Below are 41,193 nucleotides of genomic sequence, written 5' to 3' on the forward strand. Positions count from 1 at the left end.
CCGGAGGTGCGCGCGTGCAGGTCGCCCCCGCCGAGCTCCTCCGCGGTGACCTCCTCGCCGGTCGCGGCCTTCACCAGCGGCGGGCCACCCAGGAAGATCGTCCCCTGGTTCCGGACGATCACCGCCTCGTCGCTCATCGCCGGGACGTAGGCGCCGCCCGCCGTGCACGAGCCCAGCACCGCGGCGATCTGCGGGATACCGGCCGCGGACATCGTCGCCTGGTTGTAGAAGATCCGGCCGAAGTGCTCGCGGTCGGGGAAGACCTGGTCCTGCTGCGGGAGGAACGCCCCGCCGGAGTCGACCAGGTAGACACACGGCAGGCGGTTCTGCAGCGCCACCTCCTGCGCGCGCAGGTGTTTCTTCACCGTCATCGGGTAGTACGTCCCGCCCTTGACGGTGGCGTCGTTCGCGACGATCACGCAGGTGCGCCCGGCGATCCGCCCGACCCCGGTGATGATGCCCGCGCCGGGAGCGGCGTCGTCGTACATCCCGTTCGCCGCCAGCGGCGAGAGCTCCAGGAACGGCGACGACGGGTCGAGCAGCGCGTCCACCCGGTCCCGAGGGAGCAGCTTCCCCCGCTCGACGTGCCGCGCGCGGCTACGCTCCGGCCCGCCGAGGCGCACCGTCGCGAGCCGCGTCCGCAGGTCGTCCACCAGCTCCCGGTGCGCTGCCGCGTTGCCGTCGGCACCGTGACCGGCCGGAACCGGTCCCGCGTCCGCCAGGGTCACCACTGACCTCCCCCGTCGACGTGAACGTTGACTAACATCGGACGTTAGCGGGCGTTCACACAGGACCGCAAGAGTCGTAGGCTGCTCGCGTGGAACCGGGGACCGTGGCAACGATCGACATCTGGTCGGGGCCGGGGTCCGCGCCGACCCGGCGGCGCGAGCAGATCCTCGTGGAGGCCTCGCGCCTGTTCGCCCGCCACGGCTTCCACGGGACGTCGATCGACGAGATCGGGTCGGCCGCGGGCGTGAGCGGGCCGGCGATCTACCGGCACTTCCCGTCGAAGGAGGGCCTGCTCACCGAGATGCTCGTGGGCATCAGCGAGTACCTGCTCGAGGGTGGCCGCCGGCTCGCCGACACCCACCCGTCGCCGGCCGAGCGCCTGTCGGCCCTCGTCGAGTTCCACGTGGACTTCGCCCTGCACCGACCGGAGCTCATCTCGGTGCAGGACCGCGACCTCGCGAACCTCCCCGACGACGCCCGCCGTCGTGTCCGCGCCCTGCAGCGCGCCTACGTCGAGGTCTGGGAGGACTCGATCGCCCGCTCGGGGGCGCCCCGCTCCGCCGACGAGGTGCGCATCGCCGCGCACGCCGCGTTCGGTCTGATGAACTCCACCCCGCGCAGCGCCGCGCACGCGCCACCCGAGACGGCCGCGCCGGTACTGACCGCGATGGTCGTCGCCGCGCTCGGCCGGGCCGACTGACCTCAGCCGAGGCGCTCGAGGGCGTCGCGCGCGTGCTGCTGTCGCATCCGCATGTCCTCGAGCTGGGAGCGCACCGAGATGCGGCGCTGCAGCAGCTCGCGGACATAGTCGTCGCGACCCGCGTCCTGGGCCTCGTGGACCTGACGGTTGAGCCGTCGCTCGAAGTTCTCGAGGACCGTCACCTGACCCGAGATACGCCGCACCGCTGCCTCGGCGTCCTCCCGACGAGCGCGGGCGGCCTCGTCCGGTGAGCCGACGGCCTGTTCGGGCGCCGCGGGGTTCGGTCTCGTCATGGCGCACCGTCCTTCCGATCACACGGGCTTCTACTGTGCCCTGTGCCACACCGGAGGAAAAGCCCCTCACCGGATGATCGGCGGTCTTGATCGGCTTCACTGTGAGGGACCGTTCGGTCCTCGCATGGTTTCGTCACGCAGTTCGCGATCTTGCTGCCGCCGGAGGGAAAGGCGGACGGTTGCCGGCCGCCTTTCGCGCGACGCTGAACGGCATGAGCGCGCTGCAGCCCTTCACCGTCGACGTCCCGCAGGCCGACCTGGACGGTCTGCGCCACCGGCTCGACGCCGCCCGCCTCCCCGACCAACCCTCCGGTGCGGGCTGGGAGTTCGGCGTGACCCGCGAGCACCTCGGTGAGCTGCTCCGGCTCTGGCGCGACGAGTTCGACTGGCACGCCGCCGCGGAGCGGCTCAACGCCTGGCCGCAGGTCACCACGACGATCCGCGGCCAGCCGGTGCATGCGATCCATGCCCGCTCGTCCGACCCCGACGCCATACCCCTGCTGCTCCTGCACGGCTGGCCCTCCACGGTCGCCGACTTCCTCGGCGTCCTGCCCGCGCTGACCGAGCGCTTCCACGTCGTCGCGCCGTCCCTGCCCGGCTTCGGGTTCTCCGGTCCCACGCGCGAGGTGGGCTGGGACCTCGACCGGCACGCCGACACCCTGCTGGAGCTGATGACCCGCTGCGGCTACGAGCGCTTCGTCGTCCAGGGCGGGGACTGGGGCGGCCTGATCGGCCCGCACGTCGCGCGCCGTGCCCCGGAGCGGGTGGTGCTCGTGCACGTCAACGCCCTGGTGACGGCAGTGGACTGGACGTCGGGAGACCCGACGGCGGGCCTCTCGGGCGAGGAGGCGACGCAGCTGTACACCTCCGCGGCATCGTGGCGGGAGCGGCAGGGCTACGCGGCGATCCAGAGCACCCGGCCACAGACGCTGGCCTTCGCCCTCAACGACTCGCCCGTGGGCCTGCTCGCCTGGGACCTCGAGTGGTTCGTCGACTACGACCCGGCGGCGACGACGCAGACCCCGATCGACCCGCTGGCGATCCTGACCGACGTGACGATCACCTGGCTCACCGGCACCGCGGGCTCGTCGGCGCGGACGTACAAGGAGGCCGGCCAGGCGTTCGGTGGCGCGCTCCCCTCGTCAGGGGTCCCGACGGCCGTCGCGTGCTTCCCCGGCGACCACGCGATCCGTGGGGTCGCCGAGCGCAGCCACCACGTCGTGCGGTGGACGACGTACGAGCGGGGCGGGCACTTCGCGTCGCTACAGGCGCCGGATCTGTTGGTCGCGGACCTACTGGAGGCGTGCGAGGGGCAGGGCTTGCGTTGACCGGAGGCGACACCGGCCCAGGCGCGCCGTCCTTCAGGTCTCGTGGACGGCGCGCCTGCGGCCCGATCAGCGGCCGAAGTCGAATTCTCCGGCCTTGACGCCGAGGACGAAATCTGACCACTCCTGGGCAGTGAAAAGATGCGGGGAAGCCGTGGGGTCCTTCGAGTCACGAAGGTGAACGTCGCCATTGGGGAGCGGGGCGACCTCTACACAGCTCGAGTGACCACAAAAAGAGGACGTGCGATACGGAGCTGCACTGTCTTGCCTCACGAGTATTGATTTCCTCTCTCTAGCTCGAATCTCTTCACCTCATTCGTTCGATGAGATCGCCGATGAGGCTCACACTCCGTTCTCGACTCAGTGAGTCGTTGACGAGGACGCCGAAAGCCGCCTGGAACTCGAGAACATCCGCCGCTTCTTCGAGGTAGAGGTCGCGTCCCGCGGTCTCGACGTTCACCACGGTGAAGTCGACCGAGGTCAAGCGGGGAAAGAAGATCGTGAACGGACTGAGCGAGGCCTGCCGGGTCGGAGCAGAGAACCGACGGACCCGGAGGTCGACCACGTCAGCCAGGTCCACCAGCGCCTCCAGCTGTTCCCGCATGACCTCCGTCGTGCCGGCGACGCGCAGCAACGCCCCCTCATCGAGAACGACGTTGAAGGCGAGCGGGTTCTCCGACCTGGTCAGCGCGGCCTGCCGGCCGATCCGGACGGCCACCAGCCCGTCGAGCTCCGAGTCGGTCAGCCCCTGCGCGTCACCCGACATTTCCGCCAGAACGGCACGCGCGTAGGCCGACGTCTGGAGAAGACCCGGGACGAGGGGACAGAAGTGGGAGATCGACGCGGCTTCCGACTCCAGGGACAGGTAGTACTCGATGTCGGTCGGTGAGGCCTCCGAGTACGGGTGCCACCACGCGACGGCCTTGCTCTCGTCGACCCAGCGAAGGATCTCGCTCCGGCGGGCGTCGTCCTCGAGCCCGTAGACGCTGAGCAGGTTCCGCACGTCCCATGTCTTCGGGAGGGAGTGCCCCGTCTCCATGCGGCTGATCTTGCTCGTGGACACCTCGAGCTCAGCCGCGACCTGCTCGAGACGCAGGTTCGCGCCCTCACGCAGTCGACGGAGGGTCGCACCGAGGCGGCGACGAACGACCAGGGGACCGGAGGCCCCGGACGCACCTGTGGTCATCCGGCCCCCAAGATCGGATGCAGCTTCATCGTTCTCTGATCGCCGCTCGCGCACGTTGCAATTTGCAGCACTCGTTCGATCCAGAGTGCAACTTGCAGAGCAGCAAACTATCATCGTCTCCAGCGGTGCACTCGCAGGGCCCTCGCGACACGCGGCCCGGTCCACCGCTTAGGGAGGGTCGCCCTCGATGACCACAGCCAACGCGCCCGATCCGTCGAACTGGGACGACGTCGCCGCGTACCTCGCCCAGATGCACGGCGCCTGGCAGTGGGGGTACTGCGACCGAGCCCTGCAGCTCCGCGTCCGTCACCTGTCCGCGGAGTGCACGGCGGGCCGAGCCGGCGACGGCGACCTCGACGAGCTCCTCATGGCGTGGCAGGTGCTCCACGGCTTCCCGCTCGAGTACCGGCTCCCGATCGGGGTCTGACCGGCGGAAACGCCTCCTCTGCACGTGCAGGTCACTCCCGCAATGACCTGGCGTGTATGCCGACTGCGTATTACGCTTCGGCACCACCTTGCGCAGGCGAGGGTGGAAGAGGGAGCCCGTTCATGGCCGAGTCCCCGGCGCCGACGACCTTCCGGTTGGCGCCCGACGAGCGTGCGCTGCTCGAGGCGGTCGCGCACGCGAACGGACGCACGCTCTCGGCGTACGTCCGGGAGGCCGCGCTCGCGGCCGCCCGTGGGTACCTCGCGCAGGAGGGCGTGGAGAAGGTGCTCGAGCGGGACCGCGAGTACATGGAGGAGCGCTCGAGGACCTCGAGCAAGATCGCCGACCACAAGCGGGCCCTCCTGGACCAGCAGCCGTCGACGGAGAACTCCGACCGGCGCTGACCGCCTCACCGCACGAAGGTCTCGCCGCCCCCGGCGTTCACGTGCGCCGCGGCGACGGCGTTCGCGGCCATGGCGATCTTGTCTCGGATCTGCCAGACCCGGTTCGCTCCGTCGAAGCGCCCGCATTCGTTCGCGAGGTCCGACAGCACCGAGTGCAGGCACGCACTGGTGTTCACGATGCTGCTGATGCGGACCCGCACGTCCGGCCTCGCGAGCAGGCGGAGCGACTGGATGTAGTGCAGCGCGAGAGCGGCGGTCGCCGCGAGCCGCTCGTCGTCGGACCACTCACGGTCGACCGAGGACACGTCGAGGACGTGCTGGCCCGGGACCTCGAAGATCTCCTGGATGGCCGCGAACATCGGCGGCGCCTCGTCGTAGAGCGCCACCAGCTCGTCCGGCTTCTCCAGACACATCCGCGCCACCCCCTCGCGACCCCGCCCGCCGCTCGGCACACCCGCACGCCCCGTCACTCGGCGCAGCGGTTCAACCTAACCGACCCACGGCCGAGTGACCCGACGGCGACGGTCGGACGTCCGACGACTTGACTCGAGACCGAGTATGCGTACGCTGACTACGTAATACAAGCCGGTCCTCGGGGAGGCCGCCATGCCGTCACTGCTCGCGCTGGATCTCGTTGCCGCGGACGCGCCGCCGCCCGGCACCACCACCGACCACACCGGGCTGATCGTGTTCAGCGTCCTGGTCGCCGCCGCCTTCGTCGCGATGTGGCGCGTCCTGCTCCGGCTCCTGCTGATCGCGCTCGTGGCTCTCGTCGTCATCGGCCTCGGCGTCCTGATGACCCCGACCGTGGCACCGGCTCAGGCGCCCCCGACCTCGACGTCGCCCGCACCGGCGCCGGCTCCGGACCCCACGTCGCCGGCGCCGAGCCCGGCGCCGAGCCCGGCGGGGCCCGGCCCCTCGGGGCCACAGCGCGCCCAGACCGGCTGACGGCTCCTCGCGTGATCGATGTGTGATCTGACGACGATCGGCCAACCCCGTGACACCTGTCCACGACGGTTCTCTGGGGGGAGCACCGATGGGACGACACACCCGACCCGACGACGACACCGCCACGGCGGAGCCCGGGCCACACCCGCGCCTGATCGTGACGATGCGACCGGTGAACCCGCGGCCACCGCTGACGGCGAGCACCACCGTCGTGACGCCAGCGGCCGCGCCGCCGCCGGCCCGCGGGGTCCTGGGCCCGACACCCGGGACCCCGCCTTCCCCGGTCATCGAGCCGATCGGCCCGCCCGCGGCGGTGGGATGGCGCGGACGACGAGCCGGGCGGCGTCAGCAGGCCGAGGTCGAGGCCCTGGCGGCACGGATCGCCCGGGCCCAACGGCGGGCGCGGCAGGTGTCGCTCTCCGGCGCGCCCGCACCTGCCGCCGCCGCGGTACCGGTCCCGACGCCGCGGCCGGCCCAGGACGCCCGTCCGCCGTGGCGCTCGGAGCTCCCGGCGCCGCGGGAGTCATCCGCCTGAGCGCTCCTGGTCCCGGAGGACGTTCTTCTGGATCTTTCCGGTGGAGGTCTTCGGGAGCTCGCCGAACACCACGCGCTTCGGTGCCTTGAAGCGGGCGAGGTGGGTCCGGACGTACTCGAGGAGCGCGTCCGACTCCACCTCGTCGCGCACGCTGACGTAGGCCACCGGGACCTCGCCCCAGCGCTCGTCGGGGGCGCCCACGACCGCCGACTCGATCACCGCCGGATGGCTGTCGAGCACCCGCTCGACCTCGACCGACGCGATGTTCTCCCCACCGGAGATGATCACGTCCTTACTGCGGTCACGGATCTCGACGTAGCCGTCGGCGTGCACGACGCCGAGGTCGCCGGTACGGAACCAGCCCTGGGCGTCGACCTCCGCCGTCGCCGCGGCGTCGCGGTAGTAGCCGAGCATCACGTCGTTGCCCCGCAGCACCAGCTCACCCATCGACTCGCCGTCGGCGGGCACGTCGTGGCCCGTCGTCTCGTCGATCACCCGCAGCCGCGCCGCGACGACGTTGCCGACGCCCTGGCGGGCCTGCAGCCGCGCGCGCTCGTCCCCGTCCAGCTCGTCCCACTCCGGGTGCCAGTCGTTGACGACGGCGGGTCCGTAGGTCTCGGTGAGGCCGTAGAGATGGGTGACGTCCATGCCGAGGGCGCTCATCCGGGAGAGCAGCGTCGGCGACGGGGGCGCACCTCCGGTCGCGATGGTGACCCGCCGGTCGAGCTCGGGCCCGGTGTCCGCGTCCGTCGACCCGGCGATCATCGTGAGGACGGTCGGCGCCGCGCAGAAGTGCGTGACCCCCTCGGTCCGCAGCAGCCGCCAGATCTCCTCGGGGTCGATCGCCCGCAGGCACACGTGGGTGCCGCCCGCCGCGGTCACCGCCCACGGGAAGCACCAGCCGTCGCAGTGGAACATCGGCAGCGTCCACAGGTAGCGGGAGTCCGGGGCGAGGCGCATGTGGAAGGCCATCGCGAGGGCCTGCAGGTAGGCCCCGCGGTGGTGGTACATCACGCCCTTCGGCCGGCCCGTGGTCCCGCTCGTGTAGTTGATCGCGAGCAGGCCCCGCTCGTCGGCCACGGGTACCACGCTCGGTGCGGCCGACGCGATGCGGTCCTCGTAGTCCGCGCCCTCCACGAGCAGGGCGGCCCCGGTGCGTTCCGCGACGGTGGCGGCGAGCTCGGCCAGCTCGCTCGTCGCGAGCATCACCCGGGCTCCGGCGTGCTCCACGATGTGGACGAGCTCGTCGGCCGACAGGCGGGTGTTCAACGGCACCAGCACCGCGCCCGCCCACGGCACGCCGTGGTGGGCCTCGAGCATGACGTGGCTGTTGGTCGCGAGGACCGCGACCCGGTCGCCGGGGTTCGCCCCGAGCGCGCCCACGACCCCCGCGAGCCGGCGGGAGCGCTCCGCGAACTGCCGGTAGGTGAAGCGGCGCTCGACCGGTCCCTCGCCCGCCGCGCCGCGCGCCCCGGGGTCGACGACCGCGGTGCGCTCGGCGAACGCGTGCTCGGAGCGCTCGAGGAACGCGGTCGGCGTCAGCTCCGCGAAGGTGAACAGCGCCGGCGTCGGCGTGTTCGGCATGAACTGGCCGGTGGTCACGGTGTCCTCCCGCAGGGCGACGGTGCGCGGACCCCGAGCCTAGGACCCGATGCCCGGATCATGCCTGTTCGGCCGAGCACCACCACGTCGTGCGCCCGCCGACGATGCCCCGCTCCATCGGCGCCCCGCACCGGGGGCAGGCCCCGTCGCGCTGCCGGTGGGCGATGACCTCCCCGGTGTGCACGCCACCGTGCTTGATCGCCTCGCGGGTGGCCTTGCGGAGCACCCGGCGCAGTTCGTCGAGCTCGGCGACCGAGAACTCCCCCGACGACCGGTGCGGGTCGACCTTCGCCTGCCAGAGGGTCTCGTCGGCGAGCAGGTTGCCGACGCCGGAGAGGACCGACTGGTCGAGGAGCCGGGCCTTGATCGGCGCGGTACCCCGCCCGATCCGGGCGCGGAACTCGTCGCGGGAGATCTCGGCCGCGTCCGGGCCGAGGGCGTCGAGGTCGGGCTCGAGGCGCACCCGTCCGAGGCGGCGCTTGTCGAAGAGCCGAAGCGACCCGCCGTCGTCGAAGCTGACGGTGACCCGGTCCCACTCCGGCTTGTCCTGCTCGCTCGCCCTGCGCGGCAGCCCGCCGGCCAGCTCACCCTCGCGTGCGCCCCCCGGCCCCGTGATCCGGATCCGCCCGCCCATCCCGAGGTGGATCCCCAGGTGGGGGCCCGGCGCCCCGTCGGCGGTGACCGTGTCGCACCACATCGTCTTGCCCCGCCGGTGCGCCGCGATCAACTTCCCGCCGACGAGGGCCTTGGCGATCTCACCGGGCCGGTGGGGGCGGCAGACGTACTCGTCGGAGTCGTCCACGTCGGTGATCGTCCGGTCGAGGGCCCTCTCGAGCACCTGGCGCGCATTCTCGACCTCGGGAAGCTCGGGCACGTCCGGGTGTTCCCCGGTCGGGGCGTCCTCACGCGGCGACGGCTCCGAACACGGAGTGGGAGCAGTTGGTCACGGGTAGGCAGGTCGTGCGGGCCACATCCCCGGCGCCTGCCTTTAACGGTGTTGTTACCTCCGGAGGGACGTGAGGGGTGACAGTGACGCCCGTGATCCCGGAGCCGCACGAGATGCTCGCCGTCGCCCTCGCGCAGGCGCGCGCGGGCGCGGAGGCGGGCGGCGTGCCCGTCGGGGGTGCACTGTTCGGCGCGGACGGGACGCTCCTCGGCGCCGGGCACAACCGCCGTGTGCAGGACGGCGACCCCGCCACCCACGGCGAGACCGCCGCCTTCCGCGCCGCGGGCCGCCGGCCGCACTACGCGGGCACGACGATGGTCACGACGCTCTCGCCGTGCTTCTTCTGCGCCGGCCTGATCCGCCAGTTCCGCATCCCGCGCCTCGTCGTCGGGGAGGCCAGGAGCTTCGGCGGACAGCACGAATGGCTCGCCGCGCACGGCGTCGAGGTCACGGTGCTCGACGACCCGGAGTGCGCGGAGCTCATGAGCCGTTTCGCGAAGGAGTTCCCCGACACGTGGATCGAGGACATCGGGGGCCCGGAATGAGCGCCGTCCCCCCGGCCCACGAGCTCGCGGCGATCACCGTCGCGTCCTGATCCCCTTCCATCCCGGAAACGGAGACCCGAGTGTCCATCGTCGACGAGCCCACCGACGTCGTCCTGCGCGACGGCGTCTACGGCGACCGTGTGGTCGCCGTCGAACCCGGTGGCGCGGAGTTCATCCCGCTCGCCGAGCGGCACGGGAAGCCCCACCAGCTGTTCTGGACGTGGTGCTCCCCCAACCTCGAGTTCGCGACGATCTTCGTCGGCGTGCTCGCGGTCAGCGCGTTCAGCCTCGGCTTCTGGGGCGCGGTCCTCGGGATCGTGGTGGGGACGGCACTCGGGTCGCTCACCCACGGGCTGCTCTCCTCACGGGGGCCCGCGGCGGGCGTGCCGATGATGGTGCTCTCCCGGCTCGGGTTCGGGTTCCTCGGCAACGCGCTGCCCGCCGGGCTCAACGCGATCGTCGGCGGCATCGGCTGGTTCGCCGTCAACAGCGTGTCCGGGGCGCTCGCGCTCTCGACCCTGACCGGCATGCCCGCCTGGCTGGGGCTGCTGATCGTCGCGCTCGTGCAGATCGCCGTGGCGATGCTCGGGCACAACCTCATCCACGGCTTCGAGAAGGTCGTCCTCCCGGTGCTCGCCGTGGTCTTCGCGATCACCTCGGTGACGATCCTGACCCAGGTCGACCCGTCCTACGTGCCCACCGACGGCCAGCCGGCCGGGTCGCTCGCGGGCTTCCTGCTCACCGTGGGCGCGACCTTCGGCTACGCCGCGGGCTGGAACCCCTACGCCACCGACTACACCCGCTACCTGCCGCGCGACGCCAGCCCGAAGGCGGTCGGCTGGTCCGCCGCCCTGGGCGTGTTCGTGCCCTGCATCGTCCTCGAGATCGTGGGCGCGGCGTCCGCCACGCTCGCGACCGACCCGAACGCCACCCCGACCGCGGCGTTCACCGAGCACCTGCCGGGGTGGCTCGGCGCCCTGACGCTGCTGTGCATCGCGATCGGGGCCGTCGCCGCGAACGCGATCAACATCTACTCGGGGTCGATGTCGTTCGTCGCGCTCGGCATCCGGCTGCCGCTCACGCTGCGCCGGGCCCTCGCCGTCGGGATCTTCGGGGTGCTCGGGTTCATCGTGGCCCTCTCCGGGCTCTCCGACGCCGGTGAGGCGTACGAGGGCTTCCTGCTGATCATCGCGTACTGGATCGGGCCGTGGCTGGCCGTCGTGTTCGTCGACTGGTACCTGCGCCGCGGGGGCGAGGCCCAGGCCACCGAGGCGTTGCTGTTCGACACCTCGCACCGCAACCTGGCCGGCCCGGTGGCGATGTTCTCCGGGATCGTGGTGTCGATCGTGCTGTTCTCGAACCAGGTCTCGTTCACCGGCTTCGTGGCGCAGGCGGTGCCGCAGATCGGCGACATCGCCTTCGAGGTCGGCTTCCTCGTCTCGGCCGCGATCTACTGGTTCATGCGGAGGTCGTCTCCGACTCGGTGAGGCTCGCGGTGAGGACCCCGTCGACCGCCGCCGCCACGGCGCCGTCGGGGTCCGCCGCGTCCCGGGCCGAGGTCTCGTCGACGCCGAGCCCGCGCAGCAGGGTGAGCGCGAACTCGGCGGCGACCTCCGCGGGGGCGAGGCGTCCCGCGGGGTCGAACCACGTCCACATCCAGTGCAGCGAGCCGAACATCTGCAGGCTCCGCAGCCGCGCGTCCCCGGGCACGAAGGTGCCGTCGGCCTCGCCGTCGCGCAGGACGCCGACGACGAGGTCGCGGTAGGCGTCGCGCAGCGCCCGGGCGGACTCCATCCCGGGCTGGTCGACCAGGCGCACCACCTCGCGCTGGAACGCGACCGTCGTGGCGGGCTCGTCGGCGGAGTAGCGCACGCCGGCGTGCACGAGCGCCGCGATCCGCTGCCCGGCACCGGGCAGGCGCGTGAAGAGCGCGTGCGCCTCGGCCAGCCGTGCACGCATGTAGCGCTCCTGGACCTCGGCGAGCATCCGGTCCTTGGTCCCGAAGTGGTGGACGATCGTGCCCTTGCTCATCCCGAGCTCTCCCGCGACGTCCCCGAAGTTCGCCCGGTCGTACCCGCGCTCGGCGACGTGGCGGGTGAACGTCTCGAGGATCTCCGAACGGCGGCCGCCCCGGGTGTGGCCCATCGACGACCCCCTTGCTGACTGACCGCACGTACGGGCAAAGTGTGCCACGTCAGCGGGCGGGCGAGGAGGCGGCGCGATGGACGAGGGCATCGGGGCATGGGTCGCCCGCCGGGCCGAGCGCTCCCCGGACGCCGTGGCGCTCGTCGACGGCCCGACCCGCGCCCGCACCTCCTACGCGGAGCTCGACGAGCACGTGGGCGCGCGGGCCGACCGGCTCGCCGCGCTCGGCGTGGGCCACGGCGACCGGGTGGCCCTGCTCGGGGAGAACTCGCCCGCCTATCTGGAGTGGCTCTTCGCCGCCGCCCGGCTCGGCGCGATCACGGTGCCCGTCAACATGCGGCTCGCGGCGCCCGAGGTGGCGTACGTGCTGGCCGACTCGGGCGCGGGCGTGCTGGTCCGCTCGACGGTGTTCGCCCCGCTGGCCGACGCCGCGTGCGGCGAGCTCGACGAGGCACCGGTCCTGGTGGAGCTGGGCGAGGCGCCGGACGGCCCGGGGCGCCGCGAGCCGGAGCCCGGGGCCGGGCGTGGCGCCGAACCCTGCGTGATCATGTACACGTCGGGCACCACGGGGCGCCCGAAGGGTGCGGTGCTCACCCACGACAACATGCTGTGGAACGCGGTCAACATGCTCTCCGCGGGCCCGGGCATCGCCTCGACCGACGTCACGATCGCCGCCGCGCCGCTGTTCCACATCGGGGCCCTGGGCCTCTCGGCACTGCCACTGCTCTACGCGGGCGGCACGGTCGTCGTCGTCCCGGCCTTCGACCCGGCGGGCTTCCTCGACCTGCTGGCCGCCGAGGGGGTGACCACCCAGTTCCTCGTACCCTCGATGTGGGCGGCGCTGACCCGGGTGCCCGATCTCGGCGATCGCTCCTTCCCGGCACTGCGCTGGGCCATCTCGGGCGGCGCCCCGTGCCCGGTGACCGTCATCGAGCGGTTCCTGGGGCTCGGCTGGACGTTCACCGAGGGCTTCGGGATGACCGAGCTCTCGCCCTCGGCACTGTTCCTGGAGACCGCCGACGTCGTCACCCACGCGGGCTCGGTCGGGCGGCCGTTCCTGCACGTCGACGCGCGGCTGGTCGACGAGGCGGGCGCGGAGGTCGGCGTCGGGGAGGTCGGCGAGCTGGTGCTGCGCGGCCCGACGGTGTTCGCCGGCTACTGGAACCGGCCCCAGGAGACCGCCGAGGCGTTCCGCGATTCAGGACAGCACGCCGATAGGTGGTTCCACTCCGGCGACCTCGGGGTCCGCGACGAGCACGGCTTCATCACCCTCGTCGACCGCAAGAAGGACATGATCATCACTGGTGGGGAGAACGTGTACCCGGTCGAGGTCGAGCAGGTCCTGCACCGGCACCCGGGGGTCGCCGACGTCGCCGTCGTCGGCGTCGGGGACCCGCAGTGGGGCGAGACGGTGGTGGCGGTCGTCGTCCCGGCGGACCCCGACGCGCCGCCCGCCGAGGACGAGGTGATCGCGTTCGCCCGGGAGCGGATCGCGCACTTCAAGGCGCCGCGGCGCGTGGAGGTCGTCGAGGACCTACCGCGCAACGCCACCGGCAAGCTGCTCAAGCGGGTGCTGCGCGAGCGGTTCGCCGGGTCGGCCGCGGCGGTGTCGCGGTGACGGCTCTCGACGCGGCCGCCCCGGTCAGCGCCCACGACGCCTGGGAGACTCCGGAGCGCCGCGAGCTGCGCGCGATGGTGCGGCGGTTCACCGAACGGGAGATCGTGCCGCATCTCGAGGAGTGGGAGGACGTGGGCGAGCTGCCCCGCGCGCTGCACCGCACGGCCGGGTCGCTGGGCCTGCTCGCCCTCGGCTTCCCGGAGGCCGCCGGCGGCGACGGCGATCACCTGGACACCGCGCTCGTCACCGAGGAACTGATCCTCGCCGGCGGTTCGAGCGGGGTGTGCGCGGGCCTGTTCACCCACGGCATCGCGGCGCCGCACATCGCCGCGAACGGCTCGCCCGAGCTCGTCGACCGCTTCGTGCGCCCGACGCTGCGCGGCGAGCTGATCGGCTCGCTCGGCATCACCGAGCCCGGTACCGGCTCCGACGTCGCGGGCATCACCACCCGGGCCGTCCGCGACGGGGACGACTACGTGGTCACCGGCGCGAAGACGTTCATCACCTCCGGGACGCGGGCGGACTACGTCACGACCGCGGTACGTACCGGCGGACCGGGACACCGTGGGGTGTCGCTGCTCGTCGTCGAGACCGACCGCCCCGGCGTGGCCCGCACGCGGCTGCGCAAGATGGGCTGGCACTGCTCGGACACCGCGACCATCTCCTACGACGAGGTGCGGGTGCCCGCGGCGAACCTCGTCGGGGCCGAGGGCAGCGGGTTCCGGCAGATCATGGAGCGCTTCGCCTCCGAGCGGCTCTCCCTCGCCGTGCAGGCGTACGCGACCGCGCAGCGCTGTGTGGAGCTGACCGTCGCGTGGGCGCGACAGCGGGAGACCTTCGGGGCGCCGTTGTCCTCGCGCCAGGTCGTCCGGCACCGGATCGCGCAGATGGCGCGCCACGCGACCGTGGCGCGGACCTACGTGCGCGACGTGCTCGTCCGCTACGAGGCGGGCGCCGACGTCGTCACCGAGCTGGCGATGGCCAAGAACGCCGCGGTCGAGGCCTGCGACTGGGTGGTCGACCAGGCCGTCCAGCTGCACGGCGGCGCGGGCTACCTGCACGGCGTCGAGGTGGAGCGCCACTACCGCGACGCCCGCATCCTCGGGATCGGCGGAGGGACGAACGAGATCATGGACGAGGTCATCGCCGGTCGTCTGGGACTGGACGGATCGTGAAGGTCGACGCCACCCTGGTGACCGGCTCCGCCGACGACTTCGTCGACGCCGCCGTCGCGGCCGAGCGCAGCGGCTACGACGCCGTCTGGCTCGCCGAGACCCAGCACGACCCGACGGTCGGGCTGACCCTCGCGTCCACCCGCACCGAACGGATCACGCTAGGCACCGCGATCACCGTCGCGTTCGCCCGCACCCCGATGACCGCGGCCATCACCGCCAACGACCTGCACGCGGTCTCCGGTGGGCGCTACGTCCTCGGGCTGGGCACGCAGATCAAGCCGCACGTCACCAAGCGGTTCTCGATGCCGTGGTCGCGCCCGGCCGCCCGGATGCGCGAGTACATCCAGGCCGTCCGCGCGATCTGGGCGACGTGGAACGACGGCGTGCCACTGCGCTTCGCCGGCGAGTTCTACACGCACACCCTGATGACCCCGTTCTTCTCCCCGCCGCCCAATCCGTACGGCGCACCCCCGATCCACCTCGCCGGCGTCGGGCCGCTGATGACCGAGGTCGCGGGCGAGGTGGCCGACGGCTTCCTCGCCCACGCCTTCACCACCGAGCGCTACCTGCACGAGGTGACGCTGCCCGCGCTGCGGCGGGGCTTCGAGACCGCCGGCCGGGACGGCAGCGGGTTCGAGTTCTCGGGGACCGCGCTCATCGCCACCGGCTCGACGGAAGAGGAGTTCGCCGCCTCCGTCCGCGACGTCCGACGGCAGGTCGCGTTCTACGGCTCGACCCCCGCCTACGCGGCGGTGCTCGAACTGCACGGGTGGGGCGAGCTCGCCGCGGAGCTGAACCGGCTGTCCAAGCACGCGGCCCAGGATCCGAGCCGGTGGGACGCGATGGGCGAGCTGATCGACGACGAGGTGCTGCACGCGATCGCCGTCGTCGCCGAGCCCGACGAGGTGGGGCCGGCCCTGGCGCGGCGCTTCGGCGGCGTCGCACAGCGCATCCCCTTCTACGCGCCGACCGGCGCCGAACTCGACCGTTGGGAACCGGCCCGCCGGTACCTGCAGGACACCACGGGAGACCAGTGATGGTGGCGTTCACCGAGGAGCACCAGGCGTTCCGGAAGTCGGTCCGCGGATTCGTCGAGCGCGAGATCGACCCGCACGTCGACGCGTGGGAGCGCGACGGCGCGATGCCCAGCCACCAGCTGTTCGCGCAGATGGGCGCCCTGGGCTACCTGGGGCTCGAGTACGACCCGGCCTACGGGGGCGGGGGCGCGGACCACCTGTTCTCCGTGGTGCTCGCCGAGGAGATCGGGCGCTGCGACGCCGCGGGGGTCGGGATGGCCGTCGCCGTCCAGACCGACATGGCGACGCCGTCGTTGCACCGGTTCGGCTCGGAGGAGCTGAAGCAGCGCTACCTCGCGCCGGCGATCCGCGGCGAGATGGTCGCGGCGATCGCCGTGACCGAGCCCGACGCCGGGTCCGACGTCGCCGGGCTGCGGACCCGGGCGACCCGGGACGGCGAAGACTGGGTGATCGACGGCTCGAAGCTCTACATCACGAACGGGGTGCAGGCCGACTGGCTGTGCCTGCTCGCGCGGACCTCGGACGAGGGAGGCGCGCGCGGGATGAGCCAGATCGTGGTGCCCACCGACACCCCGGGCCTGTCGGTGTCCCGCAAGCTCGACAAGCTCGGGAACCGGTGCAGCGACACCGCCGAGCTCGCGTTCGACGGCGTCCGGGTGCCGGTGACGAACACCATCGGCACCATCGGCCGCGGCTTCCAGCAGCAGATGGCGCAGTTCCAGAACGAGCGGATGGTCGCCTGCTACGGCCGCGTCGGCGCCTGCGAGCGGGCCCTCGACCGCACCCGGGACTACCTCAAGGCGCGCACCGCGTTCGGCGGCCCGCTCATCGCCAACCAGTACCTGACCTACCAGCTCGCCGAGCTCTACGCCCGCGTCGACATGTGCCGGCACTACAACTACGCATGCGCGCAGGCCTACGAGCGCGGTGAGGACACCTCACGGTTCGCGACGATCGCCAAGCTCGCGATCGGGCGGCTGTGCGAGGACGTGGCCCGGACCTGCCTGCAGTACCACGGCGGGCTCGGCTACATGGAGGAGACGTGGACGGCACGGTTCCTGCGCGACATGCGGATCACCTCGATCGGCGGCGGCGCCGACGAGGTGATGCTGCAGGTCATCGCGAAGATGCACGGCATGTGACGTGTCACGCGCGCTCCGAGGGACGGTGGAGCGGGTATGCCCCGGCCATGACCGAGCCGAAGGACGACACCGTCCGCAGCATCATCGAACAGGCCCGCGAGGAAATCCTGTCCGATCCCGAGGAGACCGACGGGAAGGCCAGGCAGGAAGCCGCGGAGTGACCGGGCTCCCGGCGCGCACGACGAGCACGGCGCGCGTCGGGTAGAACGGCGGCGTGGACACCGGCCGCGCACAGGACCGCCCCTGGGGCTTCGCGACGCGTGCGGTGCACGCCGGGGCCGTCCCCGACGGTGACACCGGGGCGCGCGCCGTACCCATCTACCAGTCCACCAGCTTCGTCTTCACCGACACCGCGGACGCCGCGAACCTGTTCGCGCTGCAGAAGTACGGCAACATCTACAGCCGCATCGCCAACCCGACGGTCGCGGCCTTCGAGGAGCGTGTCGCGAGCCTCGAGGGCGCGCTCGGGGCGGTCGCCACGGCGTCCGGACAGGCGGCCGAGTTCCTCACGTTCGCGTGCCTGGCCGGAGCGGGCGACCACGTCGTCAGCGCGGCCAGCCTCTACGGCGGCACTGTCACCCAGCTCGACGTGACGCTGCGCCGCTTCGGCGTCGACACCACCTTCGTCGCCGGTGACGACGTCGAGGCCTTGCGCGCGGCGATCACCGACAAGACCCGGTTCGTGTTCGCCGAGATGGTCACGAACCCCTCCGGCGAGGTCACCGACGTGGCCGCGCTCGCGGACGTCGCGCACGACGCCGGCATCCCCCTGATCATCGACGCCACCACGGCCACCCCGTACCTGTGCCGGCCGATGGAGCACGGCGCCGACATAGTCATCCACTCCGCGACGAAGTTCCTCGGCGGCCACGGCACCACCCTCGGCGGGGTGGTGTGCGAGTCGGGCCGCTTCGACTGGGGCAACGGAAACTTCCCGCAGATGACCGAGCCGATCCCCTCGTACGGCAACCTCACCTGGTGGGGGAACTTCCAGGAGTACGGCTTCCTCACCAAGCTGCGCTCCGAGCAGCTGCGCGACATCGGCGCCTCGCTGTCCCCGCACTCGGCGTTCCTGCTGCTGCAGGGCGTGGAGACGCTGCCGCAGCGGATGGCCGCGCACGTCGCCAACGCGCAGCGCGTCGCCGAGTGGCTCGACGCCGACGACCGCGTCGCCTGGGTCCGCTACGCCGGGCGGCCCGACCACCCGCACCACGAGCGCGCCCGGCGCTACCTGCCCTCGGGACCGGGGTCGGTGTTCGCGTTCGGGGTGCGCGGCAGGGGCGAGCGAAGCGACGGGGAGGACACCGGCCGGGACGCCGGTCGGCGCTTCATCGAGTCGGTGCAGCTGTGCAGCCACCTCGCGAACATCGGCGACGCCCGCACCCTGGTCCTGCACCCGGCGTCCACCACCCACCAGCAGCTCTCCGAGGACCAGCTGCGCGAGGGCGGCGTGCGCCCCGACCTCATCCGGATCAGCGTGGGGATCGAGGACGTCGAGGACATCCTCTGGGACCTCGACCAGGCGCTGACCGCGGCCGTGAAGGAGGCCTCGTGACGACGACGGCGTGGACCGGACCGGGCGCGCTGGAGCGCCAGGAGATCCTGCGGCGGACGAGGACCGTCGCGATGGTGGGCGCGTCCGCGAACCCGGCGCGCGCGTCGAACTTCGTCGCCACCTACCTGCTCTCGTCGACCGACTTCGACGTCTACTTCGTCAACCCGAACGCCGAGGAGATCCTCGGCAAGCCGGTGTGGCCCTCGCTCGCCGACCTGCCCGTCGTCCCGGACCTCGTCGACGTGTTCCGCCGCCCCGAGGACCTGGGCGGCGTGCTCGACGAGACGATCGCGGTGGGCGGGCAGACGTTCTGGACGCAGTTCGGGCTCTACGACGAGGCGCTCGCGCGCCGCGGCGAAGCGGCCGGGCTGACCGTCGTGATGGACCGCTGCCTCAAGGTGGAGCACGCCCGCTTCCACGGTGGGCTGCACCTCGCCGGCTTCAACACCGGCGTGATCAGCTCGCGTCGCCGCTAGCACCTCAACGCACGACGGCGGCCGGCCGGCTGAACGACCAGGCCGCGACCCAGACGGCGCCGATGGTGAGGATCATCGCGCCGGGCACGTGGATGTAGAGCGTCGAGCGGTCCCCGAACCACGCCTGCACGAACGACAGCACGAAGACGACCGCCGCGAGGACGCCCGGCCAGAGCGGTGCGCCCCGCAGCCGCCAGTAGGCCAGCGCCGCGAGCGCGGTGAATCCCGAGAGGACGTGGAGGACGATCGCGCCGGCCGAGTGCAGATCCTCCGGCCCGCCCCGCGGGAAGAGCTGGCCCGCGGTGACGTACTGCCACAGCAGGTTCACCACGGTCAGCACCGCGAGCACCCGCACCGCGGTGAGCAGCGAATCGGAAGTCCTGGTCGCGGGCGTGGTGGCGGTGGTGGAAGCCATGCGGGTCCTCTCGCGTGGTGGGCGTCGCGACCTGCATACCCACCGATCGTCATCCCGACCTGTGAGATCGCTGGGCACGAGCTGTTCGCCGTGCCACGCAATCCGTTCGCGCGGCGGGGGACAATGGAATGCCGGAGCGCGCGCCCGCGCTGATCCGCTGGAGACCGTCGAGCGACCCCGGGACCGGAGTGACCACACCCACCATCGACCACCGCGACCTGACCGCCCGTGTCCGCGCCCTCGGCGGCGCCGACGCGCACCGGCTGGCCCGCCGGCTCGACGGCACCCGCAAGATCCCCGACGAGGCGAAGCGCGCCGGCGCGCTGGAGCGGATCGCGGGCGACGTCGAGCGGGCCGAGCAGCGCCGGGAGCGCCGTCGGGCCTCGGTGCCGACGGTCTCGTACCCGGCGGAGCTGCCGATCTCCGGGCGGGTCGACGACATCAAGGCCGCGCTGGAGAGCCACCAGGTGGTCGTGGTCGCCGGTGAGACCGGCTCGGGCAAGACGACGCAGCTGCCGAAGATCGCCCTCGAACTCGGGCGCGGCGTGCTGGGCACCATCGGGCACACCCAGCCGCGGCGGATCGCGGCGCGCACGGTCGCCGAGCGGGTGGCCGAGGAGCTGGGCACGCAGGACAGCGACGTCGTCGGCTACCAGGTGCGCTTCACCAGCCACGCCAGCGAGGACACGCTGGTCAAGCTCATGACCGACGGCATCCTGCTCGCCGAGATCCAGCAGGACCGGCTGCTGCGCCGCTACGACACGCTGATCATCGACGAGGCCCACGAGCGCAGCCTCAACATCGACTTCCTGCTCGGCTACCTCGCCCAGCTGCTCCCGCGGCGTCCCGACCTCAAGGTCGTCATCACCTCCGCGACGATCGACCCGGAGCGCTTCAGCAAGCACTTCGGCGACGCCCCGATCATCGAGGTGTCCGGAAGGACCTTCCCCGTCGAGGTCCGCTACCGCCCGCTGGCCGACCCCGATCGGGCGAGCGGAGCGACGGGGGGGAAGGACGATCCCGGCGCCGAACCGCGCGACCAGATCGACGGCATCATCGACGCCGTCGAGGAGCTGCGCCGCGAGGGACCGGGGGGCGACATCCTCGTCTTCCTGGCCGGCGAGCGGGAGATTCGCGACACCAGTGAAGCTCTGGTGGCCCTGCCCGAATCCCCGACCGACCCGCTCGACGTCCTCCCGCTCTACGCCCGCCTGTCGGCGGCCGAGCAGCACCGGGTCTTCGAGCCCGGCCGCAGCAACCGACGACGGATCGTCCTCGCCACCAACGTCGCCGAGACGTCCCTGACGGTGCCGGGCATCCGCTACGTCGTCGACCCCGGGCTGGCGCGCATCTCCCGCTACAGCCAGCGGACGAAGGTGCAGCGCCTGCCCATCGAGAAGATCTCCCAGGCGTCCGCGACCCAGCGGGCCGGGCGCTGCGGTCGGGTCGCGGACGGGATCTGTGTCCGGCTCTACGCCGAGGACGACTTCGACGCCCGTCCCGAGTTCACCGACCCCGAGATCCAGCGCACCAACCTCGCGTCCGTGATCCTGCAGATGGCGGGCGCGAAGCTGGGGCCGATCGAGGAGTTCCCGTTCGTCGACCCGCCGGAGACCCGCGCGATCCGCGACGGCGTCCGGTTGCTCACCGAGCTCGGGGCCATCGTCGACGGCGACGCCACGCGCCTCACCGACACGGGGCGCAACCTCGCGCGGCTGCCGGTCGACCCGCGGATCGCGCGCATGATCCTGGCTGCGGACCAGCTCGGCTGCCTGCACGAGGTCACCGTGATCGCCGCGGGACTCTCCGCCCAGGACCCGCGCGAGCGCCCGACGGAGAAGGCCGCCGAGGCCGACGCCGCGCACGCCCGCTTCACCGACCCGCGCTCGGACTTCCTCTCCTGGCTCGCGCTGTGGGAGCACGTCCGGACGTCGCGGCGGGAGCTCTCGGGCAACCGGTTCCGGAAGCAGTGCGCCGCCGAGTACCTGAACTTCCTGCGGATCCGCGAGTGGCAGGACCTGGCCGCGCAGTTGCGCCAGCTCGGCGACGAGCTCGGGCTCACCCGCAACGAGCCCGGACAGGAGATCACCAAGGACCTCGCCGATCGCGTCCACCAGGCGCTGCTCACCGGCCTGCTCTCGCAGCTCGGGCTGGCGCACGAGCCAGCCCCCGAGAAGTCGACACAGCCGAAGCAGGGCCAGCCCAAGCCCAAGCGGAAGCCGATCACCGAGTACGAGGGCAGCCGCGGCGCCCGGTTCGCGATCTGGCCGGGGTCGAGCCTCGCCAAGCGCCCGCCGACGTTCGTCATGGCCGCCGAGCTCGTCGAGACCTCCCGGCTCTGGGCACGCACCGTCGCCGGCATCGACCCGGCGTGGGCGGAACAGGCCGCCGGCGACCTCGTCACCCGCACCTACTCCGAGCCCCGCTGGTCGAAGCGGCGCGGCTCCGCCGTCTCCACCGAGCGCGTGACCCTGTTCGGGGTGCCGCTGGCGATGGACCGCTCCGTGGACTACGGGCACATCGACCCCGAGCTCTCGCGCGAGCTGTTCCTCCGGCACGCGCTCGTGGAGGGCGACTGGAACAGCAGGCACGCGTTCGTGCGCCGCAACGCCGCCGAGCTGGAGCGGGTCGCCGAGCTGGAGAAGCGGGCCCGTCGCGAGCTGCTCGTCGACGAGGAGACGATCTTCCGCTTCTACGACGAGCGGGTCCCGGCGTCGGTGGTCTCCGCGCGGCACTTCGACCGCTGGTGGCAGAAGGAGTCGCGCCGCGACCCGCACCTGCTCGACCTCGACCCGCGCGCGCTGCTCGCCCACGAGGCCCCCGACGCCGAGGCGTACCCCGACGAGTGGCGCGCCGGCGGCCTGACGCTGCCGCTGTCCTACGCCTTCGAGCCGGGCGCCGAGCACGACGGCGTCACCGTCTCGGTCCCGCTGGCCGTCCTCGGTCAGGTCCGCGCCGAGGACCTCGCCTGGCAGGTGCCGGGGCTGCGGGAGGAGATGCTCACCTCGCTGGTCCGCTCGCTGCCCAAGCCGCTGCGCCGCTCCCTGGTCCCCGCCCCCGACACCGCCCGCGCCCTGCTCGCCCGGCTCGCCGCCGAGGGCCGGCCCGCCGACGGCGAACCGCTGCTCGGCGCGGTGTCCGACGCGGTGCGCCGCCTCTCCGGGGTGGACGTGCCGACCGACGCGTGGAACCTGGCCGGTCTCCCCTCGCACCTGCGCCTGACGTTCCGGGTGGTCGACGACGACGGCGCCATGGTGGCCGAGGGCATCGACCTGAACTCCCTGCGGAGGAAGTACGCGCGGGAGACGAAGGCCGCCGTCGCGAAGGTCGCCGACGGGCTCGAGCGGCGCGGGCTGACCTCGTTCGCCGAGGTCGGCGAGCTGCCCCGCACCCGCGAGCAGTCCCGCGCGGGCGGCACCGTCACCGCGCACCTGGCGCTGGTGGACGAGGGGCTTTCGCGATCGGGGCAGGGCACCGACCCGGCGGGGACCGTCGGGATCGGGGTGTTCGACTCGGCCCTCGAGGCCCGCGACGCGATGCGCCGCGGCACCCGCCGGCTGCTGCTGCGCGGCACGACCTCACCGGCGAAGGCGCTGGTGCGCTCGCTCGACAACCGGGCGGTGCTGCGCCTGCGCGGCGCCCTGGCGGAGACCGGCTACCGCGACGTCGCCGACCTCGTCGACGACTGCGTGCTCGCGGCGATCGACGGGCTCGTCACCGCCCGCGGCGGCCCCGCCTGGACCCCGCAGGCCTTCGAGAAGCTCCGCGCGGACGTCGCGGCGCGGCTGGCCGGCGGGGCCGCGGAGGTGCTGACCCGCGCCGAGGCCGTGCTCGCCGAGGCCGCCACGGTCCGGGGCGCGCTCGACGAGCTCGCCACGCGGCCGGGCAGCGGGGCGATGGACACCGCGCTGGCCGACGTCCGCGAGCAGCTGCACGGCCTCGTCGGCGACCGGTTCGTCTCGCGGCACGGGGTGGGCCGCCTGCCCGACGTCGTGCGCTGGCTGCGCGCCGCGGCCAAGCGGCTGGAGAAGCTGCCGATCGCCCCGCGCCGCGACGCCGGGCTCACCGACGAGGTGCACACCGTCGAGGCGGAGTACCGCGGACGGCGCCGCGCGGCGGAGCAGGAGCCGCGCACGTTCGACCGGGACGCCTGGGACGCCGTCGCGGCCATGGTCCAGGAGCTGCGGGTCAGCCGCTTCGCCCAGGAGATCGGGACGGCGGGCTCGATCTCGCCGCAGCGGATCCAGAAGGCGCTCGCGGCGCTGTAGGGCTCAGCCGGGGTACACGCGCCCCTGGCGCAGTGCCCAGATGAACAGGGACGTGGGGATGACGACCAGCACGGCGACGGCCGCGACCGCGAGCACCCACGCCGAGGAGAGCACCAGCGGTCCCACCGCCACCGGCACGACGACGGCCAGTACCAGCAGCGCCGTGCGCCACCGGTGGGTGGGGGCCGGCGGGGCGCCGCCGGCCAGGGCCTCGGCGAACCGCGCGTCGACGAGGTGCTCGTGCGCCGCGATCGCGGCCAGGACGGCCTGCTCCTCGCTGGTCAGCGGCGCGGGATCGGGCGGGGTGGCGGGGTTCATGGCGGGCTCCGGAACGACGTCGTTGTCCTCCGCCTGCCAGGGTGCCCCCATCCCCCGCCCGCTCCCACCCCTCCCGGCGGGTGAATCGATGCGTTCTAGGGCGTCAGGCCGGTGGCGGCGAGGAACGACCCGTCCATGTGGAACGGGACGGACTCGTGCTGGTGGACGATCAGCCAGCGACCCTCGACCCGCCGCAGTCCGTAGGTGGACCGGAACCACAGCGTGAAGTCGACAGTGCCGGTCCCCTCCAGGGCTGTCGTCCCACTCATCGACGTGAGGGTGTGGACGAACGCGACGTCGCCGTCGGCGTGCACCGTCGGCTCACGGTGGGCCATCCGCGGCGGGGCGTCGAACGAGGCGATCCACCCCTCCAGCGCGGCGAGGTCCCCGGCGTGCGAGCCGGCGCCGGCCACGAGCGGCGGCGCCAGGTTGAACACGACGGCGTCGGGCGCGCAGGTCGCGAGCGCCCGCTCGGCGTCGCCCGCGCCGATCGCGGTGTGCAGCTCGTCGAGCACGGCCAGGATCGCCTGGGTGTCGGTCTGTTCGGTGGTGGTCATGGGCTCCTCCTCGGGATGGTTCACCCCGGTGTCGAGACCGCGGCGCGGGTCTCGACACCCCGGCGACGATGTCGTCGGTGACTCCGGGAGGCCCAAGCCGTGAAGTACATGATCCTGTTGCACTCGAACGCGGACTTCGCCGCGCGCTTCGAGGCCCTGAGCCCGGAGCAGCGGGCGCGGTTCGGGGTGGACCATCTCGCGCTGACCCGCGAGCTCACCGGGTCCGGGGAGCTGATCGCCTCCGAGGGGCTCGCGGACCCGTCCCTCGCGCGGTGGGTGTCCACCGCCGAGGGGAGCCCGGTCGTCGCCGACGGGCCGTTCGCCGAGACCAAGGAGCACCTGGCCGGCTTCTACCTCGTCGACGTGGAGTCCGCCGCGCGCGCCGAGGAGATCGCGGCGCGGATCCCGGACTCGGTGTGGGGGCTCGTGGAGGTGCGCCCGATCCTGGACATGAGCGGCTGGGACGTGTGAGCACGACCGTCGTCGAGGTCCTGCGCGAGGTCGCCCCGTCGGTCCTCGGCGTGCTGGTGCGCCGCCACCGCGACTTCGACGCGTGCGAGGACGCCCTCCAGGAGGCGCTGCTCGCGGCCTCGACGAGCTGGCCCGTCGAGGGGGTGCCCGCCAACCCGACCGGCTGGCTCGTGACGGCGGCGTCGCGCCGGCTGGTGGAGGCCTGGCGACGGGACTCGGCCCGGCGCCGCCGCGAGGAGGACGACGCGCGGCGCGAGCTCCCCACCGTCGCCGGCGCGGAGCCGACACCGGAAGCCGACGACACGCTGGCGCTGCTGCTGCTCTGCTGCCACCCCGCGCTGCGCCCGCCCAGCCAGGTCGCCCTCACGCTGCGGGCCGTGGGCGGCCTGACCACCGCCGAGATCGCCCACGGCCTCCTCCTGCCGGAGCCGACCGTGGCCCAGCGCATCAGCCGGGCGAAGGCACGCCTGGCCGACGGGCTCGCGCGGCCGCAGGAGGTGTTCGCGGCGCCGTCGGCGGCGCAGCGCCGCGAGCGCGTCCCCGCCGTCCTCGCGGTGCTCTCGCTCGTGTTCACCGAGGGCCACACGGCGAGCACCGGCGAGCAGCTCCACCGTCCCGACCTCACCGCCGAGGCGATCCGGCTCACGCGTGCGCTGCTCGCCGCGCTGCCGGCGGGGGCGGGTGAAGCCGGGGAGGTGGCGGGCCTGCTGGCCCTCATGCTGCTCACCGACGCCCGCCGGCCCGCCCGGCTCTCGGGCGACGGGGCGCTCGTGCCGCTCGCCGAGCAGGACCGCACCCGCTGGGACGCCGCGCGCATCGCGGAGGGGACGGCGCTGGTCACGGCGGTGCTGAGCGACGGCGTCCCGGGTCCGTACGCGGTCCAGGCCGCGATCGCCGCGCTGCACGACGAGGCCGGGGACGCCGCCGACACCGACTGGGCGCAGATCCTCGCGCTCTACGACACCCTCGTCGGGTTCTGGCCCGACGCGATGGCGCGGCTCGGGCGGCTGGTCGCGCTCGGCGAGGTCCGCGGCCCGGAGGCGGCGCTGGCCGAGCTGGCGGCCCTCGCCGGCGACCCCGGCCTGCGCGGCCACCACCGAGTGGCCGCGGTGCGCGCGCACCTCGAGCAGGCCGCGGGCCGGCGGGCGGCCGCGGTGGACGCCTACCGGGAGGCGGCGCGGCTCACCCGCTCCGCCCCGGAACGGGCCTACCTGCTCGACCGTGCGTCCCGGCTGGGCTGAGTCACCGACGCGGCATGATCACCCACAGCGCGATGTAGATGATCACCTGCGGCCCCGGCAGCAGGCAGGAGAGCGCGAAGAGCAGGCGGACGACGTTGGCGGGGACGCCGAAGCGCTCGCCGAGCCCCGCGCACACCCCCGCGATCCAGGCACCCTCGCGTGGGCGGGTCAGCACGGCCATGACAGGTCCTCCCGGAGTCGTGACGCGGCGGTCGGCCGCGTCGGTCACCACCGACACTGCCCCAACGTCGCGCCCCCGGCCTCGGTGCCCGACCCCGAACCCGTTTCGGGGACGTCCCCGGGGTCCACCAGGATTCACCCGCCACCTGTCCCACATCGAGACAGGCACGCGGACGCTCCGACTCCTACTGTCTGCTGTGTGAGCGAGGACACGTCGGGCGCGCGGTCGTTGAAGACGGCGGCGATGGTCCTGCGGGCGCTGCGGCTGCTCGGGGACCATCCGGAAGGTCTGACGCCCGCCGAGATCGGGGCCTCCCTGCAGAAGAGCCCCGCGACCGCCCGCTACATGGTCAACACGCTGGTGGAGGGCGGGTACGCGCGCCGCGACGCCTCCGGACGGTGCCGGCTGGGGGCAACCCCGCCCTGGGGGCCGTGGGTCCCGACCAGGTCGGCCGAGGTCACCGGGTCCCCCGATCTGCGGCCCGCGGACCCCGCGCCGGGCGGGGTGCTCTCGGAGGCGGTGACCGAGCTCTACCGCCGCACCCGGCAGCGCACGTACCTGGTCCGGCGCACCGGCACCGTCGTCGCCAGCATCTCCGACGTGCGCGGCCACCAGGGGCTCGCCCGCGTCCCCGGGCTCGAGACCCACATCCCGCCGGAGCGCGCCCACGCCCTCGGGCTGACGAAGGTGCTCCTCGCCGCGTCGCCGGTCTACCGCGAGGCGGTGTGCGGCGAGCCGCTCACGGCGTTCACCCCGAGCACGATCACCTGTCCGGACACGTTCGCCCGCGAGCTCGACGCCGTGGTCGAGCGTGGCTGGGCCCTCGACGACGGCGAGTTCGCGCCCGGCTTCGCGACCGTGGCCGCGCCCGTCACCGCCCCGTCGGGCACCTCGACCGTGGCGCTCGGGCTGTCCTGCTCGGTGCGCCGGCTGGCCTCGCACCGCGACGAGCTCGTCGAGGCCGTCGTCGCGGTCGCCGAGGCGGCCCGCCGGGAGTGGGACGCCGGCGCCACCGAGGAGTGCGATGACGGGTGCGGGCTCGGCGCGGCCGACGACGCCCCCGTCGAGCACGGCCAGGTCGTCGACGGGACGGACCACCGGCCGCGCCCGCTGCACCGGCGGCGCCGCTCGGGCCGGACGGTCAGCGGCCCACGTCGGTGAGCCCGAAGGCCCGCAGCCGGCGGTAGAGCGTCGCCCGGCCCATCCCCAGCGCGGCGGCCGCCTTCACGCGGTTGCCCCGGGCCTCGATGAGCGCCCCGACGATGAGGTCGCGCTCGGCCGACTCCAGCGGGGTCAGGCGACGGCGGGTGCCGTGGACGGCGACCTCCGCGGGCAGGTCCCCGGCCTCGAGGTCGCCCGCGGGGCGGGCCACCAGCGCCCGGCGCAGCACGTCCTCGACCTGCGCGACGTTGCCCGGCCAGCGCGCGCCCCCGAGCAGCGCCATGGCCTCGGGGGTGCACCGCACCCGGCGGCCGGGGGCCAGCTTCGCCAGCACCGCCTCGACCACGGGGCCGACGTCCTCGGGGCGGCGGCGCAGCGGCTCGATCGTCAGCGACCCGTGGAAGCGGCCCAGCACGTCGTGCACCGCGCGGCCCTCGCCGACCTCCTCGCCGGTCACCAGGGCGGCCACCCACACGTTCGGGGTGGCGGCGTCGAGCAGCCGGCCCAGCGCGGCCGCCCCTTCGGCGTCGAGCGCCTCGACCCGCCGCACGACGACCGTCGCCGCGGCGCCACCCAGCTCGCCCGGCAGCGTCGCGAGCTCGTCCGCGGCGTCCTCGGCCTCGGCGTCGACGACGACGTGGCGGGCGGCGGGCCGCACCTCGCGGTGCGCGGCCCGCACCGCGGCCGCCTTGCCGACCCCGGTCTCGCCGAGCACGACGGTGCTGCGCACCGCGGCGGCCGCGGAGCGCAGGGCCGCGCTGGAGGTGCGCCAGGAGCGGGAGGTCCCCGCGAGCCCGACCAGGGGGCGCGCGGGCGCCGGCGTCGTCGCGTGGGCCGGGCGGGGGGCGGTCACCGTGCCACCGCCACCGCCACCGCCACCGGCGAGGCGCAGCGTGCTCGCGCTGGGGACGACCTCGACGATCACCCCGGAGGGGCGCTGCGCGGGCGCGGGGGTGAACAGCAGGCGCACCGGCCCGTCGCCGAGCAGGACCCGCTCCTCGGCCGGGTCGCCCCGGCGATACTCGGCGGCGTGGCGGGCGACGGTGTCGCGGTCGGCCGCGTCGAGCACCTCGTGGGCCGCCCGGTTGGCGATGACGAAGTCCTCGGCGAGGGCGAGCACCGGCCCGGTCACCCGCACGCACGCGGCGCGGAACTCGGCCATGACCGCCCGCGCCCCCGCGCTGCCGCGCTCGCGCAACACCTCCTCGATGTCCTTCGCGGTCTGCAGCGCGAGGAAGCGCATGAGGTCGTTGGCCTCGGCGGCCAGGCAGGTCACGTCGAGGATGCCCGCGAGGGCGCCGCCGGGACGGTAGACCGGGGCGCCGGCGCAGGCGAAGGAACGCAGCCGGTCGGTGAAGTGCTCCGCGCCGATGACCATGGCGCTCACCGCTCCCTCGAGCGCGGTGCCGACCCCGTTCGTCCCCGCGAACTCCTCGGCGTAGCTGAATCCGGGCGCGAGCTGGATCGCGTCGAGCCGGCGGCGCAGCTCGCCCTCGCCGACCCGCCGGTCGAGGACGTTGCCGTCGGCGTCGGAGAGCACGACGGCGACCGCCATTCCCGAGAGCCGCTCGGTGAGGTCGTCGAGGACCGGGCGCGCGCAGTGCACCAGGCTGCCCTCGAAGTCGAGGTCCGGGTCGAAGGGCAGCGCGAGGTGATCGGCGTCGACCCCGGCGCGTCGCGACCGTTCCCACGACTGCACGATCTCGGGGCGGACCACGCCGCGCTCGTCGACCGTGCCGTCACCCAGGAACCGTTCGCGGGCACGGTCGAGGCCGGGATCGGTCCGTCCTTGCATGGGCCACCTCGCCTGCTGCGCCCCTCGACCTCGAAGGATGCGCAACCGGCGATGGTAGGCGTGATCGGCGCCACCGCGCGAGCCCCTGACGTCTCGATCCGAGACACCCACCGTTCGGGACCGTTCTCAGCCGGTGACGGTGTCCACCAGCAGGACCACGTTGAGGCAGACGACGACCGCGCTGATCGTCCCGAGGACGAGTGTCATCCCCCGTCCGATCGCCTCGGTCCCGAGCACCCGCTCGTCGCGGGCCACCCGCAGCAGCGCGTAGAGCGCGAACGGGATGCCGAAGGAGAGGACGACCTGGCTGCCGACCAGCGCGGTGGTCGGGCTGGTCCCGATCGCCAGCAGCGCGAGCGCGGGCAGCATCGTCACCGTCCGGCGCAGCGTCGGGGAGAGCCGGACGTCGACGAAGCCCTCCATGACGACCTGCCCGGAGTAGGTCCCGACGGCGGCCGAGGAGAGCCCGCTGGCCAGCAGGGTCGCCGCGAAAGCCAGGGCGACGGCGCCGCCGGCGAGCTGCCCCAGCCCGGCGTGGGCGGCCTCGAGACCGTCCACCCCCTCCCCGGACGGGGCGCTGCCGAACACCCGCGCGGCGATGAGCAGCATCGCGAGGTTGACCATCCCGGCGATGGTGAGGGCGCCGATCACCTCGATGCGCTGGAAGCGCAGCAGCCGGGCCCGGCCGGGTCGGCCCACCCCGCGGGAGCGCCCGGCGGTGAGCGCGGAGTGGGCGTAGATCGCGTGCGGCATCACGGTGGCCCCGACGATCCCGACGGCGAGCACGAGCTGGCCGGAGCCGTCGAAGCCGGGGACGAGGCCCGCGGCGACGCCGCCGGGGTCGATCCCCACCGAGGCGAGCTGGAACCCGACGCCGGCGATCACGAACGCCAGGAAGGCGACGATCCCCACCTCGAAGGGCCGGTGGCCCCGTCGTTGCAGCGCGAGGACGCCGAACGCCACCGCGGCCGTGACCAGGCCCGACGGGAGCAGGCCGAGACCGAAGAGCAGGTTCAGCCCGACCGCCGCCCCGAGGAACTCCGCGACGTCGGTGGCCATCGCGACCACCTCGGCCTGCAGCCACATCAGCACGCGGGTCGGCTTGCTCATCACCTGCCGGCAGGTCCGCGGGAGGCTGCGGCCGGTGACGATGCCGACCTTGGCCGCCACGTACTGCACCGGCATCGCCATGAGCCCGGCCGCGACGACCACCCAGGCGAGCGCGTAGCCGGAGGTCGCACCGGCCACGCTGTTGGTGGCGACGTTGCCCGGGTCGACGTAGGCGACGGACGCCACGAAGGCCGGCCCGGCGAGCACCACCGGGGGTCGTCGGAACACGGGTCAGCGGTCCTGTCCGGTCTCGGGGGGCTCGCTGCCGGGGCCGGGGGGCCCGAAGTCGTCGGCGGTGACCTGGTCGAGGAAGTCGCGCATCTCGTCGACCTCCTTGCTCTGCGGGTGCGGGTCCTCGCCCTGGAGTTCCTTCCAGGACTGGCCGGCGCGCTCCATCACCTCGTCGGCCACCCCGATGGGGAGAGCGTCGCGCACCGCGATCGCGAGCGCATCGCTGGGTCGGGCCGCGACCCGCGTGCCGTCGGCGAGGACCAGCACGGCGCGGAAGCGGTCCTCGACGAGGTCGGTGATCTCGGCGCCTGCCAGCTGGTGCCCCAGCGCGGTCGCGACGTCGGCGACGAGGTCCTGGGTGAGCCGGGAGTCGTCGTCGCGGGCCGGGTGGGGGCCGTGCGCCATGACCTCGGCCTGCGGCGGGCGGACGGAGACGACGAGGCAGCGGTCCTCCTCGTCGTCGCCGAGCACCGCCAGCGGCTCGCGCGTCATCGCGTGGACGACGAGCGTCACCAGGTGCACCTCCTGCACGGCTCCTCCTCCCGGCCGAATCTCAGCGACCCTGGGAATCCTCGCCCTGCTCCGCCGGGGTGAACAAGGATCGGATCTCCGCGAGCTGGTCCTGGATCTTCTCGGCGTCCTGGCCCCGCGCCCACGACGGGTCGCCGGGGGTGAGCCCGAGGGAGCGCAGCAGCTCCGCCGCCGGCTCCGACGGATCCCCCGACTCGCCGAGCACGGGGTGCAGGCCCTGCGCGGAGAGGTGGTCGAAGACCAGATGCACCACCGACCAGGGATTGAAACGTTCACCGTGGGTGGGCGGCTCGCTCACGCGTCCTCCTTCTGCTCGTCTCCGTGCTCGTCGTCGGGTCCGGGCGGCGGACGGCCGTCCCCGCTGACCTCGATCTCCTCGAGGGTCTCCAGCTCCTTCGCCGAGAGCGCCGCCGCTCCCGCGAGCACCGTGGACTGGTGCTCGGCGATCCGCGCGTCGACGAGCTGGGTGAGGGCGAAGGCGAGCGCGCCGGTCTGGCGGACGGTCTGCTCGTCGACGGGCACCTGCCGGGTGGAGGTGATCGCGACGCCGCTCGGCTTCCCGTCGGCGACCGCCACCCCGACGGTGAACTCCTCGCGCGGGTTGGCCGCCGGGTCGGCGAAGTGCTTCTTCAGCCGGCGCAGCATCCGGTGCCACGCCAGCTTCTCGCCCTGCAGCTCGAGGCCCTCGACGTCGTCCTCGGTCAGGCCCATCCCCCGCTCGCCGCCGGCGAAGCAGCGCGAGTAGGAGATGAGCGCGGTGGTCCACAGGGACTCGACGACCACCTCGTCGACCTGCTTGCCGACGCCGGGTCGGACCTCGGAGACGAGCCGCTCGCAACAGAGCAGCACGGTCTGCAGATCCTCGAAGATCGCCGCGAGGTCGGCCAGCGCCGCCGCGGCGGGGGAACCGATCCGCCGCACCGTGTGCGGCGCCGTGGCCTGGCCGGTCATGCCGCCATCGCCTCCTGGGGAACGTGGGTGACTGGGGTCCGGACGGGCGCGGGCGGGCGCCGGAGCGCCCGCCCGCGAGTCTCGGGACGTGCTCTCGCCTCAGCGCTCCGACAGGCCGTAGCGCACGGCGAGCTGGCCGCGGCAGATGCTGGTGTTCGCGTCCACCCCGACCTGGAACGACCGGGCCTTGCGCAGGTGCAGCGGCAGCGCCTCGACGCCGACCGTGCGCCCGCTCGGGTCGACGACCAGCGGGTCGTCGTCCCCGGCCGGGATGCCGAGCTCGCGCCGCCGCGACCGCAGCCGCGTCAGGTCCGCCGACGCCGGGGCGTCGCCGAGGGTCATGGCCGCGAGTTCCTCCGGGGTCCGACCCTGTTTCACCAGCGGCCGGACGACGAGGTCGGTCCCCGCCATGAGGGCACGCTCGGTGAACTGGCGGCGCAGCGAGTCGAGCTCGTCGACCGCCTCCCCGACCTCGGTGCCCGCCATGGAGGTGACGAACCCGGCCCGGGCGGCGACACCGCGGTTGATGGCGTCGGCGGCGAAGTGGTCGATGAGCTGTACGTCGACGTCGGCAAGGCCCTCGACGGTCGAGGCCGCGTCCCACGCGTCCGCGACCATGAGGAACGCGAAGTTCGGTGCACAGAAGTAGGTGGGCAGGCGCAGCCGCACGTGCGCGACCCGGTTCTCGTCGACCTCCAGGGACGCGACGAAGTCCAGCGAGACGACGTCGTTGTCCAGCTCCGGGTCGCGCACCGTGCGCAGCGCCTCCCACACCCGCCCGACGACCGCGGCATCGTCGCGCTCGGCCGGGCGGGTGAGGAAGGAGATGCTCATGCCTGGGCCACCGACCGGTCCTCGACGAGCTCGGCGTCGTCCTGCGCCGCGGGCGTGCCGGAGACCTGGCACTCGGCCGGGACCTCGATGCCGTAGAGCCTGGCGGCGTTGAGGCCGAGGATCTTCTTCTTCCCCTCGGTGCCCAGACGCGGGTAGTCGGAGTACTCGTCCGACGGGTAGTCCCAGTCGAGGAGGCCCTCGATCTGCCACTTCGGCGTCCAGATGTTGTAGTCCGAGCCGAAGGTCATCTTGTCCTCGCCGACCCAGAACAGCAGCTCGCCCATGACCTTGGCGAAGAACTTCGGGCGGGCGTGCATGAGGCCGCCGAGCACCACCGAGAGGCCGGCGTAGACGTTGGGCTCCTGCGTCGCCATGAAGCAGAAGTCCTCGATGCGCGGCAGACCCACGTGCTCGACGATGAAGTTCAGGCCCTGGAAGTCGGTGGCCGCGTGGTCCACGTCCGCGACGTCGAAGGCGTCCTTGTCCAGCGGCCAGATCGTCGGGCCCTTGTGGACGTGGATGTTCTTGACGCCCAGTTCCTGGGCGCGCTCGAGGAACCGGTAGCACTCCGGGTCGGTGAGCTTGAAGCCGCGCGAGTCGCCGTTCCACTCAGCGGTGTAGAGCTTCGCGCCGATGGAGCCGTAGCGCTGCACGTTGGCCTCGAACTCGCGCATGCCGGCGTCGCCGTCACGGGGGTCGAAGCGGGTGTTGAGGATGAACTTGCCCGGGTACTTCTCGGCGAGGTAGCCGTTGCGCTCACTGGTGTTGAAGCCGTTCTTGTACCACTCGCGCAGGTACGTCGACTGCAGGATCGCGACGTCGACGTGCCCCTCCTCGAACTCCTCGCGCATCAGCTGCTCTTCGGAGACCTTCTGGAACTCCTCGAGGGGCTGGTGCGTCTCGGCCGGCCCCAGGCCCTGGTAGGCGTGGAAGCACTCGATCCACCCCTTGGCGTACTGCTCGGCGCCCTGCACCCAGTTCTCGGGTGACGCGTCCCAGTAGTGCATGTGTGAATCGACGATGAAGTACTTCTCGCCATCCTTCTCGTACATGTCGAACTGCCTCCGCGAAGATCGTCGTGGTGGATGCGGCTGATGGGGGGATGTGCCTAGGGGACGAGGATCGCCCGACCGCGGACGTTGCCCGCGTCGAGATCGTGCAGGGCGTCGAGAGCGTTCTCCAACGGGTACTGCACGGTGTGGAGGGTGACCTTCCCGGCCTGCGCGAGGACCATCAGCTCGGCCAGGTCGTTGTACGTCCCCACGATGTTGCCGATGACGTTCTTCTCACCGGCCACGAAATCGAGCGTCGGGGCCTTGAACTCCCCGCCGTACCCGAGGACGAAGTCGTAGCCCGCTGGGGCCGTCATCGCCCACGCGTCCTGCTCCGCGCCCTGCTCGGCCACGAAGTCGAACACCACGGTCGCCCCGCCCCCGGTGAGGTCCGCGACGGCCTGCACGTGGTCGCCGTCGGCCACCACGGCCTCCTCGGCGCCGATCTGCTTCGCGAGCTCCAGCGCCGCCGGGTTCCGGTCGACCGCGATGATCTTCGTGGCCGTCAGCGCCGCCAACGCCTGCACCGCGATGTGCCCGAGGCCCCCGACGCCCTGCACCACCGCGGTGGTGCCCGGGTAGAGGTAGGGCACCGACTTGCGCACCGCGTGGTAGGCGGTGATCCCCGCGTCCGCCAGCGCGGCCACGTCGGCGGGGTTGGTGTCCGGGTTGAGCTTCACGCACGCCCGCGCGGTGGTGCGCAGGTACTCGGCCATCCCGCCGTCGTTGTTCGACAGCCCCGGGAAGAACGCGTCCCCGGTGCACTGCATGTCCCGGCCCGCGCGGCACGCCAGGCACAGCCCGCAGGAGGGCTGCGGGTGCAGGATCACCGTGTCGCCGACCTTGACGTTGGTGACCGCGTCCCCGATCTCGTGGACCCAGCCGGCGTTCTCGTGGCCGATCACGTAGGGCAGGTCGGGGTTCTGGATCGCCTCCCAGTCCCCGTTGACGATGTGCAGATCGGTCCGGCACACCCCGGCGCCGCCGATCTTCACGATCACGTCGAGCGGACCCTGCAGCTTCGGCTCCGCGATGTCGTCGATCGACGGGTCCTTCTTGTACTCGTGCACGCGCACGGCTTTCACGACACGCTCCTCTCCGTCACAACACTGGGTCGGGTCAGCCGGTCCGGGTCAGCCCATCGAGGGGCCGAGCCCGAGCGACTGGGGCGTGCTGGAGTCCGGCGAGGGCTGGGGGATGCCTTCGTCGAGCTGGCCGTACTCGGTCATGAGCGCCTTGTTCCAGGGCGTCTGCTCCTCGGCCACCAGCGAGTTGGTGGTCAGGATCAGCCCGGCGACCGAGGCGCCGTTCTGCAGGGCCGACCGCACGACGCGCAGCGGGTCGATGATCCCGAGCTCGAGCATGTTGCCGAAGCGGCCCTCGAGGGCGTCGAAGCCCTCGTCGACGGCCATGTCGCGGACCCGCTTGACGACCTCGTGGCCGTCGTAGCCGGCGTTGCTCGCGATGAGGTGCACGGGCTCGGGCAGCGCGGCGCGCACGATCTCGGCCCCGGTGCGGTAGTCGCCGGAGAGCTCGAGGCCGTCGTCCAGCGCCTGCTCGGCGTGCAGCAGGGCCGCGCCGCCTCCGGCGACGATGCCCTCCGCCATCGCGGCCCGGGTCGCCTGCAGCGAGTCGTCGACGCGGTGGCGGATCTCCTTGAGCTCGGCGTTCGTGGGGGCGCCGACCTGGAGGATGGCGGCCTTGCCGGACAGGCGCGCGATGCGCTCGGAGAACCAGTCCTCGTCGGTGCCGATCGTGGCCCGGTCCATCTCGGTGCGCAGCTGGTGCACCCGCGTCTCGCGGGCCTCGGGGTCGCCGCCGCCGCCGATGATGACGGTGTGCTCGCTGGTGGCCCGGACCTGACGGGCGCGGCCGAGGTGCTCGACGCCCATCTGCTCGAGCGCGAACGCCGAGGCCTTGGACTGGACCCTGCCGCCGCAGAGGGCCGCCATGTCCTCGAGGAGGTGGACGCGCTTCTCGCCGAAGCCGGGCGCCTGGATGCAGGTGACCTTGAGGTGCCCGTTGACGTGGTTGTGCACCAGCATCTGGAGGGCGGAGCCCTCGACCTTCTCGGCGACGATCACCAGCGGCCGCGGCTCGCGCATGATCTTCTCGAGCACCGGCATGAGCGACCGGACGTCGGTGATCTTCTCGGCGCAGAACAGCAGGTACGGGTCGTCGAGGACGGCGAGCATGGAGCCCGGGTCGGTGACGAGGTAGGGCGAGACGTAGCCGTTGTCGAACTCGAAGTCCTCGACGAAGTTGACCTGCAGGCCGTGGATCGGCCCGTCGTCGACGGTAATCACGCCGTCGTCGCCGACGGTGTGCAGGGTCTGCGCGACGACGCGGCCGATGGTCTCGTCGTCGTTCGCGGAGATCGACGCGACGCGGGAGAGGGACTCCACGTCGTCGACCGGGTGCGCGACGGTCGAGAGGTGGTCGACGAGCTTGCCCACGGCGAGGTCGATGCCGCGCTTGACGAGGACCGGGTTGCCGCCCTGGCCGATCGCCTTGAGGCCCTCGCGGACGATCGCCTGGGCGATGACGGTGGCCGTTGTGGTGCCGTCACCGACGACGTCGTTCGTCTTGACCGCGGCTTCCTTGAGGACCTGCGCGCCCATGTTCTCGAACGGGTCGCGCAGGTAGATCTCACGCGCGATCGTCACGCCGTCGTTGGTCACCTCGGGAGTACCGGTGATCTTCTCGAGGATGACGTTGCGCCCCTTGGGACCCAGGGTCGACTTGACGGCCTCGGCGAGCTGATCCACCCCCGCCTGCAGGGCGTGGCGGGCGTCGGCGCCGAATCGCAGTTCCTTGGCCATGGCCTCTCTTCTCCGGAGAATGGGGTTCGGGGCGGTCGTCCGCGGGTACTCGTATGCGATTGCGTCTTCCGGGGCCGGGTCGCCGGCCACGCCCCCGCGACGAGCGGTGGCCGGCGACCCGGAGTCCGTCTCCCGGTGGTGCTACGTCTGGTTCACCACGGGCGGGAGCATGTCGCCGATGAACTCGGCCGCTTCCTCGAGATTGCCGAACATCACGGTCCGGTCGTCCATGTGGACCATCTTCCCGTAGTGCGTCGACATGTTCTCCTCGAACTCGGCGGCGTCGAAGAAGTCGGGCTCCTCGCCGAGGGCCTCCGAGATCTCGGCGTACACGAAGTCCATGCGGCCCACGCAGTCCACACGGATCATCGCCGGGAGATGCGTGACGGTGACGTTGTCGTACCTGTCCATCACTTCCGCGACGACGACGCCGACCTGGTTGTTCATCAGGGTCACTCCGGCCATGCCGGACTCGGTGTTGTTCTGCTGGAACCGGCTATCGGCCGCCGTCTGGGTCACTGGGAGAGCTCCTTCGGGGTCTCGAGGCCGAGATCGGAGAGGATCCCGGCGAACCGGTTCTTGGCGCGGTCGAGGCCGTCCTCGAAGCGCGGCGGCTTGGCGTCGGGCTGCGACCACAGCGGCTGCAGCTGGCGGGCGGCCTCGAGGCACTGGGGGACCCAGTTCGACAGCCAGCCGTTGAAGACCTGCTTGTTGTGGTCGGCGAACTCCCGGTCCTGGACGAGCGGGCCGAAGCAGGCCTGGGTCCAGCGCAGGTCGCGCTGGGCGTAGTCGTACTCGCCGGCTCCCATGACGGTCGGGGTGACGTAGTCGCCGTTGCCGGCGGCGGCCTGCATGACCAGGTTCGACCGGAAGAGCTCACCGAGCAGCGGCTCGAAGACGATGTTGCTGGCGAAGATCATCTCGCCCCAGTCGTCGTGGACCGCGGTCAGCGCCTCGGTGACCTTGCGGACGCCCTGCCACTCGGCGCCGTTGTTCCATGCGTCGAGGTGGGCGGTCCCGTCGAAGCCGTCGATCTCCTCGGTGAGGGTGAGGTTGTAGAGCGCGAGGTCCTGCGCGAAGCGGATCTTGTGCTCGCTGTTCACCGCCATCGCGGTGTTGTGCATGTTCGTCGGGCCGGAGCGGTTGCAGCCGGCGAACACGTAGAGGCCGAGGACGTGCTCGATGTGCATCCAGGCGCCGACGTTGCGCTCGACGAAGCGCACCCAGTTCGGGGTCCACTGGTCGAAGGCCTTCGCGTTGCGTGCGTTCTCGACGTTCTGGTTGATCTGCCGGACAACGTTGGCGTTGTACCGGTACATCGTGAGTTCCCACTCCTCGTTGGGATCACGGAACTCGTGCCACCCGTGGGCGGGCCAGTCCTCCACTGGCTTGCCGCCGGAGCCGGGGCCACGCTCGGGCTCCGGGTTGTCGACACCCCACGCCTTCAGCTTGGTCCAGTCCAGCGGGTAGCCCCGGGAGCCGTCCGCGAAGCCGTAGATCCAGCCCTGGGTCAGGTAGTGGCGGGGGTCCGGCTGGACCTCGACGGTGACGTCCTCGTAGTGGGTCTGCTTGCGCTTGGCCGGCTTGAAGTAGTTGTAGCGGCGGGCCGATGGCCCGGAGTCGGGGAATTCTTTCGCCCCGGCCTCGGCATCGGTGAACACCGGCTTCGGTACGCTGCGCTCGCTGCTCTCGGTTGTGGTCATGTGGTGCCCTCGTCCTCCGGCTCTCCGGTAGTCGTGAACTTGTCGAAGAAGATGTTTCGTTCATCCACACCGCGTTGTGTCAGCAGGGCGATCGCCGCGTCGACCATCGGCGGCGGCCCGCACACATAGGCATCCCTGCCTTTCAGGTCGGGCTCGTGCGCCCGGACCACCTCGGTGATGAGGCCGGTCTCGCCGTCCCAGTCGTCGCCCTCGGGCTCCGACAGGGCCGGCACGTAGCGGAACGAGGACAGCTCCCCCTCGAGGGCGTGGAGCTCCTTCTCGAAGCAGAGGTCGGCCTTCGTGCGGGCCCCGTAGTAGAGAACGGCGTTCCGCTCGGTCTCCTTCTCGGCGAGGGCGCGCAGCAGCCCGAGCAGCGGAGCCATCCCGGCGCCGCCGCCGACGAAGACGATGTCGGAGGTGCGGTTCTCCCGCAGGGTGCAGGTGCCGAAGGGGGCCTCGATCTCGAGGCGGTCCCCGACCGAGACCTCGTTCTGCAGGAACTGCGAGAACAGCCCGTCGGGGTAGATCTTGATGACGAACTCGAACCGGCCCTCCCGGTTCGGGGTGTTCGCCATGGAGAACGACCGGCTCTCGCCGCCGTCCGGGAGGAAGAAGTCCATGTACTGACCCGGGAAGAACTTGACGTCCTCCCCGGCGACCTGCTGCACGACGAGGTGGCGCATGTCGTGCGTGACCGGCTCGTTCGCCAGGACCTCGACCGTGCCCCGCCGCACCGGCAGCCCGGAGCGGAGCACCTCCTCGTCGTAGTTGAGGAGCTCGATCACGAGGTCGTCGTAGGCGTGCGCTCGGCACAGGAGCGTCTGGCCCTCCTCACGCTCCAGGTCGGGCAGCGCGAAGGTCGAGTAGCGGTCGAGCTCGATCTCGTCCATGTCGCCCTCGAGGACGAAGGACTTGCAGGCCGCACACTGGCCTTCCTTGCAGCCGTGCATGAGCTGCACGCCCTGTTCGAAAGCGGCACGCAGGATCGTCTGGTCCTCGTCGACCTCGATCTCGATGCCGACCGGTTCGAAGCGGACCCGGTGCTTGTCACCCATCGACGACTGACTCCTTGTACTGGGGGGTTGTGATGACGAGGGGGTCCCTGCCGGGGACGGACTCCGGACCTGTACGGCGCCCGGGAAGGGAACGGGCCGCGCCGACGGGCGCGACCCCGGGTACCGCGGGGAGGACCGGGAACGGCCGGTCCTCCCCGCGGGTCGTACGACGATCAGGCGGACCCGATCAGGACTTCAGTGCCTCGCCGCCGATGCCCGCCGGCCGGCCGGCCGGGCCCTGGGCGTTGTAGTCGGCCACGAACGCCTCGCGCTCCGAGTCGCTCATCTCGTTGAGAATGACGTTGGGGCTGGCCACGTTCGGCATGCGCCGCATGTGGTCGAGCGTCCACATCTTCTTCGGGTCGAGATCGAGGTGCGGCTGCGCCGTGAGGGTCTTGCCGTCGTCGCGGACGAAGCCCATGTCCGAGATGACGTCCGCCCAGTTCCACCCGTGGTAGAGCGTCTCCCACTCGCGGTGGCCGACGAGCTTGCCCATGTTGGGGGTGTCGCGGCCCTGGTAGGTCGGCCGGAACGCCACGGCGTCCGTCCAGCGGCAGGCCTCGTGGCAGTACGTGCGCCACTGGCCGTCCACCTTGTCGACGACCATGTCCTCGCGCACCAGGCACGGGACCATGCAGGTCCAGCAGCGGTGCGGGTACACGTAGTCGACGTCCTCGGCGACGATCGCGTGGTGGCCGTTCGGCTTCGCCAGACGGCTGTAGTTCTCCCACCACTTGCCGTACCGGTCGTACCAGCCCGGGTACTTGTACTCGAACCACTCGAAGTCCTCGTCGGTCATGCCGTCGATGCGCCAGTAGTTGGCAAGCCAACCGGTGGCGAAGAACTGCGCGACCTCGTGGACGTAGCCCTTGTTCCAGATCTGGTTCCACGACTCCTCGATGAGGTCGTGGGGGATCACCAGGCCGTACTTCTCGAGCGGCAGCAGGTAGGCCCGGTAGTAGTCGTCGTAGATCCAGCGACGCCACATCTCCGCGTAGGACTCGCGGTCCTTGCGGCGGTCCTTCGTGCCGTACTCGATGAACGTCCCGATCGCGGCGTCGACGACGCGGTGGTTGTTCCACCACGCGTAGCGCAGGTCGCGCTCGAGGAGCTGGCGGTTGCCCTCGTCCGACAGCGCCATGAGCAGCGTGGCGTAGCCGTTCGAGATGTGGCGCGACTCGTCCGACTGGACCGAGTGGAACACCGTCGGCAGCAGGTAGTCACCGTTGGCGGCCGCCTCGGCCGGCATGGCCACGAACAGCGTGTTCGTGAAGGCCGTCTCGGCGACGATCGTCAGGTAGATGCTGGCCGCGGTGATCGCGTCACCGGTGATGAAGCCCTCGGCGAACTGGCGGCCGATGGTGCCGCAGTAGTCCGACTGGAAGTTCCGGAGGCTGTTGTTGAAACCCGCCGGGTCGATGTAGTTGTTCATGTACAGGCGCTTGAGGTTCTGCTGGATCGTCGAGTGACGGACCTCGTCGATCATCTGGATCGCCTGGCCGTTGTGCAGCTCCGGGTTCGGGACCGCCTGGAACAGCATCGGCATCGAGCGCGCCGCCGAGATCTCGGGCAGCGGGATGATCGACAGGAAGAGCTTCTGCCACTCCAGCCAGCGCTCCTGCACCTGGCGGAACATGTTGCCGCGGATCGCGCCGTCCGAGGCACCGTAGACGCGGTTGTCCTTCTCCTCCTGCATGGGGAAGTAGGAC

At 72.3% G+C, this 41,193-nt stretch carries 43 protein-coding genes; 18 read left to right on the plus strand and 25 right to left on the minus strand.

The features are described from left to right. On the minus strand, nucleotides 1–722 hold a 722-nt coding region (locus VGI02_RS01265), incomplete at its 3' end, for a carboxyl transferase domain-containing protein (protein ID WP_414638170.1). Between the two features lie 119 nt (nucleotides 723–841). Here VGI02_RS01265 and VGI02_RS01270 point away from each other — a divergent pair. Next, nucleotides 842–1,429: a TetR/AcrR family transcriptional regulator gene (locus VGI02_RS01270; RefSeq protein ID WP_331625448.1), complete on the plus strand. Its 588-nt coding sequence runs from the start codon at nucleotides 842–844 to the stop codon at nucleotides 1,427–1,429. 2 nt (nucleotides 1,430–1,431) lie between these two features. On the opposite strand, the gene VGI02_RS01275 is transcribed toward VGI02_RS01270, so the two are convergent. Further along, on the minus strand, nucleotides 1,432–1,722 hold the full coding sequence (locus VGI02_RS01275) for a hypothetical protein (protein WP_331625412.1): 291 nt from the start codon (nucleotides 1,720–1,722) through the stop codon (nucleotides 1,432–1,434). A 212-nt stretch (nucleotides 1,723–1,934) separates the two neighbouring features. Between VGI02_RS01275 and VGI02_RS01280 the strand changes: the two genes are divergently transcribed. After that, a complete protein-coding gene (locus VGI02_RS01280) occupies nucleotides 1,935–3,050 on the plus strand; it encodes an epoxide hydrolase family protein (protein WP_331625413.1) in 1,116 nt (371 codons plus the stop codon). Nucleotides 3,051–3,116: 66 nt separating this feature from the next. Here the strand turns inward: VGI02_RS01280 and VGI02_RS01285 are convergent, their stop codons facing one another. Together VGI02_RS01285 and VGI02_RS01290 are read right to left on the minus strand one after the other, a co-directional pair. Beyond that, nucleotides 3,117–3,320, minus strand: coding sequence for a DUF397 domain-containing protein (locus tag VGI02_RS01285; protein WP_331625414.1), 204 nt, complete (start codon nucleotides 3,318–3,320; stop codon nucleotides 3,117–3,119). A 34-nt stretch (nucleotides 3,321–3,354) separates the two neighbouring features. Next, nucleotides 3,355–4,347, minus strand: a complete 993-nt coding sequence (locus tag VGI02_RS01290; RefSeq protein WP_331625449.1) for a helix-turn-helix domain-containing protein — start codon at nucleotides 4,345–4,347, stop codon at nucleotides 3,355–3,357. Between the two features lie 73 nt (nucleotides 4,348–4,420). Here VGI02_RS01290 and VGI02_RS01295 point away from each other — a divergent pair, with 73 nt between their 5' ends. Together VGI02_RS01295 and VGI02_RS01300 are read left to right on the plus strand one after the other, a co-directional pair. Continuing rightward, complete coding sequence (locus VGI02_RS01295) at nucleotides 4,421–4,660, plus strand: hypothetical protein (RefSeq protein WP_331625415.1); 240 nt, start codon at nucleotides 4,421–4,423, stop codon at nucleotides 4,658–4,660. 122 nt (nucleotides 4,661–4,782) lie between these two features. Continuing rightward, nucleotides 4,783–5,064, plus strand: coding sequence for a type II toxin -antitoxin system TacA 1-like antitoxin (locus VGI02_RS01300; RefSeq protein WP_331625416.1), 282 nt, complete (start codon nucleotides 4,783–4,785; stop codon nucleotides 5,062–5,064). Nucleotides 5,065–5,069: 5 nt separating this feature from the next. On the opposite strand, the gene VGI02_RS01305 is transcribed toward VGI02_RS01300, so the two are convergent. After that, nucleotides 5,070–5,477: a hypothetical protein gene (locus VGI02_RS01305; protein ID WP_331625417.1), complete on the minus strand. Its 408-nt coding sequence runs from the start codon at nucleotides 5,475–5,477 to the stop codon at nucleotides 5,070–5,072. 193 nt (nucleotides 5,478–5,670) lie between these two features. On the opposite strand from VGI02_RS01305, the gene VGI02_RS01310 reads away from it, so the two are divergent. Beyond that, entirely contained in the window at nucleotides 5,671–6,012 is a 342-nt protein-coding gene (locus VGI02_RS01310) for a hypothetical protein (protein ID WP_331625418.1), read from the plus strand. Between the two features lie 88 nt (nucleotides 6,013–6,100). Beyond that, a complete protein-coding gene (locus tag VGI02_RS01315; protein ID WP_331625419.1) occupies nucleotides 6,101–6,547 on the plus strand; it encodes a hypothetical protein in 447 nt (148 codons plus the stop codon). On the opposite strand, the gene VGI02_RS01320 is transcribed toward VGI02_RS01315, so the two are convergent. Both VGI02_RS01320 and VGI02_RS01325 read right to left on the minus strand, forming a co-directional pair. Beyond that, nucleotides 6,536–8,131, minus strand: coding sequence for an acyl--CoA ligase family protein (locus tag VGI02_RS01320; RefSeq protein ID WP_331625450.1), 1,596 nt, complete (start codon nucleotides 8,129–8,131; stop codon nucleotides 6,536–6,538). The two genes, VGI02_RS01315 and VGI02_RS01320, sit on opposite strands and share 12 nt — an antisense overlap. Before the next feature lie 76 nt (nucleotides 8,132–8,207). Next, nucleotides 8,208–9,023 (minus strand): Fpg/Nei family DNA glycosylase, encoded by an 816-nt coding sequence (locus VGI02_RS01325; protein WP_331625420.1) that lies wholly within the window; start codon nucleotides 9,021–9,023, stop codon nucleotides 8,208–8,210. Between the two features lie 185 nt (nucleotides 9,024–9,208). Between VGI02_RS01325 and VGI02_RS01330 the strand changes: the two genes are divergently transcribed. Together VGI02_RS01330 and VGI02_RS01335 are read left to right on the plus strand one after the other, a co-directional pair. Then, nucleotides 9,209–9,640 carry a nucleoside deaminase gene (locus VGI02_RS01330; protein WP_331625451.1) on the plus strand — a complete coding sequence of 144 codons (432 nt, stop codon included), beginning with the start codon at nucleotides 9,209–9,211 and terminating at the stop codon, nucleotides 9,638–9,640. Nucleotides 9,641–9,720: 80 nt separating this feature from the next. Continuing rightward, nucleotides 9,721–11,127, plus strand: a complete 1,407-nt coding sequence (locus tag VGI02_RS01335; RefSeq protein WP_331625421.1) for a purine-cytosine permease family protein — start codon at nucleotides 9,721–9,723, stop codon at nucleotides 11,125–11,127. Here the strand turns inward: VGI02_RS01335 and VGI02_RS01340 are convergent. After that, nucleotides 11,099–11,785, minus strand: coding sequence for a TetR-type transcription factor C-terminal domain-containing protein (locus VGI02_RS01340; RefSeq protein ID WP_331625422.1), 687 nt, complete (start codon nucleotides 11,783–11,785; stop codon nucleotides 11,099–11,101). The genes VGI02_RS01335 and VGI02_RS01340 overlap by 29 nt on opposite strands. 76 nt (nucleotides 11,786–11,861) lie before the next feature. Here VGI02_RS01340 and VGI02_RS01345 point away from each other — a divergent pair, with 76 nt between their 5' ends. The 6 genes from VGI02_RS01345 (at nucleotide 11,862) to VGI02_RS01370 (ending at nucleotide 18,788) form a co-directional block, all read left to right on the plus strand. Next, nucleotides 11,862–13,403 carry an acyl-CoA synthetase gene (locus tag VGI02_RS01345; RefSeq protein ID WP_331625423.1) on the plus strand — a complete coding sequence of 514 codons (1,542 nt, stop codon included), beginning with the start codon at nucleotides 11,862–11,864 and terminating at the stop codon, nucleotides 13,401–13,403. Beyond that, nucleotides 13,400–14,578, plus strand: coding sequence for an acyl-CoA dehydrogenase family protein (locus VGI02_RS01350; protein WP_331625424.1), 1,179 nt, complete (start codon nucleotides 13,400–13,402; stop codon nucleotides 14,576–14,578). The genes VGI02_RS01345 and VGI02_RS01350 overlap by 4 nt, the downstream gene beginning before the upstream one ends. Continuing rightward, nucleotides 14,575–15,615, plus strand: coding sequence for a TIGR03617 family F420-dependent LLM class oxidoreductase (locus tag VGI02_RS01355; protein WP_331625425.1), 1,041 nt, complete (start codon nucleotides 14,575–14,577; stop codon nucleotides 15,613–15,615). The genes VGI02_RS01350 and VGI02_RS01355 overlap by 4 nt, the downstream gene beginning before the upstream one ends. Then, nucleotides 15,615–16,757, plus strand: a complete 1,143-nt coding sequence (locus tag VGI02_RS01360; RefSeq protein ID WP_331625426.1) for an acyl-CoA dehydrogenase family protein — start codon at nucleotides 15,615–15,617, stop codon at nucleotides 16,755–16,757. The genes VGI02_RS01355 and VGI02_RS01360 overlap by 1 nt, the downstream gene beginning before the upstream one ends. Nucleotides 16,758–16,971: 214 nt before the next feature. Then, nucleotides 16,972–18,312 carry an O-acetylhomoserine aminocarboxypropyltransferase/cysteine synthase family protein gene (locus VGI02_RS01365; RefSeq protein WP_331625427.1) on the plus strand — a complete coding sequence of 447 codons (1,341 nt, stop codon included), beginning with the start codon at nucleotides 16,972–16,974 and terminating at the stop codon, nucleotides 18,310–18,312. Next, nucleotides 18,309–18,788, plus strand: coding sequence for a CoA-binding protein (locus VGI02_RS01370; RefSeq protein WP_331625428.1), 480 nt, complete (start codon nucleotides 18,309–18,311; stop codon nucleotides 18,786–18,788). Before VGI02_RS01365 ends, VGI02_RS01370 begins: the two co-directional genes overlap by 4 nt. Before the next feature lie 4 nt (nucleotides 18,789–18,792). Here the strand turns inward: VGI02_RS01370 and VGI02_RS01375 are convergent, their stop codons facing one another. Next, the gene (locus VGI02_RS01375) at nucleotides 18,793–19,203 is read right to left on the minus strand and encodes a hypothetical protein (protein WP_331625429.1); all 411 of its coding nucleotides are present in this window, start codon (nucleotides 19,201–19,203) and stop codon (nucleotides 18,793–18,795) included. 188 nt (nucleotides 19,204–19,391) lie between these two features. Between VGI02_RS01375 and hrpA the strand changes: the two genes are divergently transcribed. Beyond that, nucleotides 19,392–23,471, plus strand: a complete 4,080-nt coding sequence (gene hrpA / locus VGI02_RS01380) for an ATP-dependent RNA helicase HrpA (protein WP_331625430.1) — start codon at nucleotides 19,392–19,394, stop codon at nucleotides 23,469–23,471. Between the two features lie 3 nt (nucleotides 23,472–23,474). On the opposite strand, the gene VGI02_RS01385 is transcribed toward hrpA, so the two are convergent. Both VGI02_RS01385 and VGI02_RS01390 read right to left on the minus strand, forming a co-directional pair. Next, nucleotides 23,475–23,840 carry a DUF3040 domain-containing protein gene (locus tag VGI02_RS01385; protein WP_331625431.1) on the minus strand — a complete coding sequence of 122 codons (366 nt, stop codon included), beginning with the start codon at nucleotides 23,838–23,840 and terminating at the stop codon, nucleotides 23,475–23,477. Nucleotides 23,841–23,884: 44 nt separating this feature from the next. After that, on the minus strand, nucleotides 23,885–24,346 hold the full coding sequence (locus VGI02_RS01390) for a YybH family protein (RefSeq protein ID WP_331625432.1): 462 nt from the start codon (nucleotides 24,344–24,346) through the stop codon (nucleotides 23,885–23,887). A 108-nt stretch (nucleotides 24,347–24,454) separates the two neighbouring features. On the opposite strand from VGI02_RS01390, the gene VGI02_RS01395 reads away from it, so the two are divergent. Together VGI02_RS01395 and VGI02_RS01400 are read left to right on the plus strand one after the other, a co-directional pair. Further along, complete coding sequence (locus VGI02_RS01395) at nucleotides 24,455–24,817, plus strand: YciI family protein (protein ID WP_331625452.1); 363 nt, start codon at nucleotides 24,455–24,457, stop codon at nucleotides 24,815–24,817. Then, nucleotides 24,814–26,058, plus strand: coding sequence for an RNA polymerase sigma factor (locus tag VGI02_RS01400; RefSeq protein ID WP_331625433.1), 1,245 nt, complete (start codon nucleotides 24,814–24,816; stop codon nucleotides 26,056–26,058). Before VGI02_RS01395 ends, VGI02_RS01400 begins: the two co-directional genes overlap by 4 nt. Nucleotide 26,059: 1 nt before the next feature. On the opposite strand, the gene VGI02_RS01405 is transcribed toward VGI02_RS01400, so the two are convergent. After that, the gene (locus VGI02_RS01405; RefSeq protein ID WP_331625434.1) at nucleotides 26,060–26,239 is read right to left on the minus strand and encodes a PspC domain-containing protein; all 180 of its coding nucleotides are present in this window, start codon (nucleotides 26,237–26,239) and stop codon (nucleotides 26,060–26,062) included. 198 nt (nucleotides 26,240–26,437) lie between these two features. Between VGI02_RS01405 and VGI02_RS01410 the strand changes: the two genes are divergently transcribed. Next, nucleotides 26,438–27,400, plus strand: coding sequence for an IclR family transcriptional regulator (locus tag VGI02_RS01410; protein WP_331625435.1), 963 nt, complete (start codon nucleotides 26,438–26,440; stop codon nucleotides 27,398–27,400). Here the strand turns inward: VGI02_RS01410 and VGI02_RS01415 are convergent. The 13 genes from VGI02_RS01415 to VGI02_RS01475 form a co-directional block, all read right to left on the minus strand. Next, nucleotides 27,381–29,195 carry a sigma-54-dependent Fis family transcriptional regulator gene (locus VGI02_RS01415; protein WP_331625436.1) on the minus strand — a complete coding sequence of 605 codons (1,815 nt, stop codon included), beginning with the start codon at nucleotides 29,193–29,195 and terminating at the stop codon, nucleotides 27,381–27,383. The two genes, VGI02_RS01410 and VGI02_RS01415, sit on opposite strands and share 20 nt — an antisense overlap. Before the next feature lie 126 nt (nucleotides 29,196–29,321). Further along, nucleotides 29,322–30,533: an Nramp family divalent metal transporter gene (locus tag VGI02_RS01420; RefSeq protein WP_331625437.1), complete on the minus strand. Its 1,212-nt coding sequence runs from the start codon at nucleotides 30,531–30,533 to the stop codon at nucleotides 29,322–29,324. 3 nt (nucleotides 30,534–30,536) lie between these two features. Further along, the gene (locus VGI02_RS01425) at nucleotides 30,537–31,067 is read right to left on the minus strand and encodes a bifunctional nuclease family protein (protein ID WP_331625438.1); all 531 of its coding nucleotides are present in this window, start codon (nucleotides 31,065–31,067) and stop codon (nucleotides 30,537–30,539) included. Nucleotides 31,068–31,089: 22 nt separating this feature from the next. Next, complete coding sequence (locus VGI02_RS01430) at nucleotides 31,090–31,365, minus strand: hypothetical protein (RefSeq protein ID WP_331625439.1); 276 nt, start codon at nucleotides 31,363–31,365, stop codon at nucleotides 31,090–31,092. Further along, nucleotides 31,362–32,018 carry a hypothetical protein gene (locus VGI02_RS01435; protein ID WP_331625440.1) on the minus strand — a complete coding sequence of 219 codons (657 nt, stop codon included), beginning with the start codon at nucleotides 32,016–32,018 and terminating at the stop codon, nucleotides 31,362–31,364. Before VGI02_RS01435 ends, VGI02_RS01430 begins: the two co-directional genes overlap by 4 nt. A 99-nt stretch (nucleotides 32,019–32,117) precedes the next feature. Beyond that, nucleotides 32,118–32,852: a metal-sulfur cluster assembly factor gene (locus tag VGI02_RS01440; protein WP_331625441.1), complete on the minus strand. Its 735-nt coding sequence runs from the start codon at nucleotides 32,850–32,852 to the stop codon at nucleotides 32,118–32,120. Continuing rightward, nucleotides 32,849–33,904: an amidohydrolase family protein gene (locus VGI02_RS01445; protein ID WP_331625442.1), complete on the minus strand. Its 1,056-nt coding sequence runs from the start codon at nucleotides 33,902–33,904 to the stop codon at nucleotides 32,849–32,851. Before VGI02_RS01445 ends, VGI02_RS01440 begins: the two co-directional genes overlap by 4 nt. Nucleotides 33,905–33,960: 56 nt before the next feature. Continuing rightward, nucleotides 33,961–34,989, minus strand: a complete 1,029-nt coding sequence (locus tag VGI02_RS01450; RefSeq protein ID WP_331625443.1) for an NAD(P)-dependent alcohol dehydrogenase — start codon at nucleotides 34,987–34,989, stop codon at nucleotides 33,961–33,963. A 48-nt stretch (nucleotides 34,990–35,037) separates the two neighbouring features. Further along, nucleotides 35,038–36,726: a chaperonin GroEL gene (gene groL, locus VGI02_RS01455; protein ID WP_331625444.1), complete on the minus strand. Its 1,689-nt coding sequence runs from the start codon at nucleotides 36,724–36,726 to the stop codon at nucleotides 35,038–35,040. A 141-nt stretch (nucleotides 36,727–36,867) separates the two neighbouring features. Then, a complete protein-coding gene (mimD, locus tag VGI02_RS01460) occupies nucleotides 36,868–37,245 on the minus strand; it encodes a propane 2-monooxygenase effector subunit MimD (RefSeq protein ID WP_349257507.1) in 378 nt (125 codons plus the stop codon). Further along, nucleotides 37,242–38,429: a ferritin family protein gene (locus VGI02_RS01465; protein ID WP_331625445.1), complete on the minus strand. Its 1,188-nt coding sequence runs from the start codon at nucleotides 38,427–38,429 to the stop codon at nucleotides 37,242–37,244. Before VGI02_RS01465 ends, mimD begins: the two co-directional genes overlap by 4 nt. Next, nucleotides 38,426–39,484, minus strand: a complete 1,059-nt coding sequence (locus VGI02_RS01470) for an FAD-binding oxidoreductase (protein ID WP_331625446.1) — start codon at nucleotides 39,482–39,484, stop codon at nucleotides 38,426–38,428. Before VGI02_RS01470 ends, VGI02_RS01465 begins: the two co-directional genes overlap by 4 nt. A 187-nt stretch (nucleotides 39,485–39,671) precedes the next feature. Then, the coding region (locus VGI02_RS01475) for a ferritin family protein (RefSeq protein WP_331625447.1) at nucleotides 39,672–41,193 on the minus strand (1,522 nt) is incomplete at its 5' end.

Source organism: Actinomycetospora sp., assembly GCF_036497245.1.
GTDB lineage: Bacteria > Actinomycetota > Actinomycetes > Mycobacteriales > Pseudonocardiaceae > Actinomycetospora.

Excerpts from the sequence above, each read along its gene's own strand:
- VGI02_RS01275 (WP_331625412.1), bottom strand. The coding sequence starts at position 1,722 with ATGACGAGACCGAACCCCGCGGCGCCCGAACAGGCCGTCGGCTCACCG.
- VGI02_RS01280 (WP_331625413.1), top strand. The coding sequence starts at position 1,935 with ATGAGCGCGCTGCAGCCCTTCACCGTCGACGTCCCGCAGGCCGACCTG.
- VGI02_RS01290 (WP_331625449.1), bottom strand. The coding sequence starts at position 4,347 with ATGATAGTTTGCTGCTCTGCAAGTTGCACTCTGGATCGAACGAGTGCT.
- VGI02_RS01295 (WP_331625415.1), top strand. The coding sequence starts at position 4,421 with ATGACCACAGCCAACGCGCCCGATCCGTCGAACTGGGACGACGTCGCC.
- VGI02_RS01300 (WP_331625416.1), top strand. The coding sequence starts at position 4,783 with ATGGCCGAGTCCCCGGCGCCGACGACCTTCCGGTTGGCGCCCGACGAG.
- VGI02_RS01305 (WP_331625417.1), bottom strand. The coding sequence starts at position 5,477 with ATGTGTCTGGAGAAGCCGGACGAGCTGGTGGCGCTCTACGACGAGGCG.
- VGI02_RS01310 (WP_331625418.1), top strand. The coding sequence starts at position 5,671 with ATGCCGTCACTGCTCGCGCTGGATCTCGTTGCCGCGGACGCGCCGCCG.
- VGI02_RS01315 (WP_331625419.1), top strand. The coding sequence starts at position 6,101 with ATGGGACGACACACCCGACCCGACGACGACACCGCCACGGCGGAGCCC.
- VGI02_RS01320 (WP_331625450.1), bottom strand. The coding sequence starts at position 8,131 with ATGCCGAACACGCCGACGCCGGCGCTGTTCACCTTCGCGGAGCTGACG.
- VGI02_RS01330 (WP_331625451.1), top strand. The coding sequence starts at position 9,209 with ATGCTCGCCGTCGCCCTCGCGCAGGCGCGCGCGGGCGCGGAGGCGGGC.
- VGI02_RS01340 (WP_331625422.1), bottom strand. The coding sequence starts at position 11,785 with ATGGGCCACACCCGGGGCGGCCGCCGTTCGGAGATCCTCGAGACGTTC.
- VGI02_RS01345 (WP_331625423.1), top strand. The coding sequence starts at position 11,862 with ATGGACGAGGGCATCGGGGCATGGGTCGCCCGCCGGGCCGAGCGCTCC.
- VGI02_RS01360 (WP_331625426.1), top strand. The coding sequence starts at position 15,615 with ATGGTGGCGTTCACCGAGGAGCACCAGGCGTTCCGGAAGTCGGTCCGC.
- VGI02_RS01375 (WP_331625429.1), bottom strand. The coding sequence starts at position 19,203 with ATGGCTTCCACCACCGCCACCACGCCCGCGACCAGGACTTCCGATTCG.
- VGI02_RS01385 (WP_331625431.1), bottom strand. The coding sequence starts at position 23,840 with ATGGGGGCACCCTGGCAGGCGGAGGACAACGACGTCGTTCCGGAGCCC.
- VGI02_RS01390 (WP_331625432.1), bottom strand. The coding sequence starts at position 24,346 with ATGACCACCACCGAACAGACCGACACCCAGGCGATCCTGGCCGTGCTC.
- VGI02_RS01395 (WP_331625452.1), top strand. The coding sequence starts at position 24,455 with ATGATCCTGTTGCACTCGAACGCGGACTTCGCCGCGCGCTTCGAGGCC.
- VGI02_RS01405 (WP_331625434.1), bottom strand. The coding sequence starts at position 26,239 with ATGGCCGTGCTGACCCGCCCACGCGAGGGTGCCTGGATCGCGGGGGTG.
- VGI02_RS01415 (WP_331625436.1), bottom strand. The coding sequence starts at position 29,195 with ATGCAAGGACGGACCGATCCCGGCCTCGACCGTGCCCGCGAACGGTTC.
- VGI02_RS01435 (WP_331625440.1), bottom strand. The coding sequence starts at position 32,018 with ATGACCGGCCAGGCCACGGCGCCGCACACGGTGCGGCGGATCGGTTCC.
- VGI02_RS01440 (WP_331625441.1), bottom strand. The coding sequence starts at position 32,852 with ATGAGCATCTCCTTCCTCACCCGCCCGGCCGAGCGCGACGATGCCGCG.
- VGI02_RS01445 (WP_331625442.1), bottom strand. The coding sequence starts at position 33,904 with ATGTACGAGAAGGATGGCGAGAAGTACTTCATCGTCGATTCACACATG.
- groL (WP_331625444.1), bottom strand. The coding sequence starts at position 36,726 with ATGGCCAAGGAACTGCGATTCGGCGCCGACGCCCGCCACGCCCTGCAG.
- VGI02_RS01465 (WP_331625445.1), bottom strand. The coding sequence starts at position 38,429 with ATGACCACAACCGAGAGCAGCGAGCGCAGCGTACCGAAGCCGGTGTTC.
- VGI02_RS01470 (WP_331625446.1), bottom strand. The coding sequence starts at position 39,484 with ATGGGTGACAAGCACCGGGTCCGCTTCGAACCGGTCGGCATCGAGATC.